Origin of the sequence: Novipirellula artificiosorum (assembly GCF_007860135.1) — a bacterium.
GTDB classification, from domain to species: domain Bacteria; phylum Planctomycetota; class Planctomycetia; order Pirellulales; family Pirellulaceae; genus Novipirellula_A; species Novipirellula_A artificiosorum.
Genome location: NZ_SJPV01000005.1, coordinates 287,376 through 345,046, shown reverse-complemented (window position 1 = coordinate 345,046; position 57,671 = coordinate 287,376). Strand labels below are relative to the sequence as shown.

Below are 57,671 nucleotides of genomic sequence, written 5' to 3'. Positions count from 1 at the left end.
GACGGAAACCAAGGCTCGCTGAGCCCATTTTTCCGCTTGCTCCTTGACAAAAGGATCGTTCATCAGAATCAAGGCTTGCGCTGGAACGTTCGAGACGTTTCGTCGCCCCATGTTACTGAAGGGAACCGGCATGTCGAACGCCAACTGAAAGGGAGACAAGAAATTCCTTCGGATGGCCGTGTAGATCGAACGTCGTCCGTCCCCGTCGACGGGACCACTTTTGGAGGGACGACCGCGACCCTCCATGAATGCGGTCAAATGGATTGGAATCGATTCGCCAAATTGGCTGCGATCCAGGGTCCCAGCAACGGCGAGCAGGGAATCGCGAATCGCTTCGCTTTCTAATCGTTTGGGTGGACGATGATGCCAAAGCTGGTTATTCGGGTCGGCCTCGATCGCCATTGGATCGGCATGACTTGACATCTGGTAGGTCCGCGACAGTACGATCTGACGAATCATCCGTTTGATGCTTTGGCCTTGGGCGCGAAAGCTGGCTGCCAAATGATCGAGTAGTTCCGGGTGAGTCGGACGCTCTCCGAGTACGCCAAAGTCATCGGTTGTGGGAACGATGCCACGCCCCATCAAATGATGCCAGATACGATTGACGATCACTCGCGATGTCAGCGGGTTTTCGGGATCATTGATTTGATGGGCCAGGTCCAATCGCCCGCTGCCGAGGGTGATCGGTTCAGGTGAATCTCCAACCAAGGCGGTTAGGAATCGTCGTGGCACCAAGTCGCCTGGATTCTTTGAGCTGCCGCGGATCAAAAGATGATCATCCTCGCCTGTCCCATCCACCATCGCCATCGCAAGGTGGGATTCAAGTTGCACCTGCGTTTTCAATTCAGCTCGTTTGTTAGCCCATTCCTCCGTCCATGCTTGAACCTGCGATGCTGCCTCCGAGGGTTGCTGCAAAAAAACATGCAGCGAAGCCTCGTGCTCGCACACGAGCTTCTCAATCGCCTGTTCACGCTCTTCGATTTGCTTCAGTATTTCAGGGGTCGCGTTTTGAACAATGCAAGAGACCTCCAGCGATGCATTCTCCGCAGGCGTAAACTCCAGATGCAACCGATGCCCGACGTAGCGACTCAGATCGATTCGCAGCCAAGATTCGTTTTCCTCAATGGTTTGAACGGTTTCACCATGCAGCGGCCCGGCAATCAAACGGTGCGAATCGACACAAGCCACGACGTGGCCACGACCACGCACTCGAGCTGCAACCTTTCCGTTGTCGAGCGTGAAGGTGGGTGTCCGCAAGGTTCGCCCACTTCGCGGCAACTTGCTCAACCTGCCTCGGTTATGGGTAGCCGTTCCGCTGATCGATTTTAGTCCATTCCAAAAAGGGTCGCTGCTCGCGGCGCTACGTTTGGAAAGCCTCAATGTCGGCGTTGCGCCGCTCGTGTCCAAGTCGATCTGTGCGGCATGTCTTGGGCGATCACCGAACAGAAACCCGTCTTGGATGAAATCGTGGGGTCCAAGGTCGGAATAGTCGACCAGGACTGCATCGCGAGGCATTGCGGGGATTTCCGATTCGTCGGTGGTGACACACCCTTCCGTCCCCAGCGAAGCCAATCGTTGACGCATTTCTGCGTCAAGTTTGTGTAGCGCATCGGCAACCTTGCGATTGTGTTCAAGGGATTCGAAGCGAACCTGCCGGTAGTCGCTGCTTTGTAGAAACCCCGACAACGCGTAATAGTCGGCGGTCGAGATCGCATCGAATTTGTGGTCATGACACCTTGCGCAGGCGACCGTGATCCCAAGAAACGTTTTGGACATCACGTCGATCATGTTGTCGAAGCGATCGGTTTCGTCTTTTCGTGTGTCGACGGGCGAGTGAACCCATTCGCCGAGGAACCAAAAGCCGGTGCCAAGAATCGATTCGTTGTAACCCTTGATCGGATTCAACCGGGGCGAATCGAGCAAGTCACCTGCAATGTGTTCTCGCACCCATTGGTCGTAAGGCACATCCGCGTTGAAGGCCCGGATGACGTAGTCACGATATTGGTAAGCGTTTCGCGCATCGTCGTCGAACTCATGGCCGCGTGATTCCGCGTAGCGAACCAAGTCCAACCAATGCCGTCCCCACCTTTCACCAAAATGAGGCGACTGGAGCAATCGATCGACCAGAGATTCGATTGCGTCGGGGTGATCGTCGGCGAGGAAGGCTGCAAGTTCAGCGGGATCGGGGGGCAATCCGATCAAATCGAAATACAACCGGCGAGCCAGCACGTTACGATCGACATCTCGCGACGGATGCAAGCCAGCTCGTTCCAAGCTGGAGAGAATAAAGCGATCCAGATCGCTTCGTGGCCAGGAGTTCTCTGTGACGGAAGGAACGACTTGTGGCGATATCGGATCCCACACCCAATGGTCGGATTGTCGCTGGTTCAAGTCAAATGCAGGTCGTGTCACCTGTTCGGCAGGCGATTCTTCCTGGGGCCAGGGAGCACCCCTCTCGATCCATTGCTCGAACGCCTCAATTTCAGCCGCTGTCAGTTTTCCTTTCGGAGGCATTTCGTAAGATTCGTATCGAACCGCTTCGATCAGCAAACTTCCGTCCGCATCACCGGGAACGATTGCGGCACCGGAATCTCCGCCTTGCACCAGGCCTTGGCGACTGTCCAGCAGCAGCCCCGCCTGCAATCGATCGCTTGTCGAGCTGTGACACTCATAGCAATGGACGGCTAGCAGCGGGCGGACCTTTGCCTCGAAGAATTCGCGTTCCGTGGCATCGGGGTGTCCGGCCAATGTTGTTACGACGGCAAACCATCCAAGGCAGTAAAAAGCAACGAGTCGGATCATAAAGGGAGGTGGGCGACGAGAGGACGAGTGCCGATGAGGGAATTCTTCTAGCCTAAACGATTTCGGCACCAAACGGGACCTTTTTCGACGCATTTTTCAGCCTCGTGCTTTGGTCCAATTTCCGTTTCGGCTGGAGTGCCCCGAGGGTGACTCCCAAACGTCGCTGGATGCAAGCTTTCGGCAGGAGGTCGCACTTTCGCTTGTGTTCGGGCAGCTTTTGGCTTTTGGGGCGATCACCCGGCGCCCGAGGCCCGAGGCGGCTGCGAAACCGAACGTCAACGCGTCGACCTAGTCACTTTGTAACGAAAAAAACGAACATTTTCCATTTTTGTCGCTGGGATTCGCGCCTGAAATTGGTGATGGCAACGCCTTGGTACTAAGCTGTAGTACCTGCCACTCGGTGGTGGGGCAGTTTGCATCCCCCTTTTTTCAAGGCCGATTTCCGTGGCTGGTTCGCTTGTCGATCTTGCAGTGAGCATGTTCGTCGGTCCGGTTTGGCCTGCGTCGCTTCTCGTCTGCCTGCTGATCGTCTATACCCTTTTCGCCATGCTTGGGCTGATTGACTTTGGCTTTGACGTTCCTGAGATGGATCTCGATCCGGGCATCGACGTCGATTTGGATCTGGACGTTGATCTGGATGGGCCCGTTCTCGATGTACCGGACCTCGATGGGGCTCCGGTCGAGTGGGATTTTTGGCAAGGCATCGGAGCTGCCTCGGTTCGCTGGACGAACTTTGGACGGATTCCCGTGATCATGTGGGGAGGCGTTTTCGCCGTTGCCTACTGGGCCGTTTCGTTTTTACTTTGGCATGGATTTGACTCGAGTCGCTACTCGCCGACACTGTTGCCAAGCGTGCTCTTGGCGATACGCAATGTCGTGATTGGCGTCGGGGTCACAAAAATGGTGACCCAGCCACTGGTTGGATACTTCGTCAAAGGCCCCGCCTATGACAGGCGTCACTTGATCGGCGCCACCTGTGAGGTAACGACCACCGAGGCAACGCCCGAATTCGGGCAAGCCAAGTTTCGCACGCAAGCAGCTCCGCTGCTTTTGAACATTCGCACCGATGGACCTACGATCCCGAAAGGGACCGAAGTTCAGATTATCAGCTTTGACCCCAAAAGACGCACCTACCGCGTTACGCTTCAACCTTCGGAGAATCAATCGTGAACTCGCTCGTTCTTCTGTCCGCAATTCAATGGGGGTCATTTTGGGCCGTCATCGGGGTGATCGCATTGGTCGCCTTCATCTCCGTGCTGATCATGTTCAAGAAGTGCTACATCGTTGTCGGACCGGACAAGGCGATTGTCAAATCGGGACTCGGTGGGTTGGATGTGTCGACGGCGGAAGGCACATTCGTGATTCCCTTGTTCCATCGTTATGAGTTCATGGACTTGACGCTGAAGAGCTTCGAGATCGCGCGTGAAGGTAGCGCAGGATTGATTTGCAAGGACAACATCCGTGCCGACATCAAAGTTGCCTTCTTCATTCGCGTTGATAGCACGCGGGAAGAGATGAAGGAGGTTGCACAATCGATTGGTGCCAAACGCTGTAGTGAACTGGAAACACTTCGCGAGTTGTTTGACGCCAAGTTTAGCGAGGCGCTCAAAACCGTTGGCAAGCAATTTGACTTTGTCGACTTGTACGACCAACGGGATAAGTTCAAAGACGAAATTTTGAAAGTGATCGGTACCGACTTGAACGGTTACCGACTTGACGACGCGGCGATCGACTATCTGGAACAAACTCCGCTTGAAAAACTCAGCCCCAACAACATTCTCGATGCCGAAGGGATCAAGAAGATCACGGAATTGACGGCGGGCGAGAAGGTCAAAGAGAACCAATTTACGCGTGACAAGGAAAAGACGCTTAAGAAACAAGATGTCGAAGCGGAAGAAACCATCCTTGAACTCGAGCGCCAACGTGTTGAAGCGGTCGAAAAGCAGCAACGGGAAATCACTGAGATTTCTGCCCGCGAGCGAGCGTCGGCTGCGAAGGTTCAAGAAGAGCAGCGACTTGAGTCAGAGCGAGCCCGAATCGCAACCGAAGAAGAGCTCGGAGTCGCGGAAGAAAACAAGCTACGTCAGATCTTGGTCGCCCAGCGAAACAAGGAAAAGACCGATGCCGTGGAAGTCGAACGTGTGAACCGCGACCGTGACTTGGAAATGACCGAACGATTGCGAGTCGTTGGAGTTGCGGACGTCGAAAAAGAAAAGGCAATCGAAACGGAAAAGCGAAACATTCAAGAGGTCATTCGCGAACGTGTCGCGGTCGAGCGAGCCGTGGTTGAAGAACAAGAACGGATCAAGGATACCGAAGAGCATGCAGCAGCAGATCGACTCAAACGCGTGCAGGTAACCGCCGCAGAGATGAAAGCTCAAGAAGAGCTGATTCGTGTCACCAAGCAGGCCCAAGCGGAAAAGGAGGCAAGCGAAATGCATGCCGAAAAGATCCGCATCGAAGCCGAAGCCAAGCGAGACGCCGCAGAGAAAGAAACCGCCGCAGCCAAGATGCTCGCCGAAGCCGCAACCGCTACGGCAGCCGCAACGGGCTTGGCCGAAGCAACGGTACTCGAAAAGAAAGCCCTTGCCGAAGCCAAGGGGATCGAAGCGAAGGCGGCCGCGATCGAAAAACAAGGTTTGGCGGAAGCAAATGTCGAACTGGAGAAGTACCATAGTGAAGCGACCGGCATCACCGAGAAGGCGGATGCGATGAAGAAATTGGACAGCGTTGGAAAGGAACACGAAGAGTTCAAGCTGAGGCTGGACAAGGAAAAGTCAGTCGAAATCGCTGCCATCGATGCACAGCGAGGGATCGCCGAAAGTCAAGCTGGCGTCGTGGGCGAGGCCTTGAAGGCGGCTCGGATCGATATCGTCGGTGGCGACGGCGAGTTCTTCGATCAGATCACATCCGCTGTCAAAGGTGGCAAGGCGATCGACCGATTCGTATACAACAGCCGCGTAGCAACCGACATCAAGGACACATTCTTCGATGGAAACGCAGACTACTTTCGTGGTCAATTGAGCGAGATGATTGCCCAGTTCCAATTGGACTCCGACAGCGTCAAGGATTTATCCATCGCAGCCCTAATTGCCAAGATGATGGGGATGGCCAAGACCGAAGAGTTGCGTAGCCAGCTCACCAGTTTGTTGGGAGTGGCCGGAACGGCGAGCATTGCCGATCAGAAAGCCGGAAAGCTATTGGCCGCAAACGTGGTGGAGGGGAACCGCAAGAAGAAGTGAACGAGTTAGTCTTCTTGGGAAAACCCCGTCGATTTTCCTCTCTCAGTTCAATGGGCTGGGAGATCACAACACGCCAGACACGAGAGGGCCAACGAGACAGTGAGTTTTTGAATATTCGGGTAGCGGAACTCGCCCTCTCAATGGCACGGCCATTTGCCAGAACGACCGATCATGAGACAAACTGCCGGGCCGGTGGCCCTTGAAATGACCTGTTCGCCTCGGCCCCCAGTCCGTTGGGCTGAGCAAGGTAAATTGCTGAACCTTCGAGCCGCTCGACAACCGAGTGACTTCGGTCCGACGCCGCTCAGTCCGAGATTGATTCGGAAAATTACGGTACATCGCCCGCGAAGTGGCGCTGTCCAGCTGGGGAGTCAAGCAGCATGACGGATTCCCAACTCGCTGCGGGGACGTACGAGGTCCTTCGTAATCGACTTCGCGATGCGTCAACCGATTTGCGTGGCCGCCTTGCCAAATTGAATGAGCAACGGGCTGCCGTTTTTGGCAATATTGAAACCCGTTTGATCACGACCGAACGAGTGACAACCGATCACAACTGTGTTCCTCGTGATTTGATCTCGATCGGCGACAAGTTTGTCTTTGGATACAACGTCCAATTTGGTCTGAAAACCGAGATTGAGCTGCGTGATGTGTTTTCGGTTTACCGCTTTTCCGAAAACCAATTCCATCAACAGCCGCTCGATTTAATTGGTGACGCGCGCTTTGAGTCGGACTTCAATGAACTGTATCGTTTCTACAAGGGGACGACTTTCGCTCGCTTCTTTCGCGCCGGGCCCATGTTGCACATGGTTTTTCGCGTGGGCAAGACCTGGCGGGACATCAAAAGTTTCAAGTGGCGCGTGACGCCGGATACGATCGAATACTTGGACAATCGTAGCGAGCATGAAGTCAAACTACCCGCACAGCATGCCTTCAACTGGGTGCGTACGACTCGCGATCAACATCATTATGGAACCCATCCTCATATTTCGATTGAAGACCGAGTCTTTATCGAAACGGTGGGTGGTGATTTGACGGTCAAGGTCGAGAATAATACGGACAGCGGCGAAGGAATCTATGCAGAACCGGTCGATCATTTCGATCAAAAACTTGATGACGCAGAGATTCACTACGCAATTCTAGGTAACTTGGTCTTGATGAAGGTTCGTCCCTACCAAGAGACGACGACACGGTACCTAGTCTACAACGGCAAAATCCAACAAGCGATTCGGCTCGATGAGATTGAACACGCTTGTGTGATGTTGCCAGGCGATCAAGGGTTGATCTTTCCCGGTGGCTATTACTTGCAGACGGGCGAATGCAAACGGTTTGATCACGGATTGACCGATATGCAATACCAGCGAACGATCGCTTCCCCGAACGGCGAGGATTACCTCTACCTTTTCTACAATCCCGAATCGGGGACCTACGTTCAGCTTCGTTACAACCTGATTCGCCAGAATGTCGATACACCGCTGGTTTGTCATGGGCAGACGTTTTTTGAAGCTGGCGAAATGGTTTGTTTCAAGACTCATGAGGATCCGCAGAAGCATCATCCGATTCAGCTTTGGCAGACTCCTTTTACGGGCACGGATTTCGTACCCGAGAACCAGACGGATTCCTTTCTGTTCAAGATTGGCAACAAAGAGATCGTTCGCGGCATGGCCGAGTGTAGCGAGCTCTTGCAGTTGATCGACAAGGACGACAGCTACGACGGTCTGTACATCGATTTGGTCAAAAAGTCGTCGGATGTCTTGGATAGCTATTTTTGGATCGACAAAGTCGAAACGGAGCGACTCTCCGAACCGCTTGCAAAAATCCGGGATGCAGCATCCGCCGCGGTTGATGAGTTTGAAAAGGTCGTGCGAGTCCGTCGCGAAACGGACGTGGCGACCAAGACGGTTCAACGCGATGTCGCTTCGTTGATCAAAGAAATCGAGCGAGGCCGATTCGAATCCATCGGTGACTACGTGGATGCATTGGCGAAGCTGCGTCAACATCGCGGCCATGCTTTGGCGTTAAAGGATTTACGGTACGTGGACTTGGAGCTCATTGATTCCCTCGAAAAGGAAACCGCCGAACGAGCGGAACGGGTAAGTCGCCGCTGTGTCGATTTTCTATTGACGCCGGGTGCATTGGATCCCTACGCAAACGAAGTCGACGCGGCGGGTGAAGAAGTCGGCACGGTTCAAACGGTCGCCGAAGCCAAGGAACTCACGGAGAGGATCGATACGAGTGCATCCCAGTTAGAGTTGTTGACCGAGACGGTGAGCAACCTTCGCATTGACGATGCCACCAAGCGAACGGAGATCATCGATGCAATTGGCAACGTGTTTGCGTCACTCAACCGCGTGCGGAGTTCGCTGAAGGCGCGGGTCCTCGAACTGGTGAGTGTCGAAGGGCAAGCCGAGTTTGCGTCGCAATTGAAACTGCTGCAACAGACCACCTCGGGTTACCTCGATGTGAGCGATACGCCGGTCAAGTGTGATGAGTATTTGACCAAGGTGATGGTGCAGCTTGAGGAGTTGGAGGGCCGTTTCGCGGAATTTGACGAGTTCGTGGTGCAATTGGCTGAGCGCCGTGAAGAGGTTTACGCGGCCTTTGAGACTCGCAAGGTTCAATTGATCGAGAAACAGAATCGCCGAGCGGAATCGCTGGCATCTGCGGCGGATCGGATCTTGAAGGGGATTGATTCTCGCGTCCGAGCGATGGAGTCAAGCGACGAGATGGCCGCCTATTTTGCCGGCGACCTGATGGTCGAAAAGGTTCGAGACATTATCCGTCAACTCGAAGACCTCGATGATGCGGTTCGGGTTGGCGATTTGGAGAGTCGACTCAAAACGATTCGTGAAGATGCCTCAAGGCAATTGAAGGATCGACAGGACCTGTACGAAGAAGGTGGCGATGTCATTCGACTGGGTCGCCATCGGTTCGCGGTGAATACCCAGCCTCTTGATCTGACGACGGTTCTACGATCTGGCGAGGTCTGTTTGCATCTGACCGGGACGCAGTTTTTTGAGCCACTTCGCGATGAGCATCTTACCTCGGCAAGGGATTTGTGGGACCAAGAGCTCGTGAGCGAGAACAAGCACGTCTATCGTGGTGAATACTTGGCGGTTGACCTGTTCGAACAGCAAACGCATTCGGGTCGCAAGCCCAACCTCGATGAAATGGATGTCGGCTGGATGCAGGCTCAACTCTCGGGGCGTTTTAGCGAGGGATATGCGAAAGGTGTCCATGATGTCGATGCATCGAAGATCCTTGCCGCGCTGCTGGAACTCCATGCTTCGATTGGATTGTTAAAGCACTCGCCATCCACACGTGCAGCATCCTTGTTGTGGTTCACGAAGTTGCTCGATGCGAAACAACGGAAAGCGATGACCGATTGGATCGGAGGATTCGCTAAGTTGGCTCAGGCGTATCCCAAAGCCAAACCGGCCGTCGAATTTCGTGAACGACTGATGGAGCTGGCCGATGCCGATCGACTGCAATGGCAAACGGTATTTTCCAGTCGTGTCACGCCGCAGCGGATGGCGGAGTATTTGTTTGATCAATTTGTCGAATCGCCGCGTCGACCCGTGGCGAGCCAGCGAGCCGCAGAGCTGTACCACCACTTCACCGAAACCCTGCCTACGTCGGATCGGGAAAAGCTCCTTGATGCCTCCATGAAAGCGAATGAGTCCTCGCCGCTCGCCGCATTCATCTTGGCACGCAACTGGGCGGATGCCTTCTTGAGTTCGCACGCCACGGGGGATGAGCTTGATCCTGCGGTTGCTTACTTGGATGAGTTGGCGTGGCTCGTTCTGACCGAGGGAACGAAGATGATGAAGGTGGCGGATGCACGTGTTGCTAGGAAACTCGAGCCGATGGCGGGTAGTCATCCTCGCATCGAGCGTGGGACGCTTGCTTTGAACTATCACGAACTGTTGGGGCGAGTTCGGCATTATCGACTCGATGTGGTGCCACGCTTCCGAAACCTCCACGAGACGAAGAACCGGCTCGTTGACGAAGCTCGTACTGAAATGCGACTCGAAGAATTCAAGCCTCGCGTCTTAACGAGTTTCGTCCGTAACCAATTGCTCGATGAAGTCTACTTGCCCCTGATTGGCGATAACCTCGCCAAGCAGATGGGCGTGGCGGGCGCCGACAAACGGACGGATCGGATGGGCTTGTTGCTGTTGATTTCGCCGCCCGGTTATGGAAAAACGACGCTGATGGAATACGTGGCCAATCGTTTGGGCGTGGTGTTCATGAAGATCAACGGGCCTGCGATCGGCCACGGCGTCACCTCGCTCGATCCCGCTGAAGCTCCCAATGCGGCCGCTCGTGAGGAGATGGAACGCTTGAATTTAGCGTTGGAGATGGGGGACAATGTGATGTTGTACCTTGACGATATTCAGCACACGAATCCGGAACTGTTACAAAAATTCATTTCGTTGTGCGATGCGACACGAAAGATCGAAGGCGTCCGCAATGGGAAGACGCGAACCTACGATTTGCGTGGCCGACGAGTTGCCGTTGTGATGGCGGGCAATCCGTATACCGAGTCGGGCGACCGGTTCCAGATTCCTGACATGCTCTCGAACCGAGCCGATGTTTACAACCTTGGCGAAATCATTGGCGATTCAGCCGACGCCTTTGAGATGAGCTATCTTGAGAATTGTCTCACCAGCAACCCCACCTTGGCGCCGCTGTCGACCGTCGTCCCCGAGGATTCGCGAGCCATCATCCGGGCAGCCGAGCGTGATTCGCTCGAGGGAATCGAACTGCAGAGCAATCTGTCGATGGACCAGGTGCGAGAAATGTATGAGGTCGTGCGAAAGTTGCTTCGGGTTCGTGACGTCGTCTTGAAAGTCAACCGGTCTTACATTCGAAGTGCGGCGCAAGCAGACGCCTATCGCACCGAACCACCCTTCAAATTGCAGGGAAGCTACCGAAACATGAATCGCATCGCCGAGCGGGTTGCGGGGGTGATGAATGAGCAGGAACTGCAAACCTTGATCGTCAGCAATTACGAACAAGACGCGCAGACGTTGACGACCGACAACGAAGCGAACGTGCTGAAGTTCAAAGAGTTATTGGGCATGTTGTCCGCAGAAGAAAAGGAACGCTGGGATTCGATCAAGTATGCGTACGTCGAAAGTGTTCGTATGTCTGGGATGGACAGCGAAGATCAAGTGGGCCAGGTGATGCGGCAACTGGCATCGATGCGTGATGGTCTTGAATCCATTCGCCAGGTGATTTCGCGAGCGATTTCGATGGGTCGTGATGGGGCCGAAGAACGAATGGACTCGAGGCTCGATTTGCTGCGGCAAAGCCTCACGACCTCGGCAGCGGAGGTTTCACAGACGCTTGCGGCGACCAGTAAACAGTTGGAACGGATCAGCGAGCAGCAAGCGCTATCGCCGCCGGATCAAAAAGTGCTTGTCCAGCATAAAGTGCCGCGAGTTCTCGCGGATTTGGTCAAAGGCCAATTCCATTTGATGCAGGAATGGCTGAGGCCGATCTTAAGCGAGTCGATCGACAACGGGCGAGATTTGGAGCGTTTGAAACATCAGCTCGAGCGGATGTTGAAGAACTATGACGAGGTCCAGGCGTCGCTTGAGCCAGGTGGTGGGTCCCAGCACAGCGAGCCAGAATCAGAAGGCTAACCCGGATTATTCGTAACCCAACGCATAAGCTTGTCAGCTCGACACAGGTCGTTCTCTATCCCGGCAGGGATTTCAAGCCATTAGCCGTAGGTCACGCTCGCACTGCACGGAGTGATATCAAAGCCGGATTTCGGACTCATTCAGCAGTCTCCTTCGGGGTCGGAGGCCGGTTTGCACGTCCAACCCCGGATGCGCTATCCGCGATCCAGGGCTAATGGCTGATAGGCCTGCGGCATGAAAGAGACCACAAATCCGTCAGTCATTTGTTTGACGTCCCTGGGCGTCGTTTCATCTGGTAGAATCCCGCCAAATCTCGATTTTGCGGTTCCATGAAAACAGGACGACACAATGAAATCCATCGGAATACTGACGAGCGGCGGCGATTGCCCCGGACTGAATGCGGCCATTCGTGGCGTTGGCAAGGCTGCGATCGAAGAATTCGAGATGTCCGTAATCGGCTTTCGTGACGGTTTTCGCGGCTTGACGCAAGACCGTATCTTGCGAGTCGGTGGCGAACAATTAGCGGGGATTTTGACCGACGGAGGCACCATCCTTGGCACCAGTCGCGACAAACCGCACAAAATGCCGATTGGGGATCGCACCGAGGACATGACCGCGGCGGCGGTCGACACCTACAAGAAACATGCTCTCGATGCATTGGTTTGCATCGGAGGTGGTGGGACTCAAAAGAACGCGATGCGAATGGCCGAAGCAGGGCTCAACGTCATCACGCTACCGAAAACAATCGACAATGATATTTTTGGAACCGATACCTCCTTCGGTTTTGACACGGCGCTGCAGATCGCGACCGAAGCGATTGACCGCTTGCATTCCACCGCAACGAGCCATCACCGGATCATTGTGGTGGAAACCATGGGGCATCGGGCGGGTTGGTTAGCGCTCGGAGCGGGAATTGCTGGTGGTGCGGATGCGATTTTGATTCCCGAAATTCCCTATTCCGTCGAAGCGGTGGCAGCTGCCATTCGTGAACGAGCTCGTCGAGGCCGGCGGTTCAGCATTGTTGCCGTCGCGGAAGGTGCAATGACCGACAAGGAAGCGAAAACGATCGAGAAATTGGCTTTGCAAAAAAAGGATGCGGATTCGAAAAAAGAACGCAAGGAAGCATCGGCTCAGCTTGCCGAGTTCCACGAAAACCACGTTGGCAATACGCTGAAGCTGACGAAGCAGCTTGAAGAGTTGACCGGCATCGAATCGCGATTGACAATCCTCGGCCATTTGCAGCGTGGTGGTACTCCTTCGGCCGCGGACCGCATCTTGGCGACTCGGTTAGGGACGGCCTGTGCGGAGCTACTCCACAATGGAACGTTCGGAGTGATGGTCGCAGCCCGAGGGGATGGCAGCGAAGCCGTTTCCCTTTCCGAAATTGCTGGCCAAAAGAAACTCGTTACGGAGGATCACCCCTGGGTTCGAACCGCAGAGTTAACCGGAGTTTGTTTGGGCAGGTCTTGATTGCCCGGACCGTTGGCCCGCTGCCGACGCAAACCGCTGTGGGATCGGCATCACAAGTTTGCCTGTCCCTTAATGGTTCGTTGTGCCACCTGCCAAGCGTCGGTCAAATGCTGCTGATAAGCGGTCGGGTTGAGCAGAGAATCGGTCGACGTGGACTCGATTTCAATCAGCCAGCCTTGCCCGTATGGCTCGGCATTGATGAGCGATGGATCCATCAAAACGTCGTCATTGATCGCGGCAAGCTCGCCGGCGATCGGCGAATACAGGCCGCTCTCGGCCTTCTTGCTCTCGATCGATCCGATCGACATGTGGGGTTTGACAGCTGCCGGAGGTTCAATCACCCAGTCCAGGAAGTAGACATCCTGAAGCAGTCGTACGGCATAGGCCGTCAACCCGAATCGCCAACGGCCGGCGTCCCGCTGCATCGCCCACATGTGGTTGGTCGCGTAATGACAATCGAGGGGAAAGACCGCCAAGTGCTCTCCCATTGCAAACGAGAAGGTTTCGCAATCCTGGTCCCCCAAGTTGGCGCCGTTGGCACTCACGTGTAGCGAACCCCTTGATGTTCCGGTTCGAAGAATGCGGGTAGCATGCCGTCGGCGCGAAGGAGTCCATCACGGGTCAATTGAATCGTATCGCCATCGATCAAGACGAGGCCCTCATCAACGTAGCCGTTCCATTGGCTGCGCCAATGATCGAGAATGTTGACGCCGAACTTGTTTTGAAAATAGTCGATTGCGAGATGCCCGCGTTTGAGCAGCAAGATCATCTCCCGTACCAGTTGTTGATGCTGCGTTGGCACGAACCCGCGTCCTAGGGGCAATTCCCCCGATTCAATGGTCGACAAATAAGCTTCGAGTTCAGCGACGTTTTGATAATGCACGCCGTTAGCGTGACCGAAGCTGGCGATCCCGGTTGCCAAGAGATCGGCTCCCTGCCAAAGATTATCGCGGTACGAAAAATTGACTTTGTTGGGATCCTTGACCACCGTGTAGGCGCTGCTGACGCTGTAACCGGCACGGATCATTTCGCTGAACGCGTAATCGACCCAAGCCCGTTTGGTGTCCCAATCGGCCACGGGGCTTTCGACTTGGTTCCCCAGCATGTCTTTGCTGTAGACGGTGTTGAATGGCAACTCCATTTGGTAGATCGTGACACTTTCGGGCGACAATTCGAGCGTGCGGCGCACGTTCTCTTTCCAATTGTCCCACGTTTCGCCAACCATCCCCGAGATCAAGTCGATGTTCACGTTTGGGAAATCCGCGGCTGCGATCCATTCCCAGGCGGCAAACACTTGTTTGCTTAAGTGAGCTCGCCCGTTTTCTTCGAGCAATTGATCGGAGAAGTTTTCGATGCCTAAGCTGATCCGCGTGACGCCGAGTTCATGACGGAGCGTCTTGACCTTGGTTTCGCTGAGTGTTCCAGGCTCACACTCGAACGTCACTTCCTCCGCTCCGTCCCAGGTGATGTGTTCTCGCAACCGATCGGCCAATTTGGTCAATTGCTTTGGCGACAAGAAACTGGGGGTCCCTCCTCCAAAGTAGACAAATCGAAAGGGGCGTTCTCCCATCACCGCAAGGCGGCTGACCATCGAAATTTCGCTGCACAACGCATCGACATAGCGTTGCACTTCTGCCGAATTCACATCCGTGAACACTTTGAAATAGCAAAACTTGCATCGTTTGCGGCAAAACGGAATGTGCAGATAAAGCCCAAGGGGCGTGTTCTCTTTGGGAGCACTTTGAAGTGCTTCACGCACAGCGGGCAACTCGTCGCGAGTCCATTGGCTGTAGGGTGGGTAATTCGAAATGAAGTAGCTGCCGACGTTCGTCTTTTTATCGCTTGCGGCCGATGACATAGAAATCGTTGGGGATTGAAAGGAGGGGGATTAGGGACCGAAACAGCGGACCACACCATTATCGTCGGCGATGAACAATTCGCCACCCGCGATCGCGGGCGGCGCGATGAAGGCACCACGGATCTCGTAGCTCCATCGCTCCTTTCCGGTTTCAAGCGACAACCGAATCAGCCGGCCATCGGTCGAAGCGATCCAAACATCGTCTGCGGAAAGAACGGGCGAGGCATCGGCTCGTCGCTTCAAAGTGTAACGCCATTTGCGTTGCCCGGTCTTCACCGAGATCGCGTCCACCTGCTTATTCTGGCTGGCGACGACCAAGGTCTCGCCACCGATCGCGGCGCTGCCACGGTACTCTTGGGGGCGATCTTCGTCCACGTATCGCCACAATTCGGTTCCCAATTTCCAATTCAATGCCAGCACGGCGCCGTCCATGATGGGTAGGAAGGCCATTTCGCCCGCCACGGCGGGTGTGCTGCCGGTCGGCCCTCCGAGTGAGACGGGATCGCCCGCTGATTGGCCCGACCTCAGATCGACCACGTGCAATTGACCATCACAACCTCCGAGGAAGGTTCGATTACCAGCAATCGTCGGGCTGCAGCGGACCTGGTCGTCGGTCTGGTAGGTCCACTGCGGCGACCCATCGGCGGCTCGGAAACAATACAGGTTGCCATCTTGGCTGGTCACCAGCACATTTTCCTCGAAAAATGCCGCTGAGCCACTAATCTCACCCTCGGTCGTTTGCTGCCAAAGCACCTTTCCGGACTCCGAATCGATGGCGTACACGTTGCCATCGACGTCTCCGATCACCAATCGGGACCCCGCGACGGCGGGAGCGGCCAGAAAACCGGTCTCAAAATCGTGGCTCCACGCTTGCTGGCCCGTTTTGCGGTCGATTGCGTAGAGCTTGCCCATCACATCCGCGACAAAAACAAGCTTGCCCACCACAATGGGGGTCGCTTCAATGGCCTCATCCGCTTGGAACTCCCATTTGACAGCCAAATTGGATGCGACGTTTTGGGGTGTTGCCCCCGTCGATTGGGGATCGAACCGTGGCAACGCCCAATCCGCTTGAGGCGAGGGCGTTTCGGATTCCTCCGCAGCGACGGCGGTCGACGGCACGAGGGTGTGGTCAAACAACAACACACTTAGAAGCAGGGAGCACCCCCAAGACGCGTTGAAAGCGAGGCATTTTATTGCAAATTTTGACCCTGGCCGCTGGCAAAATGCAGCCGGCTTTACGGGGTCACGGTTCAAAGCAAAACGATTCAAAGTCGATCCTCAATCGGTGATGGGACGAATTCTTGCTTCCTTGCGCCGCTGGGTCATAGTTATTGCGCGGTGAGCGTCTAGGATAGGCTAGTCAGCGGCACGGTTTCCGGCGATTATAGGCATCTCCGTGGCCCGGCCTTCGCAGGACCACGGTTTGCAGCGCCATTGTACGTGAATCGTCAAAGGGATGGCACCGATGCGGGTGCAGAGCCTTTGGAATCTCACCGCACCTGCTCTTAATTGCACAACTTGAATTTGTTGAACCATTTTTCTTCGGATATTGTTTCTTTTCCATGATCTGTGTTAGCCTTGGCCGCGCTCGTCATACCCGGATGATCGCCGAACATAAATACCTTGTCGAACAGGGGGCCGAACTCGTCGAGTTGAGGCTCGATTTTATCGGCCGCGCGGTCAATTTGAAGCGATTGATCGAGAATCGTCCCGGGCCCGTCGTGGTCACTTGTCGACGCCGCGAAGACGGCGGCCGATGGATGAAGAGCGAACAGGAACGGATGATGCTGCTGCGCAGCGCGATCGCCGCCGGTGTCGAATACGTCGATATCGAAGCCGATGTGGCCTCTCAAATCCCACGCTATGGCAACACCAAACGGGTCATCAGTTACCACAAATTTTCGGACACGCCCGACGAAATCGAACAGATTGCGGATGCGATGGCCGAAGAGGACGCCGACATTGTCAAGCTTGCGACGATGGCGACAACGTTCTCGGACAACCTCCGTATGCTGAACATGGTCAAAAACGCTCGTCGCCCGACGATCGGCATTTGTATGGGCGAGATCGGGATGGTGACGCGAATTCTAGGCGAACGGGTTGGATCGCCGTTCACCTACGCGACCTACTCCGTCGACAAGAAATTGGCGCCTGGCCAGTTGAACTGGAAAGAGATGATGGAGCTGTATCGCTACAAGGAAATCAACCAAGACACCGAGTTGTTTGGTGTGATCGCAGACCCCGTTGCGAACAGCCACGCCCATTTGGTGCAGAACACCGCGTTCTACGAACAAGGCTTGAATGCCCGTTACTTGCCATTTCGTGTGCCGCGAGATGATTTACACAAATTCATGCAGGCCGCTCGCGAGCTTGGCATCAGCGGAGTCAGCGTTGACACGCCCCACATGGAAAACGTTGTGGACTACTGCACCCAAGCGGAATCGAGTGCGAGCGGGATCGGGGCCGTCAACACGCTGATCTTCCAGGGCAAGGACAATCTCGGTTACAACACCGACTACCGAGCTGCAATGGACTGTATTTCGGAGACGTTCAATTTGAAGAAGGGTATCGAAAAGCCCATGCAGGGGGTCGCGGTGATGATTCTCGGTGCCGGTGGGGTTGCGCGAGCCGTGGCTTGGGGACTTCGCCAACGCGGTGCGGATGTGACCATTGCGTCACGCACGATGGAAAAATCACAACTACTCGCATCGGAGATTGGCTGCCGCTGTGTTGAATGGGCTGAACGGCATGACCCCAAGGTGAACCTTTTGGTTAACGCAACGCCGATGGGCATGCACCCCGACGTGGATCGATCCCCGTTTGATGCCGCCCAGCTCAACCAATTCATGGTGGTGTTCGATGCCGTTTATAATCCGGAGAGCACCTTGCTGATCAAATACGCGCGGAAGCAGGGATGTCGCATCATCACCGGTGTCGATATGTTTGTCCGCCGATTGGCCTATCAATACAAATTATTTACCGGTCGCGACGCACCTACCCGCTTGATGCGAAAGACCATCAAAGAAGCGACCAGTCCCGTGCGATTGAACTAGCCCAGTGCGATTGAATTGGCCCAGTGCGATTGAATTGGCCCAGTGCGATTGAATTGGCCCAGTGCGATTGAATTGGCCCAGTGCGATTGAATTGGCCCAGTGCGATTGAACTAGCGCTGACTGCAAAACAGGAAACCCGATAGTGACAGAGGATTCTTTCACGCCGTCGCATCCGCTGCCAGACGGGCTCACCATTCGCCAAGCGTTGCCCAGTGATGCCGATGCGATCCATGCATTGCTACGTCCCTACGTGGCCGAACGGTCGTTGTTGTCGCGAACCGAAGCAGAGGTGATTGAATTGACGCGGCACGGTTTTATGGCCGTCAGGCAAGAAGCGGACAAGGAACGCTGTCTTGGCTTCGCCGCCGTCGAAATCTACAGCGCGAAACTTGCCGAATTGGTCTCGTTGGCTGTGCATCACGATCACCGCAACGTCGGCGTTGGCAAAGCGTTGGTGGAACACTGCGTCCAGCGTGCCCGCGACCTCGGGGTCATGGAGGTGATGGCAATCAGTTCTTCGGAATTGTTTTTTCAGAGCTGTGGTTTTGGCTATTCCCTTCCGGATCAGAAGAAGGCGTTCTTTTGTCAACTTCGCCCTCGCCATCCGGATTGAAGACAGCACCGCCTCGTTCGTTGGCAACTGGCTCTCGCAGCCAGACAGGGCTCACGAGCACGATAGCACCGGCAACCAAGATGACCCCTGGCGAGCTATCACAACTCGGCCAGAACCAGAGGCCGTCGAGCTGTCGCCAAAACGCGAGATGCAGCGACAACGCGATCGGTATCGCGACCGCAAAACGGCCCAGCATGTCGGTGGGTAGCGTCAAGATCGGACGAAGCAGAATGGAAAGAACCGAGGCAACGATCAAGACGCCCGCGACCGCTTGCCAGCCGACGATGATCGCGGGTACCGAAAGAATGGCAATCAAATCAAAAAGCCGAGCGGTCGATTGGCCGAGCGGGTCAAGTTTCAGATCAGCGTCACGGCAAAGTCCTTTTCCAAGGGCTCGTGCGTAAAACGTCGCGGCAGCAAATGCCGTCAAGATCCGCATCAGCGCATCGACGCGTAAACCGTCGCCACGCCAGAATTCCGGCACCCGCGTTTGCCAGGGCACGATCATCACGGCGGGGTAGGCAAGCATGCCGATCGTGAGAACCGCCAGCGACGTGATCGCCAACTTGCGCGGTAGCTGTTGTCGGTCCATTCGAATCAAGCCCATCGCCCAGGAAAACGAAATTGCGAGGGTGTGATAGAACAGGACCGCCAACGTGGTGGTGCTCACCAAGGGTGTCCAGAGAGGGCCACCATGCCCATGGCTGGACTGGAAGGGAAGACCCAGTCGATAAATCTCAGCAAGACCCACCAACGTCAGCGAGATGCCGACGGCTGCTTCCACAATCGGGTAACGCGGTGAGATTGGCAACCGGCACGTTCGACATCGACCACGTAGGGCCAGCCAGCCAAAAACGGGGAAATTATCGCGAGCTTTCAGTTGATGCTTGCATCGCGGACAGTACGAGCGGCCATTGACGCTCTCGCCACGGGGCATCCGCCAAGCTACCACGTTCAAGAAACTGCCAATCGATGATCCGACCCAAAACAACCATAAGAAGATCGTGACATCGACCAGCCGCGTCATGTACAAATCGGCAGGAGTGACCATCGGCCAGTGTTTTGCTTGCAACCAAGCGAGCCCAAAGATGTAGGCCAGGCATAGCAACGAAATCGTCGCCAACAGCAGCAATGCCCATGGGATCGGTCGTCGCCTACGCGTCACGTTGTTTCTTCTCCGAATCGTTGGTTGGTCGAGCGAATCCACTCACTCACTTCACGGCATGGCTGGTTGGGTGTATACAGCGGTGCAAGTCCGATTGTCGTACAGTCGCCTGTTCGGGGACAGCCCCAACAAGTGATGAGTCATGGAGTTCATTTTGCATTGTTTTCGCTCGATTCGAATCGGCTGGCCGTCGATTCGTCACCGCCTTTGCTTTCGGGAGCTGTCGCGGTCCGCTTTTTTTGTTCTCACTTTGTGGGTGGGGGTAGCGGGTGTTGCCCAAACCGATTCGCCACTTCAGCTTAGCGGACCGAGCCAAACAGAAACCGTCAACCAGCCGAGCGGCAGAGCGGAGTCTCCGGCCCCCGAATCGGTGTCGCCGGTCTCTTCCGCAGCGCCAGCGGCGGAGTCCACGCCAGCGGCAGCGGAGTCCACGCCAGCGGCAGCGGAGTCCACGCCAGCGGTAGCGGAGTTCGTCGTGCCGACGGTCCTCCCGCGTCTCACCAAAGCGGACTTGGAAACGCGGATTCAACAGGTCACCGCATCGGTCGATCTCGACGATGCTTCCAAAACGCAAATCACCGACCAGCTGAAAAAGGCACTCACACGGTTGGAGGAAGCGAAGCAGTCGACGCAGCGGATCGAGCAACTCGAGCGCCAAGCGACGATGGCGCCGGAGGAGATCAACGCTGCGCAGGCCGACTTGGCGAAACTGTCCGCGAAATCCGCCGAAGAAGCAACCGAACACTCGAAGCTTCCGCTCGACGAACTTCGCAATCATCATCGTCAAGCGATTGCGGACTTGGCGACGCTGGATCAACAACTCAAAACGCTCACCGAAGAGGTCGACCGCTGGACCAAGCGAATCGCGGACCTGCCAACCCTGACGGCCGCTGCAAGGTCGTCGCTTGCCGAAGCGGAAAAGCAGTTAGCAGAAATTCCCGCGGCCGAGACAGAAGACGCGCTTGCCAATGCGCGAAAATCGCTCGTACAAGCCAGAGTCTCGCAGTTGCAGCAGGAACTCAAACTGTACGACACGGAAAGCCGGGTTGCCGAGGATGCACAGCGGTTGTTATCGATTCAGCGGGACGCGACCGGACGCAAGCAATTGCTGAAGCAAAAGCAGGTGGAAGGATTGCAAGCGGCGCTAGCGAAAGCCGAAAAGGCGGCTGCGGAACAACAGGCCGACCTCGCTCGGCTTGCTGCTGCAGTGATGGACGAGCCGATCAAAGGGGAAGCCGAGTTGAACTCGCTGCTTGCCGAGCAAAAGACCCAAATGCTTGACAGTCTTGAGCAAGATCGCATCAAAATTATCGAACGACGCGAAGACTATCTTGCCAAGGAGGCGTTGTATGCCGAAACGCGAAAACAGGCCGAGGCGGCACAGTTTTCCGAGCAAATCGGATTGGTACTTCGCACTCAGAAGCATGAACTACCAAGCACCAGCAAGTATCATCAAAACTCGATCGATCGCCGTGAAACGGTAAGCGATCTGACGGTTGATATTTTGAAGTGGGAGAAAGAGCGTCGAAACCTGCTTGATCTCGATGCGGCCGTCGACGCGGCACTAAAAAAAGCACCGCTTCAAGTCACTGAAAAGAATCGAGAGAACGTTGAGTCTCAGCTTCGCGAGATCCTTAACGATCGATTAAACCTTTATCGCGAGTTGACGGAGATTGCTCGGAAACGCCTCAACCGGCTGATGAACCTTGAGTCCGAAGAAGTGAACCTGGCCGAATTGATCGACAAGCAAGCCGCATTTGTTTCCGAGCATGTGTTATGGGTCCCTAGCACCACGCCGATGTCGCTAAGTCTTGCCGGCGAAGCGGTTGAATTGTTGCTGGAACTCGCTAATCCCACGACGCTTCGCCGGGCAACGGACACGCTGCGCAAGGACGTTGTTGAGAAGCCCGTGGCTTCGATCGCGGTTTGGCTTTTGCTCGGATGGTTGGTGGTTTCTCGCGGACGAATCAAACGGGAACTGAGCCGTCTGGGTAACGAAGCGTCACGCCCCAATGCGACCCAATTTGCTCCGACTGCCAACGCGGTGATGATGACGGCACTGATCGCGTCCCCCGCGGCACTGCTGTTTCTTTGGATCGGATGGCGGTTGACAAAAGGATCGCCCATCGGTGCCAATCCCTATTACTTTGGCCAAGCGTTCTTCATCGGTGGCGTGTGTCTCTATGGCGTCGACTTCGTTCGTCATGTCTTTCGCAGCGACGGGCTGGCAGAAGACCATTTCGATTGGGATTTGGCAGCCAACCATGTGTTGCGCCGTGGTTTGGTATGGAGCGCTCGGGTCATTGTCCCCTGTTCGGTGCTGGTCGTGTATACCGAATTGTTGGCGGACGAGCTGACAATTGCTTCGCTCGGTCGTTTAGCATTCGCCATTGCCATGGTCACCGCCGCAGGGGTGTTGTGGACATGGGTCGGTCCCAAAAGCGCCATTATGGTTCGGATCGGATCGACTTCGCAGTCCTGGTTGGCTCGTTTGGGCGTGTCGCTGGTCCCATTGCTGTCGTTGGTTCCGCTTGTCCTGCTGATGGGTTCGCTGGCAGGTTACCACTACGCCGCTGTGCAGTTGTCATGGCGTTTTGCGGTCTCGACGGCAATTGTTGCTTTGCTGATCTTTGGTCGCGCCTTGTTGTTTCGTTGGCTATTGATCACTTACCGCCGTGTCGCGATCGCGCGAGCCAAAGAACGACGAGCGGCATTGGCACACGCTCGCGAATCGACGGCCGAAATGCCGTCGGATGCCGCAGAAATGATCGAAAGCGCAGGGCACGTTCAGTTGTCCGACTTGAATCGCCAAGCACAGAGTTTTTTGCGGTTCATCCCGATCGTACTCGGTGCCTTCGGTTTGTATCTGACATGGAGCGAGTTTGTTCCCGCGTTGGGAGTGATCAACCGCTTCGAGCTTTGGGAGAATGTTCTTCAGTCCTCTCAGTCCGATTCCGGTCCCGTCTACGTCACCCTTGGTGATTTGATTCTTGCGATCGTTTCGGCTGTTTTAACGGTCGTCGCGACACGCAATATTCCGGGTTTGCTCGACATCACGCTACTGCAGCGTTTGCCGCTCGATGCGGGTGCCCGGTATGCCGCGAGCGCCTTGACGCGGTATCTGATGATCGTCGTTGGCTCGATCGCGACGTTTCACTACTTGGGTGTGAGTTGGGGAAGCGTTCAATGGTTGGTCGCGGCTATGAGTGTTGGTTTGGGCTTCGGGCTACAAGAGATCTTTGCCAACTTCGTCTCGGGAATCATTTTGCTTTTTGAACGTCCCGCGCGAGTCGGTGACACGGTGACCATTGGGGAAGTGACCGGTACGGTAACGAGGATCCGGACGCGAGCGACAACGATTTTGGATTGGGACAACAAAGAACTGATCGTTCCCAATCGAGAATTTGTGACCGGGAACTTGGTCAACTGGACGCTCAGCAATCCGAGTTTGCGGTTGACCACGACCGTCGGCGTCGCTTACGGCAGCAATACTCGCTTGACAACTCGACTACTCTATGAAGTCGCCGCAGCCAACCCGTTGGTCCTCGACGACCCCGAACCCGTCGTGGTGTTCTCGAGTTTTGCGGAAAGCACGCTCGATTTTGAGCTGCGGGTGTTTACGAATGGTTTGACGAATTTTCGTCGTTTGCGCCATGAACTGCATCTGGCGATCGATGATCTTTTTCGTGAGCATGGCATTGAGATCGCCTTTCCTCAGCGAGATCTTCATGTGCGCTCGATGGATGGTTTGGATATCGCCAAATTACGACACGAAGAAGCTGTAGAATCGCGTCTGTGATTCACTCTCCCTTACGAAAGCCTTGCTACCCATGACGATCCCCGCTCGTCGACACTCCTATGCGAATGACGCGCCGGTCAGGGCAGACGGCGACTACGTGCTTTATTGGATGATCGCCAACCGGCGGACCCATTACAACTTTGCCCTACAACATGCGGTCGATCAAGCGAAGCAGTTCGGGAAACCGCTTGTCATCTTTGAGCCGTTGCGTGTGCGATATCCATGGGCAAGCGACCGAATGCATCGGTTTGTGATCGAAGGGATGAGAGACAACCGAGAGGCTCTTGCGGGCAAGGAGGTGGTTTACTACCCCTACGTCGAGCCCACGCCCGGAGTCGCATCCCCGCTTCTTTATACGCTTGCCAAGCGATCCTGCACGGTCGTGACGGATGAGTATCCCTGTTTTTTTCTGCCCGACCTGATCCGCGCGGTCAAGCGTCGCATCCCCGCTCGGTTGGAGTTGGTCGACAGCAACGGTGTGATGCCGCTGCGAAGCCCCGATCGCACGTTCACGGTCGCTCATAGTTACCGCCGTTGGATGCAAAAGAACATTCTTGACGTGCTATTGGAGATGCCGAAGAAGGACCCGCTTGCACGGGTTAAGCTGCCCAAGTCGATTGGCCTGCCAAACTCGATTCTGAAGCGCTGGCCTGCCGCAGACCTCGATTCGTTGCTCCGTAGCGGGGGACTTGACTCCATTCCGATGGATCACGATGTCAAACCCAGCGAAACGATTGTGGGTGGTGCACGCGATGCGGGAAGACGTTTGGCGAGTTTCCTCAAGAACGATCTAAGACGCTATAACGAGGACCGTAATCACCCGAACGAATCCGCGACGACGGGGCTCAGCCCGCATTTGCACTTTGGGCATATCTCAGCGCACGAGATGGTCCAGCGCGTCTTAGACCACGAAGACTGGACGCCGGACATGGCGTCGCCGGCGAATGGAAAGAACCACGGTTTCTGGAACACGACCGAGCCGGCTGAGGCGTTCTTGGATCAAGTGTTGACGTGGCGTGAGATGGGGTTCAATCGGACGTTTCGCGAAAACGACCGCTATGACCAATTTGATTCGCTCCCCGATTGGGCGCTGGCAACGCTTCGGAAGCACGCAGCGGATCCACGTCCAGAGCAATACGATCTTGAGCAACTCGAGCATGCCAACACAGCCGATCCGATTTGGAACGCCGCGCAACGGGAAATCGTTCGCACCGGAGTGATGCACAATTACATGCGGATGCTATGGGGTAAGAAGATCTTGCAATGGACGCGGAGTCCCGAACAAGCCTTGTCCGTGATGATAGAGCTGAACAACAAATACGGACTCGATGGACGCGACCCCAATTCCTACAACGGCATCTTTTGGGTGCTCGGTCGGTTCGACCGAGCATGGGGACCGGAACGGCCCATCTTTGGCAGTGTCCGGTACATGACCAGCGACAGCGCCAAGCGGAAACTAAGAATGGATCAATACTTACTGCGTTTCGGTCCCATGCAACAAGACCATCCCATTGAGCCGCCGACTATTCGACGGCGAGATGGCTGAGATCCAAATCGTCATTCATCGATTTCTGCAGCTTTTGTAATGCGGCAAACAATCGATGGACGGTTGTTTTCATCGCTGGCTTGCCCGCAAGATCCGTGATCTCATCCGGGTCTTGCTGTAGGTCGTACAATCGGACCACATTGGCATTGGGATAGGCGATCAGTTTGTACTGGTCCGTGCGGATGCTGCGCTGTTTGTCGAGATAGCATCCATAGATGGGTTGGCGAGGTCTTTCCTCGCCCGCAAGCGTGGGTAGCAACGATTGAAATTCGACATGCGCTGGCTTTTCCACTCCCGCTAATTCCAACGTCGTCGGCATCACATCTTGCAAATAGATGGGTTGATGGATTTGTTCCCCCGCTTTCACGCCTGGGCCGACGACGATAAAGGGAACACGCACCGAGTGATCGTACATGTTTTGTTTTCCCATCAACCCATGTTGGCCGCATGCCAGTCCGTGATCCGCGGTAAAGAAGATCCAAGTATTCTCTGCTTTTCCGGTTTGCTCGATCGCTTCAAGAATTCGGCCAATCATCGCATCGGTGTGCGTGATCAAGGCGTAGTACTCGCCGCGATGGACTTGAACCGAATGTGGCGTACGTGGAAACGGTGCTAGCTTCTCATCGCGAAGGGTTGGCCCGCAACCGATTTCTTTGGCAAAGGGGTACAGCGGTTGGAAATTGGGCGGCATCAAAATGGAATCCGCGGGGTAACGGTCAACGTAGCTTTGCGGTGATTGACGTGGATCGTGCGGCGCGTTGAAGGCAAGGTACATGAAAAACGGCTCGTCGCGGGAAGCCGCTTCGCTTAGGAAGTCATCGGCATGGTTGGCAACGATTTCGCTCCAGTGCGTTCCGCCTTCCCAAAAACCTCCGAACTTTGGATCCGAAGGGGACCAAGGATCACTGCCGTCGGCGGCCGGTCGGTCGTAGGCTTGTGGGACCGTCGAGGGCATCCCCGGTCGAACGTCTCGAGCGACGTCAAAGGCTTTTTTCGCATCGGCTTTGCAATGCCATTTTCCGGTCATGTAGGTGCGATAGCCGGCTGATTTCATCATCTCGCTCCACCACCGTCCTTCGCGGCGTTCCTGTTCCGAGTTGTTGTAAACCGCATTGGCATTCCAAACATAGCGACCGGTGTTCAGCATGGTGCGACTTGCCACGCAAACGGCACCGCTCCAAGATCCCATGTTGAAGCTGTGCGTGAACGTGGTGCCTCGTCTCGCGAGTTGATCCAGATTGGGCGTCTGGATTTCGGTATTCCCCAGGGATGCGAGGGTGTCAAAGCATTGGTCGTCGGCAAAGACGAACACAATGTTCGGCTTTTCAGCGGCTTGGAGTGAGTCGCTGAGCGTGACGCAGAGAAGCGTCGTTAAGAGGAGGAGGCAACGGGATCGCATGGAAGGGGCTCGTTTTGAGTGGAGGATCTGGAAAGGGGTGGATGTGAAGGACAAATTGGCTTGCAGGACGGTAGCCATCACCGAGGCCGCGTGAAAGACTCAAGTCAAACCGCTTGACCTGACCGCTTGACTTGACCCGCCGCCCTCGCGTGGATGGTATGGGTACGCATCTTACATGCATCGGATACCACGCCGCAAGTTTGCGACCACCCAAGCGGCAGAAATCACGGCACGCAGGTTCATGTCAAAACTCCAGGGGTTAGTGGCTTTCGCTCGATTACGACCGGCGTCACCGAGCACGGCCCGTGTGGTTTCCCCTGAAAATAGCCTATGTCGTGCTTCGTGTGCACAAGCAAGCGTAAAGCGATTTGATGGTCGGTCCATCATCGATTAAATGACTGTGAAGAATGTCCGACAAAAGCTCACTCGCGTGCATCGGACGGTTCGCCACCTGCTGCTGGCATCGTGCGGCTAAACCAACACCAGCAATCGATCCAATCAGCCCACCAACAAACAGACCGATGAATGCGAATCCAACGGCGATCATCTATGTCGCAACGACGGTACCGAGGGTCTTTCCGTCGGCGGATTCGCGACATTGCTTGTGGCTTCGTAGGGATTTTGATGTGATTCTTTGGGCATGCACAAATCATTCGGGGAACGGTTCGCGTCATCCGGCACGCGCGAAAGATTCTCAATTACAACACCGGCCACTCGCATGCTCGGGTGCATGCGATGGGTACTCGCTTTCAGTCGTCTCCCGTCGCTCTCGACAAGTCGATTGCAGCGTCAATCCTTTGCACAATAGCGTCTATGTTCTCGCCATACGCCACGTTTCCAAGCTTGTATCGTTCCAAAGATTGCGATTCCTTTGCTCGGTGGCAGCAAGGCCCAAGAAGGCGAGTGCTAGGTATGATTTGGATGAGAACATGGTAGTGGGCTTTAGTCGTCGAGTGAAGAATCCATGTTAGTCCGAGGGTTGATGGGTGGGAGGGCTGTTTTTTTAATGCCAGAACAACTAAGTCATCCCCTGGTGAGCAGGGGTGTAATGCGGAAATCGTACTCTTATGCCCCTAGTCAGTCAATTTTTTGGCTCATCCGACGGAAGCGCGCGGAACCCAGACTCGAGGTTTTTTGGAGGTATGGCTCCGGTGTCCAATGATCTCTTAGAAAAGAGTGCCCGACGGACGGTCGTCCGCCGGGAATCGGTAGCACCCTTGGCGCACCGTCGACCGGGATATCCCTTGTCAAGTTGCACCTCTGCAGAGCTCGACTCCGTTTCTCCCGGCAACTGCACGACCTATCTATCACGGAAGGGTTTGCGGTATTGACCTGGTGTACAACCTTCGTGGCGGCGAAACGCGGTCACCAGATGTGCGGCGGTTCGATAGCCGGTCAGGGAAGCGACTTGTTCGAGACCATACTTGGTTTCTGCTAAGAGCATTCGGACTCGGTCCATCCGGACCCGCTCGATTTCTTCTCGCGGACTGCGCCCTAGCGAATCACGAAACCGACGCTCGAGCGTGGCTCGAGAGATCGCGGTTGCTTCGATTACATCCGTGACGCCAATCCCTTCACAGGCATGAGTTCGGATAAACTGAATCGCTTCCGCAAGGTTTCGATCGTCTACGGCCAAAACATCGGTTGACCGGCGGACGGTGACACGCGATGGGGGGATAAGGTAGTGTGTCGATTGGAGGATTTCGCCCGACATCAGACGCGCGAGCAGGGATGCTCCTTCAAAGCCGATGCGATGTGCGTCGGGTTCAATGCTGCTGAGTGGAGGATTCGAAAGATCACAAATCACTTCGTCATCATCGACACCCAGGACCGCGACTTGATCGGGAACTCGAAAGTTGGCCCGTGACGCGGCGCCCAACACTTGTCGGCCTCGCATGTCGTTGCAAGCGAAAACACCAACGGGTTTTGGTAGTGTTGCCAACCACTGCGCGATCTCCTTCTCGTCGGACTCGCCCTGCGCTTCCCGACCGAGCGTATCGACGTGGTGCTCACCCACAGATTGCTTCGGCTTTCGCTGTGAGGAAAGCACGTTGGGGATCATTCCGAGCTCCACGCAGCAATTGAGAAACGCATCGCGTCGTTGATCCGAAAAATCGACCTCTTCATAACCACAGTAGGCCAAGTGGCGAAAGCCTCGTTGTCGAAAATGCTCGACGGCGATCGCTGCACAGGCGTTGGGATCGGTATTGAAACAAACGCCGCGGCGCGGGTGGAACAGACCACGAAGGTCGACCGTTGGTACTCCAAAACGCTCAACGCTTTGAGCGATCTTGGCATTCTCGATGCGCGCGATCACCCCGTCAAAGCGTTGGCGTTCGACGGTGGCAGGAACATCTTCTTGCAGGCCTCGCTCCAAATGCAGCACGTGCCAATGTCCATGAGCTCGCATGTAGGAAGCAATGCCCATCAAGCAGTTGCGACCATAGGCACGAGATGATTCGATCAACAGCAGCACTTGCGGCATTTTTCGAATCATTCGTCGTTTTGATAGCGGGCGCTGCACAGATTGCCTCGGCGAAAAGACCACGCGAACCAAGGAATGTCGCAATTCCATGGGTGTCGTCGATTGTAGTCCGGCGAGGGCCCGGGTCGATCCGGCGTAAGTCCGTCTGCGGCAAAAATGAAACTTATTCACGCAAGAATGAAATGTGTCGGCGCAAGGAATCGCATAAAATAGGCCATCCCGTTGCTCTGGCGATTCGCACGGTGGCCCCGTGGCTTCGCCTTCGTTCCCCTGTTTCCAAGTCAATCCCTGTTTCCAAGTCAACCCCTGTTCCCAAGTCAAACGGTTCCGATACCTCATACGATGAACCCGCAATCCACTGTTCGAGCCTGGCAAGAGAGCATCACGATTCCCACCTACGGGATTGGGGATCCGGATCCCAATCCGATGTTCTTGGAAAAACGTGTCTACCAGGGCTCCAGCGGTGCGGTCTATCCGTTGCCGGTGGTCGCCAAGATCGAAGACGAAAAGCATGATCAGGTTTGGCAGGCGGTGTTTTTGGAGAATGAGTTCCTGCAGATCATGGTGTTGCCGGAACTTGGCGGTCGCATTCAGATGGCCCTCGACAAAACGAATGACTACCATTTTGTTTACTACAACCGAGTGATCAAGCCGGCGCTCGTCGGTCTTGCTGGACCTTGGATCAGCGGTGGCATCGAGTTCAATTGGCCTCAGCATCATCGGCCCAACACTTACGGTCCGGTCGATTTTACGATTGAAAACGGTGACGACGGTTCGTGTACGTTGTGGTGTCACGAAATCGACCGTATGCACCGCACCGAAAGCCGGCATGGCGTGACGTTGTACCCCGATCACGCCTATTTGGAAATCAAAGCCCGTTTGTATAACCGCACGACCCAGCCACAAACGTTTTTGTGGTGGGCGAACCCGGCGATTGCGGTCGACGACCACCACCAATCGATCTTTCCGCCTGACGTCGGGGCGGTGATGGATCATGGCAAGCGAGACGTGTCGACTTTTCCCATCGCGACCGGAACCTATTACAAGATCGACTATTCCCAAGGTGTCGACGGCAGCCCGGAACAACCGGGCACGGATATTTCACGCTATCGGAACATCCCGGTGCCAACATCCTACATGGCCTACAAAAGCGACTATGATTTCGTCGGCAGCTATGATTCGCGCCGACGTGCGGGGTTGCTACACGTTTGTGACCACCATGTCAGTCCTGGCAAGAAACAATGGACATGGGGAACCGGCGATTTTGGTCAAGCCTGGGACCGCCATTTGACGGATGACGATGGTCCGTACATCGAATTGATGTGCGGTGTCTACACGGACAACCAGCCCGATTTCAGTTGGCTGATGCCAGGCGAGCAAAAATCGTTTTCACAGTACTTCATGCCCTACAAGGGCGTTGGAGTGATTGGGAACGCGACGATTCATGCTGCTGTCGGAATGGATGTCGCCGCTGGACGAGCCAAGGTTCGCGTTTACACCACTGGATGTGACGAACACGCGAAATTGATTTTGGAGTCCGAGGAGAAAACGATTGGGGAAGCGACGTTTGCCGCGACTCCAAAAAGCTACTTTGAGCAGGTTTTTGAGGTCGGTCCCGATGATGCCTCACACGATCTGACCGTTCGGGTACTCAGTTCCGAGGGGATCGAGTGGGTTGCATGGACCCCACCGAGTGAATTGCCGCATGACATTCCGGAACCTGCCAAGGCGATCGATTTACCTGAGAAAGTCGACACGACCGAGGCGCTCTTCTTGGCAGGTCAGCATATCGAGCAGTACCGTCACGCGACTCGCCGTGCGATGGATTATTACGACGAAGCGCTGCGGCGTGACCCGGGTGATGCCCGTTGCAATAATGCCAAAGGGAAATTGCTCTACCGCTGTGGTCAATTCGCGGAGTCACTCCCCTATTTCGAACGCTCGATCGAGCGCATGACTCGACACAACCCGAATCCGTACGACGGCGAGCCGCTCTACAACCTGGGATTGTCGCTTATCATGCTTGAGCGATTTGCAGAGGCCTACGATGTGTTAGCCAAGGCGACATGGAATGCGGCTTGGCGGCCGGCCGCTTCTTTTCAATTGGCGCGAATGGATGTTCGACGAGGCCGTCTTGCTTCAGCAAGACGCCTGTGCGGTGAATGCGGCGATGACCACCTCCAAGCCGTTCATCTCGATTGCTATCTCGTTAGAGACCACTCCCACTTTAGCAATCGGGTCGACAACGCACTCGATCAGAATTCATTCAATTTCGGAAGCCTTTTCGAGCAAGCCATCCATCATGGTCGCTTCGATGTTTACGACCAACGGACGCGTGACGACCAAAACACCGCCATCGAGCTTGCCATTGATTACGCGGCATTCGGTGCCTACGATCGCGCCGTGTTGGTGCTTGAGCATTTGCTCTCGCGAATCGAATCCACGGCGTCGATGGTGCATTACCACCTCGGCTACTACCTGGAAAAGCTCGGCCGAACCCAGGAAGCGACGTTGCAACGACGGTTGGGACAGCAACGTGGGTCGGGTGACCTGTTTTTTGCCAATAAGCTTGAAGATATCGTGGTGCTTCAATCGGCAATCGAGCGAGACGGTGGTGATCCGGTCGCCGCCTACCAGCTAGGGAATCTTTGGTACGCTGCTCGTCAATACGATGATGCGATTGCGTGCTGGCAGAAGTCTCGCGCTTGGAATCCGAGTTTCCCGACCGTGTGGCGTAACCTGTCGCTCGCCAGTTTTAACCAAAAGGGCGACGCGACAACGGCATGGGAATCCATGAGCCGGGCGTTCGAACTCGATTCGGATGATGCACGCGTCCTATTTGAACTTGACCAATTGGCAGGCCGCCTTGGGCATCCGCCGGCCAAGCGGCTCGAGCGTTTGTTGAAGTATCCGCAGCAGGTTGCTCTCCGCGACGATTTGTATTTGCAACGCTGCACGCTACACAACCTCCTTGGCGAGCATCAGATGGCGCTCGATCTGCTGCGGTCGCGGCACTTTCATCCCTGGGAGGGGGGCGAGGGCAAGGTGCCGACGCAATATGTGGTTGCCTTGACTCAATTAGCCAGCGAAAGGATGGCTCACGACGATCCTGCCGCCGCAATTGAGTTGTTACGGCAAGCCATGGAGTGGCCCGAGAACCTCGGTGAAGGCAAGTTGGCGGGGACGCGAGAAAACAACGTGCATTACTTACTCGGTTGTGCCTACGAAGCCATCGGCAATCGAACTGTGGCCCGCGAATCGTTCCTTCGGGCAAGCGATGGATTGAGCGAACCCACGTCCGCGATGTTCTACAACGACCAACCACCCGACATGATCTACTATCAAGGATTAGCACATGCCAAGCTTGGCAACGTGGATCAAGCGAGGTTTTGTTTTGAGCGGCTGGTTGATTACGGCAAGCAGCACCTAGACGATAAGGCTGCGATAGACTACTTCGCCGTATCGCTGCCTGATTTCTTGGTCTTCGATGCCGATTTGGATCAGTCCCATCGGGTTCATTGCCACTACATGATGGCACTCGGTTTGTTGGGCATGGCCGAGTGGCACTCTGCGAGCGAGCAGTTTGGAATGGTCTTGCAAAGTGAACCTGCCCACATCGGAGCGACCGTTCATCATAAACTTGTCGGACATGTTTGAAAGTCCTGAAGACGCAGAATCGACCTTTCACCGGAAAACCTAGCCTTGTCCGAAATCAATCCCTACGAACCAGCTGATGCCAAATCCAAGCCAACCACCGACTCGGGGCCACTCAGCGATCAATACAATATGCGATTCCTAGGGCTCATCTGCTTTGTCGCAGCCATGGGGGGATTGCTGTTTGGATACGACTGGGTCGTGATCGGTGGTGCGAAGCCGTTTTACGAACCGTATTTTGAAATATCGGATTCGCCGCTACTGCAAGGTTGGGCGATGAGCAGTGCGTTGGTCGGTTGCCTGGTGGGTGCGGTCGTTTCGGGAATCCTGGCGGATCGACTGGGGCGCAAACGATTGCTGATTTTATCCGGTTTCTTGTTCACGCTTTCAGCGATTGGCACCGCGCTTTCAAGCGACTTCACATGGTTCAATCTTTTTCGGCTGATTGGCGGTGGAGGTATCGGCTTGGCTTCGAATCTTTCGCCGATGTACATCGCCGAGATTTCTCCGGCCGCCACGCGTGGTCGTTTTGTCTCGATCAATCAGTTGACGATTGTGGTGGGGATTCTGGCGGCACAACTTGTCAATATGATGATCGCCCAGGAGGTTTCCGACAATGCAACGGTCGAAATGATTCGTCAATCGTGGAACGGAACCGATGGTTGGCGTTGGATGTTTGCGGCAGAAACGGTTCCTGCCGCTGCGTTCTTTTTGTTGATGTTCTTTGTCCCCGAGAGTCCACGCTGGCTGATCAAAGATGGGCAAAATGACCGAGCCCGCGGAGTGCTCGCAAAAGTCGGTGGCGAGGCGTATGCGAAAGCCGAAGTCGATGACATCCAGCAGACGCTCGGCCAAGAGGAGATCTCGCAGGTCCACTACAGTGATTTGTTGGAATCGAAGGTGTTGAAGATTCTCGCTTTGGGCGTTTTCTTGGCCGTCTTTCAACAATGGTGCGGGATCAATGTGATCTTTAACTACGCACAAGAGATTTTCGCCGCAGCGGGTTATGGTGTCGGCGCGATCATGTTCAATATCGTGATCACGGGCATCGTCAACTTGGTGTTCACCTTTGTTGCCATTTTTACCGTCGACAAATTCGGCCGCCGCGGGCTGATGTTGCTTGGCAGCGGCGGGTTGGCGATCATTTATGCGATCCTCGGGGCATCCTACTACAGCGAGACCCGTGGCGTGTTCATGTTGGTCTTGGTGGTCAGCGCCATCGCTTGCTATGCGATGTCCTTGGCTCCGGTGACCTGGGTCGTGATCTCCGAAATCTTTCCCAATCGTATTCGGGGTGCCGCAGTAGCCGTTTCCGTTTTCAGTCTTTGGCTGGCTTGCACGGCGCTGACGTTTTCCTACCCGCTACTGAACCAAGCCCTTGGCGTTCATGGCACCTTCTGGTTGTACGGTGCCGTTTGTTTGCTGGGATTCTTTGTGATCTTTTGGAAGCTACCGGAAACCAAAGGCAAATCCTTGGAACAGATTGAACGCGAAATCATTTCCTAGTCCTTCCATTCCTCCCTCCCCTCCCGTCCAGAAACGAACGAGTGACTTAACATGACCAATCCTATGCGATCCCGATTCTGCTTGCTGGCGATGCTCGGCGCTTGCATGCTCGGCACCCAACCCTGTTCACGAGCCTCGGAGCCCGCCATGGATCTTTCGGGCCAATGGCAAGTCCTGCTGGATCATGAAGGGACGGTTGATCCCGGGGACGTTGATCCATCCGACGATTTTCAACCCGTTACGCTTCCCGGGACGTTGCGTGACCAGGGTCTGGGGGATCCGGTTGGCCCCGATACCCAATGGATCGGCGGTGTGAAGACGGAGCTTTGGAATCAGCCAAAATACGCTCGGTACCGCGATCGAGATCACTTCAAGATGCCGTTTTGGTGGCAACCCGAAAGACACTTCGTCGGCACGGCTTGGTACCGCCGGTCGGTGGACGTTCCCGCTGCATGGAACGGCAAGCGTATTCTCCTCGAACTCGAGCGTCCCCACTGGATGACGACCCTTTTCGTGGACGGCCAACAAGTCGGTCAGGGCGATTCGCTCGGAACGCCGCACCGGTTTGATCTTTCCGATCATCTAGCGCCCGGCGAGCACACGCTGACCCTTGGAGTGAACAACAGCTTGAATGCGATCGACGTGGGGTTGAATTCGCACAGCGTGAGTGATCACACACAAACCGCTTGGCATGGCATCGTCGGGGCAATCGAACTACGTGCCGAACCCAAGGTGGCGATTGAAAAGACGCAGATCTTTCCAAGCAAACAGGGGCGGTCGGTTCGGCTGAAGATCGATCTGGTCAATGCAACCGAGCAACGTCGAAACGAAACGATTTCGGTGAAGGTTGCTCAGGACGATCGGGTGCTCGGAGAACGTGTTTTCTCGATCGACCTTGCGGTCGGAACGTCTTCGTTTGACGGCGAATTGCAGTTCACCGAAACGCCCCGACGTTGGGACGAGTTTTCCCCTTCCCTTTGCCACTTCACCGCGACGATCGAGTCGACCCAGGACGTTTACGAGGATACCTTTGGCGTCCGCAGCATTGAAACCGCGAATCGTCAATTGGTGCTCAATGGCAAACCGATCTTTTTGCGTGGTTCACTGGAATGTTGCATCTTTCCTTTGACTGGTTACCCGCCAACCGATCTCGATTCGTGGACGCGGATCATTCGCATCTGTAAAGAACATGGATTGAATCACTTGCGGTTCCATTCTTGGTGTCCGCCTAAAGCCGCATTCGTGGCGGCGGATGAACTTGGGTTCTATTTTCAAGTGGAGTGTTCGACTTGGCCTAACGCCAGTACCAAGTTAGGTGTCGGCGAACCGATTGACACTTGGCTCTACCGCGAAACCGAGCGAGTTCTTTCAGAGTATGGGAATCATCCCTCGTTTCTACTGCTTGCCTCGGGCAACGAACCCGCCGGTGCGGAGCGCGGAGGCAAGTTCCTTGGACCCTGGGTGACCGAATACAAAATGCGTGATGACCGCAGGTTATTCACCAGTGGGTCGGGATGGCCGAGTATCGACGAGAATCAATACCATGTAACGCCGTCCCCTCGAATTCAACAGTGGGGCGAAGGGCTGAGCAGTCGCATCAATGCCAAGCAACCGGAAACGATCACGGATTACCAAGACTTTGTTTCGAGGTATCAGGCGCCGGTGGTCAGTCACGAGATTGGACAATGGTGTGTCTACCCGAACTTCGATGAGATGAAGAAGTACGGCGGATCGCTCAAGCTTCGTAACTTTGAAGTGTTCCGTGATTTCTTGGACGAAGCGAAGATGCTCGATCAGGCCGAAGCGTTCCTGATGGCCTCGGGGAAATTGCAGGTGCTGTGTTACAAAGAGGAAATCGAGTCCGCATTGCGAACGGCGACGTTTGGCGGGTTTCAGCTACTGGATATGCGAGATTTCCCCGGTCAAGGAACGGCATTGGTCGGAATGCTTGACCCCTTTTGGGACTCGAAACCCTACCTGACGCCGGAGCAATTCCGCCGGTTCTGTGGCCCGATCGTGCCGCTGGCTCGGATGCAAAAACGTACCTGGCGAACAGACGAAACGTTCACGGCTGATCTGGAAGTTTCGCACTATGGCCCTGAGACTCTCGTGAACGCCGAGGTCCGATGGACCATTACCGCCGAAGGAAAGACGGTCGCATCGGGTTCCCTGGCTCCGCAAACGATCCAGGCAGCCGGTCTTCGTCAACTCGGGCGGATTGAGGTGTTACTTTCCGAATGCAAAGAGGCGGCGAACTTGAATTTGGAGGTCACGATCGATACACCGGACGGTCCCATTGCCAACGACTGGAATATTTGGGTCTATTCGGAACAAGTCGATGCGTCCAATGCCGAGGAAGTCTTGGTCGTGCATGCATTGGATGAGGAAGCGACGTCGCACCTCCGCCATGGCGGCAAGGTGGTCTTATTGGCGAATCCTCGTACCGTAAAGACAGACGTGGAGCTTGGGTTTTCGTCCATCTTCTGGAACACCGCCTGGACCGGCGGCCAAGCCCCCCAAACACTCGGCGTCCTCTGCGACCCGGCGCACCCGGCACTGGCGAGGTTCCCGACCGAGTCTCATAGCGATTGGCAGTGGTGGGAGCTGATCCACGGGGCTGCCACGATGGAGATGGATTCGCTTCCCGACTCGCTCAGGCCGATGATTCAAGTCGTTCCCGATTGGTTCGCCCCCCAGCGACTGGGCTTGGCGTTTGAGGCCAAGGTCGAAGGCGGCAAGTTGTTGGTCTGCTCCATGGATTTGCAAAACGACCTTGACCACCGCCCGGTGGCGAAGCAAATGCGTGCTTCGCTGATGGGCTACGTCAACGGAGATGAGTTTCAGCCGGCCGAGGAGGTGACGGCCGATCAAGTACGGGAGCTATTTCGCGAGCTCAGCCCGCTCGAGAAGCTCTTTCCCACGATCTCCGTGGATAGTCACCAAGCTGGTTACGGCCCTGAAATGCTGATCGACGGCGATGCATCGACGATGTGGCATACCGCATGGAGTCCATCGCCCGAGGCGTTGCCGCATTGGTTGATGCTTGATCTGCACAAGCCAATCACCGTGGCCGGCATCCGTGCGTGGCCACGACGCGTTCAAGACAACGGTCGGATCAAAGGATTCGAGGTCTTGGTCAGCAGCGATGCAAAACACTGGCAGCAAGTTGCCGCAGGCACGTGGCCGAACGACGCGGCGATGAAGGTCGTAGCCTTTGATGAGCCACACACCTTTCGTTACCTGAAGCTGATCGCCAGCGAAGAGGTGAACGGCAAGGCGTTTACAAGCCTCGCCGAGATCGACCTCGATCTGGTTGCCTCGGAATGAGGGCTGGATTTCACGCATTCAGCGTGCCCCCGTGTACCAACCTACGCTGAAGTGTGAAATCCAAGGGTCGATTAACGGATCGATTCGTCTGGCAATTCGCTGCCGATGCCTTCGTCGAGTGGCATCGTGTCCTGTTCAATCCCGGCAGCTTGCATCAGCTTGTCTAGCTCAGCAGCAAGCTGCTGTACAACTTCAGCGTGCTCAGGTTGTTGGCTCAGATTGACCCGTTCGGATGGGTCTTGATTCAAATCGTACAGTTCCGCCATGTGGCGATCCGGTTTGCCATCGCCGTGAGGATAGCGAATGTACTTCCAACGGTCGGTTCGGATCGCACGCACATTCGGTGTGAAGGGAAACTGTTTTTCATAGTTGTAGTGATAGAACCACGACGTTCGCCATTGGTCGGGATGCTCCAGCAGCAATCGGATGGATTTGCCCTGGATGTTCTCAAGCGGTTTGGCTCCACAGAGATCGAGCAGGGTTGGGGCAACATCAAGGGTTAGCACTTGCCCTTTAACCCGCTTGGGGCCGTCGGGGGTCAATGCGGGGTATCGAATCAGCATGGGAACGCGGACACTCGGTTCATGTGCGGTCCTTTTATCCACCATCCCATTTTCGCCTTCAAGCAGTCCATTGTCGCCCATGAAGACAAAGACGGTGTTGTCAAGTTGCTGCGTCTCGGTCAAGTAGGCGAGGAGTCGCCCGACCGAATCGTCCACGGAAAGAATCGTGCCCCAATAAGCCCGAACCATGTTGGCAAAATCGACCACCCCGCTGGCTTTATCGTTGGGGAATTCCTTACGCCAATCAAAAAGCGGTCCGTAGATCCCGTGCCACGTCATCAGTCGTTGTTGCATCCATTTGGGCTTGTCCTGCAAATGGAATGACGAATGGGGATAGTTGACTTCGACGTCGTCAAACGCATGTTCGTATTTTTCTTCGGGCAGATAGAAGCTATGAGGTGCCTTTTGGCCGATCATCAGCATGAACGGATTGTCGCGTTTCTGCTTGTCAAGCCAATCCAATGCCATGTCGGTCACGACAGTGGTGTAGTATCCGGGGACGACCTTCGCTCCGTTGCCGTTGATATTGAATTCGGTATCGAAGTACTTGCCTTGACCCTTGTGGGTGACAAAGTAGTCAAAGCCGGGACGTGGCTGGTCATTTTGCTCGCCCATGTGCCACTTGCCGATGTAGGCCGTTTCGTAGCCTTCGTCTTGCAAGCGAAGCGGAAAACTTGCGAGTTGTTCCGGGTACTCGGTGAAATTGTTGGTCACGCCATGGGCGTGTGCGTAAAGACCGCTCAAAATCGATGCTCGACTTGGCGAGCAAAGACTGGTGGTGCAGAACATGTTCTCGAAGTATAGGCCCTGGTCCGCCAAGCGATCGATGTTGGGCGTTTTTAAATAGGGGTGCCCTGCGCACGACAGTGCGTCATAGCGGATGTCATCGCAAAGCATCACGATCACGTTAGGCCGATCCGCACCCGCAGACGGGGGTACAAGCGTGAGTGCGACGAATAGCGTGAAGAACGTCAAAGACCAGCGCACGCCGGTGGCTACCAAACTCATGATCGTGTCCTCGTGATGTCAAAAGGCAAATGACGGAGTCGATGGAAGCCCTCGAGTATAGCGAGAACTCGTTTCCCCTGCTTGGAAACGGTGCCGTTTGAAACGCTGATTTCGCCTACGCGGACAGCGCACTTTCCTCTTCCTACAAGCACGAAGCGCAAGCGAGTGAATCACTGACGTCAAAACGCACCCGCTCGCGATTCGTGCTTGTCTTTGCAACGTTTCCGCTCCAAAGTGGCGCTATCCAGCCATGCCGGGTCTCGAGTGAAGACAGCGGACGCGACCACACGGGGGCTAATGAAAGGGGGGGCTAATGAAAGGGGGGGCTAATGAAAGGGGGGGCTAATGAAAGGGGTCAGGCGGAACGCCCCGAACGCCGACATCGCAGCGAAACAGACTTCCGCTATGGGGGTGCTTCTCAATGGCCGCCTGATCGAGGCCTTCCTTGGCAGTCGTGATGTAGAGCCTATCCAGGTCGGCTCCGCCGAAACAACATGACGTGACTTGCGCGGCCGGTACTTCGACTCGGTGCAGCTGCATTCCCGATCGTCCATCATAGCAGTGGACGGCGTGACCGCCCCATAGCGCCACCCATAGATTGCCATCGACGTCCATTGCCATCCCATCGGGTGTCCCTTGTGCGGATGGGATTTCCACAAAGGGGCGACGGTTTGAAACATTGCCGCTGGGAATGTCGACGTCAAGCAAATCGACCCGCTGCGTCGGTGAGTCGATGTAGTAGAGCCTTGTTGCATCCGCGGACCACGCCAAGCCATTGGAAATGGTCACGCGTGACAGCACTTCGGTGACGCAGCCGTCTCTATCAACCCGATAGAACGCCCCGGCGTTTGCCTCGCCATCGAGACTCAGGGTGCCAACGTAGAATCGGCCTGTGGGGTCACACTTGCCGTCGTTAAACCGAAGATTGCGAGGACCGAAATCAAGTTTGCAGAGAAGCTCCGATTTGCCGCTATTCCAATCGAGCGCGATGATGTCGTCGCGTCGTGCCACCAACCATCGGCCATCTTGGGTCGGTGCTGCGGCCCCGACGAAATCCCCCAGCACGCGAGTCTGGTTGATTCCTGTGGAGACATCCAAGCAATGAAGCTGGCCCGACAAAATGCTGACCCACCACAGGCGATTCGCATACCATATCGGCCCCTCGGCTAACTCAGCCTTCGCGTCGTAGACAAGTTCCGCTTTCATGGTCTTCCCTTTCTTGGAAATCGAATCGTCTGCTTAGCGGCTGGAAACTTCGACCGAGACCGGTTCGAAGGTGGCTAAATTCGGTAGCTGGCCACGCACGCCGATCGGTGGCACTTCTCGGTTTGCGGTCCAGACGATGGCGTTGAGGATCAAACGGCGAAGGTCCTCGTCGCTCCAATTCTTGTAGAAGTGCGGCATCACAATCGCGAATCCACGTCCACCGCCCGTTGCCGGTTCACGCTCGACGCACCATGCCACGATTTCTCGTTCAGGCTTTTCGGGTGGCAGCATCGACGTGGCTAAGGCGGTCACATTCGCGGCAAGTTGATTGTCGTTCTTGCCGAAGTAGTTTTTGATGTAGGGTTCGTCGTGAATCGTAAATTCCGACCAGCCTCGCGAAATGGGATGGGTGGGGGTTGCGGGAGTGATCGTCGCAGCCTGGAAAATCTTGGCGATGCCTTGGTGGTGAGGGCAGGTGTTGTTCGCAAAGTAGCCACCCATCCAGTGCAACAGGGGATGCTCGCCATCGGCGGCGACATCCTTACCGAGCAATCCGGTCGCGTAGTGGATGCAAGCGATGCCACACCCGCGGCGCATCATCTGATCGAGCTTGGCAAGAATCGCCTCGGTATCGGGCAATCGTTGGGGCGGAAACGTGTCACCGATGAAGACCACACTGTCGGCAGAATCGAGCAACGATTCGTCCTTGGGCCATCCTTCCACCACGGTCGCATGCAACGCAGAAACATTCTCTGCATTTTCAACGCAATGAGCCATCAGCCGGGCTCCGGCTGCCACCTCGTGCGATCCTGGGGGGTGCGAGCTAGGACCGACGACAAACAAGATCTGCTTGGGTGTTTGAGCCATCGCGTTGGCTGCAGCGCCAAGCGTGATGGCCAAAGCGATCAGAAAAGACTTCATTTCAATTCCCTGGGTGGCGAGGGTTCCAACGCTACGAGGGTAGCATCGAACCCGTTTCGGCAAGGCATTTATGCAGGTCAAAGCAATGCTCCAAGTCGTGTCGGATATGACTCGATTTGGAATCCTTCACGTACTGTCGTAAGTATGGACGGTAATCGGGGTGGGCACAACATTCGATGATCCGCTCAGCACGGGCTTCGGGCGCCAGGCCGCGCAGGTCAGCGAGGCCTTGTTCGGTCACGATCACTTGCACGCTATGCTCATTGTGATCCACATGAGTGCACATGGGGACGATCGTCGAGATCTTTCCGCCCTTGGCGATCGAGGGGCAGAAGAACACGGACAGATAGGCGTTGCGAGCGAAGTCACCGCTGCCGCCAATCCCATTCATGATCGCGCTTCCGGAAACGTGCGTGGAGTTGGCATGCCCATAGATGTCCGCTTCGAGTGCCGTATTCAGCGCGATCACGCCCAACTGACGCACCGCGGCGGGATTGTTCGAGATTTCTTGCGGGCGCAAAATCATGCGGTTGGCAAAGTAGTTCATGTTGTCGGCCAACTCGATCATTTGCTCTGGCATCAGCGTCAGTGCGCAAGTGCTTGCACCACGAAGTCGGCCGCTGCGCAAAAGATCGAAGGCTGCGGATTGCAACACTTCGGTGTACATCAGGAAGTCGGGGATGTCAGGGCTGTCCCCCATGCTCTTGGTGACCGCGTTGGCAACGTTACCAACGCCGCTCTGCAGCGGTAAGAATTCCGGTGGGATGCGTCCTTCGGCCAACTCCTTGCTAAGGAAGCTGACCACGTGGCTTGCGATCGCCACACTCATTTCATCGGGATCCGCAAACCCGCCGAGCTCATCGGGTTCATCGGTTTCCACGATCCCCAGCACTTTGCTGGGATCGACTTGTGCGTAGGTTTTACCGATTCGTTGCAGGGGATGTTGCAGGCTGAGTGCAGGTCGATGCGGCGGAGGTTCAGGGATAACAATATCCGCCATGTCGCTGATTCGTCGCGACGGCCGCTTGTTCAATTCAATGATGACCTTGTCGGCTGTCTTGAGAAACGTAGGTGATGCACCGATCGATGTGGTCAAATAGACTTTGCCATCCTTTGTGATTTCAGACGCTTCGATCACCGCGACATTGACCTTGCCAAAGAAACCAAACAGCACGGATTGCGGAACGTGCGACAAGTGCATGTCAACGAACGCAACCTTGCCTGCATTGATTCTCTGACGCATCGATTTGGATGATTGATAAGGAGCTCGCCAGCTAACTGCATCCGCTTCTGCCAAGCGATCATCCAGGCTCTCGCCCGTGGAGGCACCTGTGATCACGCGGATTTGGAATGGCTTGCCTTGTTCGTGTAGCGCCGTAGCACGTTTCGCAATGGCGCGAGGAACCGCTTTTGCGGCCCCCGCTGCCGTAAAGCCACTCATCGCTACAAAGTCATTGTGGTTGATCAACTCGGCAGCTTCCTCGGCGGTTAACCGGGGGAAAGCGTTGCTAGACATCACTGTTATTCCTTAGATATGAACTGGGGCGGTAAGTCGTTAGGTCGGAAAGCCGATTGGATTCTAATCCGTGTTTTTCGATAGATGAAGGAGTCTCAACCCACTCGGGTTATCGTCGCGGCAAGAAAAGGATCTTTGCCCGAGAGTATGCTCGGCACTCCATCGATACCAAACGTGCAATTATGAATTTTCGATGTGCGTATTATTGACGCAGCCTTGATCCCCAAAGCCCGTTGATCGAGAGGCGAGATCGGTCGACGCTGGCGATCGAAAATGCCGGGTTCACGGCGTTAGTGGCGTTAAAGTTTCCAGGAAGTGGCCGCGAGGCAAGAATGCCGATCCTCGTCGGCGGTTGGTGGCGGTCCACGCGTACGGAGAGGCCCTATCTCGCCGAGATTCCGGTGTCATGCATTCATTAAGATTTCCGTTCTCAGATGCCGAAACGAAGGGAACCGGCCACTATACACAAGAACTTCTTGAAGTATTGTAATCAGCCGAGCGTGCTGATTCGAGGCACATTGGCCTCGCCAGGGCGACTCCTGTCCGGGCTCCCCTTCGGCGCCGATCTGCCCCTATTGAACCCGAGCGAGACAACGCCTACTCTCAGAACTGCTAGCCTCAAGGACCGTTTCCGCGTCCCCTTCTGGGCAGTCAACCCAAACGTCAAATCATCAAAATGACCATTAAGCAAGAACTCTTAGACGACCTCGAAAAGCGCCGCAAACAAGCCTCCTTTTTCGGTGGGCAAGAGCGAGTGGATAAACAGCATGCCAAAGGCAAGATGACCGCTCGGGAACGGCTCGACACGCTGTTCGATCACGCCACGTTCCAGGAATGGGGCATGCATGTGGAGCATGGGTGTCACGACTTTGGAATGGAAAAAAAGGTCTTGCCGTGTGACGGAGTCGTCACCGGTATCGGACAGTTGGATGGCCGTCCGGTCGCGTCGTTCAGTCAAGACACTTCGGTGGGAGGCGGTGCGCTAGGTCAGCGTCATGCAAAGAAAATTTGCGATTTGATGGACTACGCCAGCCATTGTGGATTGCCTTTCGTCGCGATCAACGATTCCGGCGGGGCTCGCATCCAGGAAGGCGTTGATGCTCTGTCGGGTTACGGTCAGGTGTTCTATCGCAACGTGGTGCTTTCAGGCTGCGTGCCTCAAATCGCCGTGATTGCAGGGAACTGTGCTGGTGGGGCAGCGTATTCCCCGGCGTTGATGGACTTTTTGATCATGACTCGCGAAAACGCGAACATGTTCATTTGTGGCCCGCAGGTGATCAAGGCGGCCACGGGCGTTGATACGACCATGGAAGAGATCGGTAGCGCGGCTGCAAACGCCAGCATTAGTGGTAACGTTCACTTTGTTGCCGAGAACGACGATCACGCGCTTGATTTGGTTCGCGACTTGCTCAGCTACCTGCCGTCAAACAATGTCGAGGATCCACCTCACGCGCCGACGCCGACGATCAGTTTGGAGTTGGACGAATCGATGAACGAGATCGTGCCAGCCGATTCCAAAGGCTCGATGGACATGTACGATGTGATTCGGCGAGTGGTCGATGGTGGTGTTTTCTTGGAAGTTCATCAGCAGTTTGCCCAGAACATGATCGTCGCGTTTGCTCGTGTTGACGGGATTGTGGTGGGTGTTGTTGCAAACCAACCCAAGGTCAAGGCCGGAACGATCGACATTGATGCGTCGGACAAAGCCGCTCGTTTTATTCGCTTCTGCAATGCTTTCAATATTCCTTTGTTGACGCTCGTTGATGTTCCAGGCTTTTTGCCGGGTGTCCAACAAGAACAGGGTGGCATCATTCGCCACGGTGCGAAAATGTTGTTCGCTTACTCGGCGGCGACGGTGCCCAAGATTACGGTGATCACTCGCAAGGCTTACGGGGGATCGTATTTGGCGATGTGCAGTCGCGACCTGGGTGCCGATGTCGTGTTGGCATGGCCCACCGCTGAAATCGCGGTCATGGGTGCCAATGGGGCGGTCAATATTTTGTATCGTCGTGAGATCAGCGGTGCGGAAGATCCTGATGCGAAACGCAAGGAATTGACCGACGAATACCATGCTCGCTTTGCGTCGCCCTACATGGCGGCTTCGCGTGGTATGATCACCGACGTGATCAGCCCCGCCGCGACGCGGGGTGCCGTGTCACTGGCACTGCGAAACACGCTGAGGAAGAGCGAAACACGTCCACCGAAAAAACATGGATTGATTCCTCTGTAATCCCGCTCGCCAGCGTCGCAAGGTTTTGGCTTGCTGCAAAGCCTTCCCCGCACCTTATTCTGAGCAGCGATTCCCGCCCGCTCGGTCCATCCTTCACGTTGATTTCCTTGAAAGAGTTTAAGAATGAAAAAGCTGAGAATCACGATTGGCGATAAAGCCTACGACGTGACCGTGGAAACACTCGAATCGGAATCGTCTCCGCAACCCTGGACCAACCGTCCCGCTGGCCCGGCGCCCTCCTCGGCTCCTCCGCCCGCAGCGGTCAAAGCAGCCCCTACCGCACCGAAACAAACGCTTTCTCGCGGTTCGATCACCAGCCCCATGGCGGGCGTGATTTTGTCCATCGACGTCGAAGAAGGCGAAAGTGTTGAGGATGGTCAACTGCTGTTGGTGCTCGAAGCGATGAAGATGGAAAACCAGATCATTGCACCTGCCGCTGCCACGGTGAAGAGTCTGCTTGTCGCCGTTGGCGAATCGGTCCAAGACGGACAAGTGCTCGTTGAACTTGAGTAAACCGAGACCTCCGGTTAATCAGAAACTGATTCGATCCACACAGAATATTGATTCCGATGTTGCTTTCGCTACAGACCGCTGTCGTGCCACTCTTCACGATCAATACCGAGGCTTTGTTTGAAGAAACAGGGCTGCCGCTGGCCATCATGGGGATGTTTGTTGTGTTTAGCGCGCTGTTGATTCTGATTTTTTGTGTCAGCATGTTGCCTCGCGCGATGGTCTTGCTCGACAAGTTCATGCCTGCAACTCCGCATCACGGAGCCGCGAAGCCGAAACCAAAGCCCAAAAAGAAGGAAGCGAAAGCCGCCAAGGCGGTGGCGGATGTTGGGGGAGTTTCGGAGGAAATCGCGGTCGTGATTGCCGCCGCAGTTGCTCAAGTGATGGACCAACCCCATCGTATTGTTCGGACCCGACAATTGACCGCAGCCGAGTTGGCTTGGACGTTACAGGGACGGATCCGACACCATGCTTCCCATAAGCTGAAACCACAAGGTCGCTAGGTTCGCTCCGGGGATTTCCCCTTTGGTGCGGATGTTTTTAGTGTCATGAAACCATATGAATTGACGTCTTTCCCTTGAACCGACAAGACGTCAAAGGATGTCTCGCTGATGATTCTGTCTTCTTACTTCCTCGACAAGCTTCAACAACTGCTGAACACGACCGCGTTTCCAAATCTCGAACTTGGAAACACGATCATGATTATCATTGGGCTGATTTTCGTCTACTTGGCGATTGCCAAGGATTACGAACCGCTGCTGTTGGTTCCGATTGGTTTCGGGATTGTGGTGGGCAACATCCCGGCGGTCGCCGGCATGCCGTTGAGCGTGTATGACGAAGGTAGCGTGATGCAGTACCTTTACTTTGGTGTATCCAAAGGGGTCTACCCGCCGCTGATTTTTCTCGGAATCGGGGCGATGACCGACTTTTCGACCATGTTGTCGAATCCAAAACTGATTTTGCTTGGCGCGGCGGCACAGATTGGTGTTTTCGGGACGTTTGCGGGTGCAATCGCTCTCGGTTTTAGTCCCAACGAAGCGGGCGCGATCGGGATCATTGGTGGGGCAGATGGTCCAACTGCGATCTTCTTATCGGCTAAGCTGGCCCCCGAGTTGCTTGGTGCGATCGCCGTCGCCGCTTACTCGTACATGGCACTCGTTCCCGTCATTCAGCCACCGATCATGAAGCTGTTGACGACGAAAAAAGAGCGACTGATTCGGATGAAGACGTCGAGGCAGGTTTCCACCCGCGAACGGATTCTGTTTCCGATCATTGCCTTTTTGGTTTGCACGCTGCTTGCCCCTGGGGCCATTGTGCTGATCGGGATGCTGTTCTTCGGCAATTTGCTTAAGGAATGCACCGTGACCGAACGTTTGGCTGTGACGGCAAGAACAGGCATGATTGATATCGTGACCATTCTGCTTGGGTTCTGTGTAGGTGCCAGCACCAGTGCACCCTATTTCCTCAACTACAACTCGATTTTGATTTTTGGTCTTGGAGCCTTAGCGTTCTCGGTCGCCACGGCGGGTGGTTTGTTGTTTGCAAAATTGATGAACCTGTTCTTGACTGAAAAAATCAATCCACTGATCGGTGCCGCGGGTGTCTCCGCGGTTCCCGATGCAGCGCGAGTGGTGCAGATGGTTGGACAGAAAGAGGACCCACAGAACTTCCTGCTGATGCACGCGATGGCGCCCAATGTCGCCGGCGTGATCGGATCGGCAATTGCTGCTGGGGTCTTGTGGTCACAACTAGTCAAGTAGGGCTCGACCCGCTGCCCATTGTTGTAGCCCCTTGAGCCGTTGGCGGCCACGGTGAAAATAGCTTTCGTTCAGGGTGCCAAGGTGGTCGATGATCGCTTGATCACGATCTTGCTTCGTCGAATCCAACGAATCGTCGTCCATTTCGACCCACCGCAAGGCCGCGAGCAAGCGAAACAATTCGTCTGCGATTCGTTGGTGTCCCTCCACCGTCGGATGAACATGGTCGACAAACCACTTGGGATCAGCATAGCGAGTCGTCCTGGGTTCGGCCAATAATTCCGGCGTATCGAGTAGCGACACGTTCGGAACGCCGACTAGCTGTCGAACGATCTGTTCCATTGCGGAGGTGGCACGCAGCGGACAAACGTCATGGTCTCGAGCCTGTAGCAACCAAGTTGCAGCCTCGTCGGCTTGCCCGTGCGATCGCGCATCGATGCCAAGCATGTAGGCGGCACCGGCATGATCCGGGTCAAGCTGCAAAAGCGAGCGACAGGCGGCGAGTCGTTGGTCGATGGGGCGGACCGTGTCACATGCCTTTTTCCAGAGCGCTGCCTGCTCCGACCTTTGGTCTTCCGTGAGGGAGCCAGGAAATGCGACCTTAAACGGTGGCGTTTTTACGACATCCGAGGCGGGAACACAGAACAGAAGTGGCACGTTTGCGGCTTGGCAAGCCACGATCATTCTTTGTAGCGAAAGCTCAAAATGGTCCACGACCTGTTGATGCCATGCCGGATCGCGGTGATAGGCATCGAGTCCGTTGTGTTTGTCGAGACGGGCCTGCACCTCCGCAGCCAATTGTGTTGGCTGAGATGTCGGGTCAGCGTCTTGGTGGATCCACTGTGACGCGAGTTCGACCGATCGAAGGTGACTCGCCGACGCGAGCAGGCGTGCGGCCCAGCGGGGAACGCGGCGCTGGGGGGCGTAGGTCCGATCTTCTAGGAACTCGTTGTGCCCGGTATAAACGATGATGCCATCCGGTTGGTAATTCAGCACTTCCTTGACGATGGCAGCCACCCGATAACTGGCGTAAGAAACGCCACCACAATTGATGACCTCCCACGGTGGATCGGGGTCGACCACACGGAGCTGCAACTCCAAGAACTTTGCAAACGACGTTTCCGTCGCGTAGGGGCGACCCTGAACGGTCGAGCCTCCTACAACAAACAGGCGTTTTCCTGTTTTTTGCAATGCAAACGACGCGGGCTGAAAAAAGTTGTAGCGCTCTTTCGGGATGCTCATCCGCTGACCCGTCGCGTCGACTTCGAACAGCGGACGCAATTGATGGAGGTCCACAAGCGGATCGTTGTCGACGGCATCTTGAATCGGCTCCGCCGATTTCGGGTAAGCGAGCCGCAAACTGAGCTCGATCAGCAGCAGCGGCAGCACCCCGACCAAGATCGCGAAAATGCGAAACAGACGCTTGCGACTTCGCGGGTGTGTCTCGGCGGATGAGGAGGATCGCATCGGATTTATTCAAGTTGTCGGCTCACACGGTAAAGATGTTGCGGCGTGCGAATCAGCAGTGAATCGGCAACGGGGACGGGGCTCGCCACGGTAAAGGGCTCTTCGTCTGCGACGGAGTTGGTGGCGAGCAGCGTCGGTTGTTCGGCATCGAGCGGACCGATCACAAACGTCGTCGCATTCTCTTGCGTGACATACAAATGGTTGTCGGTAATCAGTGGCGAACTGCTGAACCCGTGCCGCGATTTTGGGAGTTGTAGTTCCCAGATCGCAGTACCTGTTTCGAGATCGACGCAGCTGACCAAGCCACGATTCATTTTGCCATCACCGACAACATAGACCTTGTCGTCTTTGGCAGCCGGGGTTGGGACGTCACTGCCCAAATCATCGCGGAACCAGACAATCGCATCTTTCCCTTTGCCTGCGGCAAGCTGCGTCATGTTCACGGTCGTGATCGTTTCGCCTCGTGAATAGGGACACACAATCAATTCACCTTTGGCAACGGGTGATGCGATGGAGCGGAAGAATTCTTCGCCCCGCGGGTTGAAGCCCCCCAAACGCGCGATCTCTTCACCTGAATCGGCCCAATGGAGCGTCAGGTGATCGGCGCCCATGACCGCGATGCCCGATTTTCCGTTGATTCGAACATTGAGAGGGGTCGCGTAGCTCTGTGCGGCTTCTTTGGGTGCATCGGTGATGCGATCGGTTCGCCATAGCTCGTCACCGGTTTGTTTGTCAAAGGCTACTAAATAGCTCGGCCCCGATTGCATGACCGCAACCACGATGGCGTTTTCGGTCAGCAGGGGCGAAGTCCCCAGGTCCCACCAAAGGGTATCTTCACCGTAGCGGTCCTGAAGATTGGTTTGCCAGATCACCTGTCCGTCCCTGTTCACGCAGGCCAAATCACCGCTGCGGAAGTAAGCAAAGACGAACTGGCCATCGCTCACTGCGGAGGGATTGCTGCCGCCACCTTTACGGTGTTTGTTGCCGCGGTCGGTTCCGAGCGAAACCTTCCAGATAAACTTTCCCTCCGCCGTATCGATCGCCGCGAGGTTGTTGTTTCCATCGGCTCCGAAAGTGAGGAAGGCGATTTTTCCGGCCAGCACGGGGGTGCTGCCCCCGGTTCCCGGCAACTTGAGCTTCCACAGCACGTTCGACGACTCGGACCACTCGATGGGGAATCCGCTACCGGAGGCGACGCCACGCTGAGCCTCGCCCCTCCATTGCGGCCAGCTCGGCTCTTCGCCCTGGAGATTAAAAAAAGAGGCTAGCATGAGCAGCGCAGCGGTGGAAATCGGATAAACAGTGGGTTTTCGGGTGAATCGATTCATTCGGAAGCGTGATTTAGAGGAAAACGGTGGGGAGGACGGTCGATGTCTCGACCGCTTTGCTAGAATTCTATCGTCATTTGTCAGTGGTGTGATCACACCCTCATTGTTCCCGGTTGGCTTTCATGACTCGAACCCGCTTGATGATTGTTTTCGTTGTCGCCTGTGGCCTATCGCTCCACGGCACGTTGCCAGTGCATGCGGGGCAGGGAACCGATGGAGCCTCCCCAGGTCGGGAATCGGCTGCAGATCAGAAAAACCCGATTTCCATCGAGCAGTTGTCTGCGGACGACTATTCTCGTCGCCAGCAAGCCACGATGCAAATGTGGCGTTTGCGTGAGGTGTCCCGGCAAGCGGTCCAGGACGCGTCTCATCATCCTGACCCGGAAGTGGCGGATCGAGCCAATTGGATTTTGCGGCAATGGCGTCGCGGATCGCTGCCGGACACCCCACCGGAAATCGCAAGATTGCTTGAGGGCAATGACGACCCAGAGGTGCTTGAGGAGTTGATGGATGCGGGGCAGTTTCGGGCCGTCGTGGTCGCGATCGAAGAATCGGCGGGGACGGCTGATCGCGACCTGTTGCATCGGCGACTCGCCGCCGCCTTGACTCGGAGGTTTCCGGTCTATGTTCGTTTGGCCATCCGCGACGATACCACCATGGATCTGTTGCGTCTCGTCGACTTGATCGCGGATTCGAAAGAGATGTCCGTCTGTCGAGTTCAATTGATGCAAGAACTCGGTCTGGAGGTCGATGATCGTTCGTTGCTACCGAGTGCGTCTGAGCACTGGTCACCGCTGTTGAAGCTGCAATCCAAAATTGTCGTCCTTGCTGTCTTGGGACGAATCGATGAAGCTGCCGAGATCGCCAGACAAAGCGGAAATGATTCGCTGGTGAGGGTCTGCAAGATGCTCGCAGGCCAGTGGCAAGACCTGGCCATCCAAGCGGTGGCCTCGGCGGAAGCGGTCGGTCCGGACGCCATCGAAGCGATCCCGTTTTGGTGTCATGCGCTGGTGGCGGCTGATCGCTGCGACGACGCGGAAATCCGTCGTCAGGCGGTGGCGTCGCTGTGTGGGGACGTCGACAAGGCGACCGATCCGATAACGGAGCGTTCCCCAGGAGACGACAATGACTCCGATGACGAGTTTGGTTTCATGCGTCAGCTTCGATGGAAGTGTTTGGCGAGTCACGGATACGTCGAAGAAGCCGTCGAGCAACTCAGGGAGATTCGACCCGATGCGGCTGCCAAGTTAGCGATTGCTGCGGCGCGGACCGATTTGGCCTTCGAAATCCTCGATTACCCCTACGATCAAATCGACTTGCAACTCGCGAATTGGATCCATGCAGCAATCGATGCACAGCGAGCAAATGGCTCCAGTAAGCTTGACCCAGGGGTGCGACGTGTTTTGTCGCTGATGCACTGTCTGATCGCAGTGGGTCGTGATCAAGACGCGTGGACGATTGCCAGTCGTTTGTCGGATTCAACGATCCCGGTTGGCGACGTTCGAATTCGCGACTATGTGCTTCAGTCACTGACGCGAACCCAGCGAACCGATTGGCTTGCTCGGTTGGCGGTCCGACCTGGTGAGAATGCGATCACGGGGACCTCGGAACAGTTTTTGATCTTGTCGGTCCCTGACATGGATTTAACAACATGGAAATCGCTGACCGAGTCGATGGCTCGGTTGAAGCCGGCGGTCCCTTTTGCCCGCCGTATTCAGATGATTTATTCGCTCTGCAACGGTGAGATTCCTCGGGGATTTGATCCCGAGAAGGATTTTGCGAGTCTGTATGAAGAATTGGTCACGGGGCGAAACGCCTTGCCGCCTTCGATTCGCCAGGCGTTTGTCCGCCGGATCACACCGCGCTACCTCAATTCGAACATCGTCTCCTTTTTTGCACGCCATGGTCGGGCGGAAGCGGCGTCGAATTGTTTGCTGACCCTGCTTCAGCGTGGCGACCTTGAAGCGGCCATCATGCTTGCCGAGGATCAGCTGGACCACGGCCGTGCCGAGCAAGCGAGCGAATCCTACGATAAGGTTTGGGAAGCGGTCGCTGCCCCGACGACTCGTGGTACCTATTTTCGTCAAAGCTCCGATGAAACTCATTTTTTGGCAAAGGCGCTTGTGGGTCAGTGGGTCTTGTCGCGTCGCTTGGCCCACACACAGCAGGCGGCGGAGCTAGAGCGTCAGGTCCGGTTGACTCTCTGTTCGCCTTCGACCGAGCTCCGCCGGACGCTGCTGGAATATCTCAGTGAACGGGGGGAAACCGAGATGGCGGTGCACGGGTACCGCACGCTGTTGCCGCTGACAGCGTTTGGTTCTGCCGAGTCGACCGAATTGTATGACGTGGCCCGTGTCTATGCAGCGATCATCCATGATACCGATCCAAGGGAAGCAGCCCGTTGGCTCGACTTGGCCGTTGGTGGAACGTTCGAGTCCACGGACTTTCATCCTCCTGCCTATATCTCGTTGAATGTCTTCGTCCGTCGCTGGGCACTCGAAGCCGCGATCAAAGACCAAGATATCGATGCAGCGAAGCAACATCTTGATCGTATCTACCAGCTGGATCCGATGGACATCGATGTTGCCGAACGTCTGCTTCCGATGATGAAAGGTACCATGATGCAGGATGTTGCTTCCGGTGCATTCGATCGGATTTGGTCCGCCGGGCTCCGCTACCTGCGAACCTACCCTTTCGATTCCATGGCTGGAAACAACTTGGCATGGGTCGCGGCCATGAACCAACGCCATTTGAAGCAAGCAACAAGGATTTCGGAACAAGCGGTCTACTTTGAACCCGACAGCGCGATCTATCGAGATACGCTTGCTGAACTGCTGTTTCTGGCGGGTGAAACGGAGCAAGCCTTGTCGATTGAGAGGAGCTGCATTCTTGACGATCCCGGCCAGTGGCATCTGCATGAGCAGATGGAAAAGTACACCAAGGCGATGGACGGTGGTTAGACGATCGCAGGTAACCTAGAAGCTATCCGAAAAGGGGTCTGACCCTCTCTTGGTCTGAGCGTATCGGTAGCGAATCCATTGGAAAACAACGAGTTTTTTTAGCAATCGAAACGTCGGTCGACAAAGGGTCAGACCCCTTTTCGGATAGCTTCTTAAAGGGGTTCGACGTCGAGCCGATGGAATCGGTAACGACAATCGTATGCACCCAAAAACAATTTCGACCTGTCAGGCGTCGACCAATAATCATCCAACGACAAGTCGTCTCGCTTGCCTTGCCAGTCGATGATTTGTCCTCCATCGATTTGTACTCGCACGCCATTCTTCCGGACGGTGACGATGATTTGCGACAAGCGACCTTGCTGAAGCACCGCACCTGTCCATGTGGTTTCGTTGCCAACATTCCGCCCCGCCACGTTTTCGATCGCACTCATCGTGTTTTCTTGTTTCCCAAAACCTAGCAAAGTCAAGAACCGACGGTCGCCGGAACGTTGTCCCAAGATCAGGCCCGTCGGCGGATCAAGCGGCTCCACAATCAAGGTCATGCGGTATTCCTCGGGTGGGGTGTAGGGCAATTCGATGCGAACGCCGTACGCTTTGGAACTCTCGAGCTTGCCGTCCTGGTGGGTCCATTGGCCGACCTGCCAGCACTGGATTGGATCAAGGCGATCCAATAAGTCGAATACATTTCCGGGTTGAGTGGACCGCAAAACCGTGGAACGCGATGGCGGCGCTGTTGCTTTCCCCACGGGGACGACAAGGTCTTGGGACAATGCAATGGGTTGAGGGTTGTGAGCGGGATCGTTTCGCACTTGAAAATAGCCCCACAATTCAACGCGTTCCCCCCCAGCCAGCGTTGCGTCGACACGGTAGCTTACCGGCGTCGGTCGATCGAAGCGGCCAAGGCTTGCAAGCTTCGGCGCATCGTCAGCCCACTGCTGTGGCCGTTCGATCCAGGCACCGTTGATCGCGGTTTGTAGCCGCACTCGCAGCGAATCAACGTGTACCCCATCAGGCCAATCGAGCCTTAAATTCACATCCTGATCCGGAGCCGGGACCATCGGATCGGGCAAGGCTCGAAAGCGAGTAAAAAGCTCTAGTTGTGGGGTCGCGGCGATGGGCTCGGGGTGCCACTGCATTCGCGACTTTTGATCCTTGTCAAGCCAAGATTCGCTAAGCCATCCGTTGTATTGTCCCAGGCTCATCACGGAGCCGTTTCCGGGCTCGGGGTGCGGAAGCCCAACGGTATGGCCGCAGCCTTCATGGTAGATCACACAATCGCAGCCTCGGTAGGGAACACGCCATCCGTCGCCACTAACCAATCCCCAACCGACACCGCGATTGGCGAGGTAAGTGGCTCTCGCACCACCGGACGCAGCGCCAGGAAAATGCTGACCTTGATTCAGATTTCCTTCAAATTCAAGGGTTCCATCTTGTTTCGGATGCAAACGATAGAAATCATCAAGCGGGCGCCAATTGATGTCGCTGAGGACTAACAAAATTCGAAACGCCTTACTCTCGTCTTTGGCGAATTCCAGTCGACGGTCCGCTTCGCGAAGCGTCTGGAAAAAAATCGAATTTGCATCACCCGCCCGTAGCTGCTCGGTCGTGTGTTCCGAAAAAAACGGTTCCGCCAACGCGATGGTCTTCATCAGGGATTGAGACCCAAACTCACGCTGATGAAACAACTCGATACGACGGCAATAGTAATCGACTCGATCGCGCCAATCGGGCAGTGGTTGCCGATCCGAAGGGACGAAGTAGACAACGGTCACCTCGATTTTGTCCGTCGAGTGTCTTCCGTCCCAAGTGGTTGTTGCTTGGGCGAACGGCACGAACGATGCAAGCACGAGCAGAAAGCAAATGGGTTTCATGTTAGATCGAAGGGAATGGAGGGGTGCGACAATTCGCGTCATGCGGCGATCGGGCAATGCACGCCCATGGATTTTGCGGATGAGGTACATTCTGTTCTCCCCGAGGCTAAGATCCTGAGGCTAAGATGTCGTTCCTTGGATCACGCAACACTTGTTTTACCAGAGAAGGATCATTCCATGTTATCCGTTCGTTCCCTCAGTCGTCGCCGCGTGATCCTTTCGGGTGCCGCGCTAGCCACTTCCGCAATCGTTGGGCCTCGTCGTTTGCTTGCAGCGGCCGATCTCGAATCGAAGTTGAGGTTTGGTATGGTCACGTACCTTTGGGGGAAAGACATGACGTTGCCTGAACTCTTGAATCAATGCACCGTGGCGGGCATTGGGGGCGTCGAACTCCGTACCGAACACGCCCATGGCGTGGAGCCGACTCTGTCGAAGGCCGAGCGACGTGATGTGCGCAATCGTTTTGCCGAGTCCCCCGTGGAATTGGTGGGCTATGGTTCCAATTGTGAATATCACAGTGACGATGCGAACCGGGTCAAGGCAAATATCGAGCAGACCAAGCAGTACATCCGGTTGATGCATGATTGTGGAGGGACGGGAGTGAAGGTGAAACCGAATGGATTTTCCAAGGGTCTCTCACGCGAAAAATGCATCGTCCAAATCGGTGAATCTTTGAACGAAGTTGCCGCCTATGGCGAGCAGTATGGCCAAAAGATTCGATTAGAAGTGCACGGGAAAGGCACCAGCGAATTGCCCGTGATCCGAGAGATTTTACAGACCGCCACGCATCCCAACTTGTTTGTTTGCTGGAACTCCAACCTCGTGGATCTTGAGGGTCAAGGGCTCGAAAAGAATTTTGAAATGGTCAAGAGTCGATTAGGTGATACGGTTCACGTCCGGCAATTGGATCTTGGCGATTACCCCTATCCACAGCTGATCGAACTGCTGAAGTCCGCTGCGTTTCAAGGTTGGATCTTGCTGGAAGCCCATTCGAACCCCGAGAACAAGGTGAAAGCGATGATTCAGCAGCGTGAAGTCGCCGAGCGATTGATCGGTTAGGTTCCGCGTCCCTGATTTTTCCTGGCATCCGACATCTCGAGACCTTTTGGGTTACAATTCGGGTGCGTCCCTATTGTTGCATTCCTTTACCCACCTACGTCTGCTTTTAATCGAAAAGGCACCTTCATGACCAATCGACGTGATTTTCTCAAAGCCTCTGCCGCAGCTGGAGCGGTTTCCTCGGTTCCCTATTTTGCTTCGACTCAAAAAGCATTTGCCAATGACGCGGCAAATGACCGACCCGTGATTGGATGCATCGGCTTAGGTGGCATGGGACGCGGTGACCTGGGTGGTCATCGTCAATTTGGTGACGTGGTTGCGTTGTGCGATGTCGACACACAGCAGATCGCTCGAGCCAAAGAACGTAACGAGGGAAAAGGGGACGAGTACACCGACTATCGTGAAGTACTCGATCGCGATGACATTGACGTAATTAGTTGCGTCACGACCGATCATTGGCACACAAAGATCTGCATCGAAGCTCTTGAGGCGGGCAAGCATGTCTTCTGCCAAAAACCTTTGACGCTCACGCTGGAAGAGAACCAACTCATCCGCAACGCCTGCGATAAGCACAAGGACAAAGTCTTCTTTGTCGGGACGCAGCAGCGTAGCGACGGCAACAAATTCCTTCGTGCCGTTAATATGGTGCAGAAAGGACTGTTGGGAGACATCAAGAAAGTCACCGTTGGAATCAACGGAGGCAGCGTTGGCGGCCCGTTTAAAACGACCACGCCGCCCGACAGTTTGGATTGGGATTTTTGGTTGGGCCAAGCTCCCAAAGTGGATTACATCCCGCAACGATGTCATGGTACGTTCCGATGGTGGTATGAGTACTCGGGCGGAAAGTTCACCGATTGGGGCGCTCATCACATCGACATCTCCTTATGGGCGCTCAAGCAAAACGATGCAGGGACCGGACCGGTTTCCTTTGATGGCAGCGACGCTCATCATCCGGTACCGTATCAAGATGGCTATCCCACGGTGGACGACTGCTATAACACGGCAAACGATTTCGCCATTCCATGCAAATTCGCCGATGGCGTCGAAATGGTCGTCGATAGCCGGAGCGACAACGGAATCTTGTTCGAAGGATCCAAAGGGCGTATCTTCGTCAGTCGTGGCAAGATCACGGGAACGCCCATCGAAGAAGGTTGGGATAAAGGGAAGTTCGATCAGGACGATTTGTCGGCTCTTTACAAAGGCAAGCCATTCGAAGGCCACAAGAACAACTTCTATCGTTGTATCCGCGAAGGCGGATTGCCGGTGTCGGACGTCTACAGCCATCTGCAAACGATGAATTCGTGTCACTTGGCCGCAATCGCCGCGAGATTAGGCCGCGAGATCAAATGGGATCCGAAAGCCGAAAAGATCGTTGGCGACGAACAGGCCGCTGCGATGTTCGCTCGCGAGCAACGCAAAGGCTTTGAAATTCCTCGCGTTTAGACGTATTTTTTCTTTCACGTCGCCACCGTCGCACGCGAGCTTATCTACACGGTATTGCTCGCATGGTAGGTGATTGATCCTGAGGGATGTGCGATTTATAAGTTGCGGTATCGGATTGAGAAAGACATATACGGTCGTAGATGGGGATGAAATGCTCGCTGCAGAGTAAAACCAAGTGATATCTAACTTCCCCTGATTTCACTCGGAGCAACGAGCAATGTCGAAAATAACCTATCACGTCGGACTGGACTATCACCAACACAGC

The 57,671-nt window shown here is 55.3% G+C and carries 32 protein-coding genes (1 of these 32 only partly in view); 18 read left to right on the top strand and 14 right to left on the bottom strand.

Annotated features, from left to right (window positions below; genetic code table 11):
* Window positions 1-2,802: the 5' portion of a PSD1 and planctomycete cytochrome C domain-containing protein gene (locus Poly41_RS16030; protein WP_146527596.1), read on the bottom strand. 207 nt of this gene lie to the left of the window's left edge; 2,802 of the gene's 3,009 nt are visible here — the first part of the coding sequence; the start codon lies at window positions 2,800-2,802; the stop codon falls past the left edge of the window.
* Window positions 2,803-3,246: 444 nt separating this feature from the next.
* Here Poly41_RS16030 and Poly41_RS16025 point away from each other — a divergent pair, with 444 nt between their 5' ends.
* From Poly41_RS16025 to Poly41_RS16010, 4 genes are all read left to right on the top strand, one after another.
* Window positions 3,247-3,972: an OB-fold-containig protein gene (locus Poly41_RS16025; protein ID WP_146527594.1), complete on the top strand. Its 726-nt coding sequence runs from the start codon at window positions 3,247-3,249 to the stop codon at window positions 3,970-3,972.
* Window positions 3,973-4,064: 92 nt separating this feature from the next.
* Window positions 4,065-6,044, top strand: a complete 1,980-nt coding sequence (locus Poly41_RS16020) for a flotillin family protein (protein WP_315853737.1) — start codon at window positions 4,065-4,067, stop codon at window positions 6,042-6,044.
* A gap of 380 nt (window positions 6,045-6,424) precedes the next feature.
* Complete coding sequence (locus Poly41_RS16015; RefSeq protein WP_146527590.1) at window positions 6,425-11,692, top strand: DNA repair ATPase; 5,268 nt, start codon at window positions 6,425-6,427, stop codon at window positions 11,690-11,692.
* 348 nt (window positions 11,693-12,040) lie between these two features.
* The gene (locus Poly41_RS16010; protein ID WP_146527588.1) at window positions 12,041-13,162 is read left to right on the top strand and encodes a 6-phosphofructokinase; all 1,122 of its coding nucleotides are present in this window, start codon (window positions 12,041-12,043) and stop codon (window positions 13,160-13,162) included.
* Between the two features lie 50 nt (window positions 13,163-13,212).
* On the opposite strand, the gene Poly41_RS16005 is transcribed toward Poly41_RS16010, so the two are convergent.
* The 3 genes from Poly41_RS16005 to Poly41_RS15995 are packed head-to-tail and all read right to left on the bottom strand — an operon-like array spanning window position 13,213 to window position 16,163.
* Complete coding sequence (locus tag Poly41_RS16005) at window positions 13,213-13,707, bottom strand: glycine cleavage system protein H (protein ID WP_146527586.1); 495 nt, start codon at window positions 13,705-13,707, stop codon at window positions 13,213-13,215.
* Entirely contained in the window at window positions 13,704-15,020 is a 1,317-nt protein-coding gene (locus Poly41_RS16000) for a coproporphyrinogen-III oxidase family protein (protein WP_146527584.1), read from the bottom strand. Before Poly41_RS16000 ends, Poly41_RS16005 begins: the two co-directional genes overlap by 4 nt.
* A gap of 30 nt (window positions 15,021-15,050) precedes the next feature.
* Window positions 15,051-16,163, bottom strand: a complete 1,113-nt coding sequence (locus Poly41_RS15995; protein WP_390621439.1) for an outer membrane protein assembly factor BamB family protein — start codon at window positions 16,161-16,163, stop codon at window positions 15,051-15,053.
* 419 nt (window positions 16,164-16,582) lie between these two features.
* Between Poly41_RS15995 and aroE the strand changes: the two genes are divergently transcribed.
* Window positions 16,583-18,073, top strand: coding sequence for a shikimate dehydrogenase (aroE, locus tag Poly41_RS15990; protein ID WP_146527580.1), 1,491 nt, complete (start codon window positions 16,583-16,585; stop codon window positions 18,071-18,073).
* A gap of 142 nt (window positions 18,074-18,215) precedes the next feature.
* A complete protein-coding gene (locus Poly41_RS15985; RefSeq protein WP_231615695.1) occupies window positions 18,216-18,686 on the top strand; it encodes a GNAT family N-acetyltransferase in 471 nt (156 codons plus the stop codon).
* Here Poly41_RS15985 and Poly41_RS15980 read toward each other — a convergent pair.
* Window positions 18,583-19,851 (bottom strand): A24 family peptidase, encoded by a 1,269-nt coding sequence (locus Poly41_RS15980; protein ID WP_197231379.1) that lies wholly within the window; start codon window positions 19,849-19,851, stop codon window positions 18,583-18,585. The two genes, Poly41_RS15985 and Poly41_RS15980, sit on opposite strands and share 104 nt — an antisense overlap.
* A gap of 142 nt (window positions 19,852-19,993) precedes the next feature.
* Between Poly41_RS15980 and Poly41_RS15975 the strand changes: the two genes are divergently transcribed.
* Window positions 19,994-23,650 carry a mechanosensitive ion channel domain-containing protein gene (locus Poly41_RS15975; RefSeq protein ID WP_197231378.1) on the top strand — a complete coding sequence of 1,219 codons (3,657 nt, stop codon included), beginning with the start codon at window positions 19,994-19,996 and terminating at the stop codon, window positions 23,648-23,650.
* 31 nt (window positions 23,651-23,681) lie between these two features.
* Complete coding sequence (locus Poly41_RS15970; protein WP_231615694.1) at window positions 23,682-25,196, top strand: cryptochrome/DNA photolyase family protein; 1,515 nt, start codon at window positions 23,682-23,684, stop codon at window positions 25,194-25,196.
* On the opposite strand, the gene Poly41_RS15965 is transcribed toward Poly41_RS15970, so the two are convergent.
* Both Poly41_RS15965 and Poly41_RS15960 read right to left on the bottom strand, forming a co-directional pair.
* Window positions 25,174-26,595 carry a sulfatase-like hydrolase/transferase gene (locus tag Poly41_RS15965; RefSeq protein ID WP_146527574.1) on the bottom strand — a complete coding sequence of 474 codons (1,422 nt, stop codon included), beginning with the start codon at window positions 26,593-26,595 and terminating at the stop codon, window positions 25,174-25,176. The genes Poly41_RS15970 and Poly41_RS15965 overlap by 23 nt on opposite strands.
* A gap of 1,300 nt (window positions 26,596-27,895) precedes the next feature.
* Window positions 27,896-29,092 (bottom strand): AraC family transcriptional regulator, encoded by a 1,197-nt coding sequence (locus Poly41_RS15960; RefSeq protein WP_146527572.1) that lies wholly within the window; start codon window positions 29,090-29,092, stop codon window positions 27,896-27,898.
* A 330-nt stretch (window positions 29,093-29,422) separates the two neighbouring features.
* Between Poly41_RS15960 and Poly41_RS15955 the strand changes: the two genes are divergently transcribed.
* The 3 genes from Poly41_RS15955 (at window position 29,423) to Poly41_RS15945 (ending at window position 37,567) form a co-directional block, all read left to right on the top strand.
* Window positions 29,423-32,737, top strand: coding sequence for a DUF5107 domain-containing protein (locus tag Poly41_RS15955; protein ID WP_231615693.1), 3,315 nt, complete (start codon window positions 29,423-29,425; stop codon window positions 32,735-32,737).
* Between the two features lie 45 nt (window positions 32,738-32,782).
* Window positions 32,783-34,240 (top strand): sugar porter family MFS transporter, encoded by a 1,458-nt coding sequence (locus tag Poly41_RS15950; protein ID WP_231615692.1) that lies wholly within the window; start codon window positions 32,783-32,785, stop codon window positions 34,238-34,240.
* 63 nt (window positions 34,241-34,303) lie between these two features.
* Entirely contained in the window at window positions 34,304-37,567 is a 3,264-nt protein-coding gene (locus Poly41_RS15945; RefSeq protein WP_231615691.1) for a discoidin domain-containing protein, read from the top strand.
* Between the two features lie 71 nt (window positions 37,568-37,638).
* Here Poly41_RS15945 and Poly41_RS15940 read toward each other — a convergent pair whose 3' ends face one another.
* From Poly41_RS15940 to Poly41_RS15925, 4 genes are all read right to left on the bottom strand, one after another.
* Complete coding sequence (locus tag Poly41_RS15940) at window positions 37,639-39,138, bottom strand: sulfatase family protein (protein ID WP_146527568.1); 1,500 nt, start codon at window positions 39,136-39,138, stop codon at window positions 37,639-37,641.
* A 342-nt stretch (window positions 39,139-39,480) separates the two neighbouring features.
* Window positions 39,481-40,344 (bottom strand): SMP-30/gluconolactonase/LRE family protein, encoded by an 864-nt coding sequence (locus Poly41_RS15935; RefSeq protein WP_146527567.1) that lies wholly within the window; start codon window positions 40,342-40,344, stop codon window positions 39,481-39,483.
* A 33-nt stretch (window positions 40,345-40,377) separates the two neighbouring features.
* Entirely contained in the window at window positions 40,378-41,265 is an 888-nt protein-coding gene (locus tag Poly41_RS15930) for a ThuA domain-containing protein (RefSeq protein ID WP_146527565.1), read from the bottom strand.
* A gap of 31 nt (window positions 41,266-41,296) precedes the next feature.
* Complete coding sequence (locus tag Poly41_RS15925) at window positions 41,297-42,781, bottom strand: succinate CoA transferase (RefSeq protein WP_146527563.1); 1,485 nt, start codon at window positions 42,779-42,781, stop codon at window positions 41,297-41,299.
* Window positions 42,782-43,457: 676 nt separating this feature from the next.
* On the opposite strand from Poly41_RS15925, the gene Poly41_RS15920 reads away from it, so the two are divergent.
* From Poly41_RS15920 to Poly41_RS15905, 4 genes are all read left to right on the top strand, one after another.
* The gene (locus Poly41_RS15920; RefSeq protein WP_146527561.1) at window positions 43,458-45,011 is read left to right on the top strand and encodes an acyl-CoA carboxylase subunit beta; all 1,554 of its coding nucleotides are present in this window, start codon (window positions 43,458-43,460) and stop codon (window positions 45,009-45,011) included.
* Window positions 45,012-45,134: 123 nt separating this feature from the next.
* On the top strand, window positions 45,135-45,524 hold the full coding sequence (locus Poly41_RS15915) for an acetyl-CoA carboxylase biotin carboxyl carrier protein subunit (protein WP_146527559.1): 390 nt from the start codon (window positions 45,135-45,137) through the stop codon (window positions 45,522-45,524).
* A 56-nt stretch (window positions 45,525-45,580) separates the two neighbouring features.
* Window positions 45,581-46,024 carry an OadG family transporter subunit gene (locus Poly41_RS15910; protein WP_146527557.1) on the top strand — a complete coding sequence of 148 codons (444 nt, stop codon included), beginning with the start codon at window positions 45,581-45,583 and terminating at the stop codon, window positions 46,022-46,024.
* Window positions 46,025-46,132: 108 nt separating this feature from the next.
* Entirely contained in the window at window positions 46,133-47,281 is a 1,149-nt protein-coding gene (locus Poly41_RS15905) for a sodium ion-translocating decarboxylase subunit beta (RefSeq protein WP_146527555.1), read from the top strand.
* Here Poly41_RS15905 and Poly41_RS15900 read toward each other — a convergent pair.
* A complete protein-coding gene (locus Poly41_RS15900) occupies window positions 47,270-48,745 on the bottom strand; it encodes an SGNH/GDSL hydrolase family protein (RefSeq protein WP_146527553.1) in 1,476 nt (491 codons plus the stop codon). The genes Poly41_RS15905 and Poly41_RS15900 overlap by 12 nt on opposite strands.
* A 5-nt stretch (window positions 48,746-48,750) precedes the next feature.
* A complete protein-coding gene (locus Poly41_RS15895; protein WP_231615690.1) occupies window positions 48,751-50,016 on the bottom strand; it encodes an outer membrane protein assembly factor BamB family protein in 1,266 nt (421 codons plus the stop codon).
* A gap of 179 nt (window positions 50,017-50,195) precedes the next feature.
* On the opposite strand from Poly41_RS15895, the gene Poly41_RS15890 reads away from it, so the two are divergent.
* Complete coding sequence (locus Poly41_RS15890) at window positions 50,196-53,033, top strand: tetratricopeptide repeat protein (protein WP_146527546.1); 2,838 nt, start codon at window positions 50,196-50,198, stop codon at window positions 53,031-53,033.
* Between the two features lie 152 nt (window positions 53,034-53,185).
* Here Poly41_RS15890 and Poly41_RS15885 read toward each other — a convergent pair whose 3' ends face one another.
* The gene (locus tag Poly41_RS15885) at window positions 53,186-54,904 is read right to left on the bottom strand and encodes a hypothetical protein (protein WP_146527544.1); all 1,719 of its coding nucleotides are present in this window, start codon (window positions 54,902-54,904) and stop codon (window positions 53,186-53,188) included.
* A gap of 177 nt (window positions 54,905-55,081) precedes the next feature.
* Here Poly41_RS15885 and Poly41_RS15880 point away from each other — a divergent pair, with 177 nt between their 5' ends.
* A complete protein-coding gene (locus Poly41_RS15880; RefSeq protein ID WP_146527542.1) occupies window positions 55,082-55,963 on the top strand; it encodes a sugar phosphate isomerase/epimerase family protein in 882 nt (293 codons plus the stop codon).
* A gap of 126 nt (window positions 55,964-56,089) precedes the next feature.
* Window positions 56,090-57,406, top strand: coding sequence for a Gfo/Idh/MocA family protein (locus Poly41_RS15875; RefSeq protein WP_146527540.1), 1,317 nt, complete (start codon window positions 56,090-56,092; stop codon window positions 57,404-57,406).
* Window positions 57,407-57,671: the final 265 nt, after the last annotated feature.

Coding starts and splice junctions, on each gene's coding strand:
- Poly41_RS16020 (WP_315853737.1), top strand. CDS start 4,065: ATGTTCAAGAAGTGCTACATCGTTGTCGGACCGGACAAGGCGATTGTC.
- Poly41_RS16015 (WP_146527590.1), top strand. CDS start 6,425: ATGACGGATTCCCAACTCGCTGCGGGGACGTACGAGGTCCTTCGTAAT.
- Poly41_RS16010 (WP_146527588.1), top strand. CDS start 12,041: ATGAAATCCATCGGAATACTGACGAGCGGCGGCGATTGCCCCGGACTG.
- Poly41_RS16000 (WP_146527584.1), bottom strand. CDS start 15,020: ATGTCATCGGCCGCAAGCGATAAAAAGACGAACGTCGGCAGCTACTTC.
- aroE (WP_146527580.1), top strand. CDS start 16,583: ATGATCTGTGTTAGCCTTGGCCGCGCTCGTCATACCCGGATGATCGCC.
- Poly41_RS15975 (WP_197231378.1), top strand. CDS start 19,994: ATGGAGTTCATTTTGCATTGTTTTCGCTCGATTCGAATCGGCTGGCCG.
- Poly41_RS15970 (WP_231615694.1), top strand. CDS start 23,682: ATGACGATCCCCGCTCGTCGACACTCCTATGCGAATGACGCGCCGGTC.
- Poly41_RS15965 (WP_146527574.1), bottom strand. CDS start 26,595: ATGCGATCCCGTTGCCTCCTCCTCTTAACGACGCTTCTCTGCGTCACG.
- Poly41_RS15960 (WP_146527572.1), bottom strand. CDS start 29,092: ATGATTCGAAAAATGCCGCAAGTGCTGCTGTTGATCGAATCATCTCGT.
- Poly41_RS15955 (WP_231615693.1), top strand. CDS start 29,423: ATGAACCCGCAATCCACTGTTCGAGCCTGGCAAGAGAGCATCACGATT.
- Poly41_RS15945 (WP_231615691.1), top strand. CDS start 34,304: ATGCGATCCCGATTCTGCTTGCTGGCGATGCTCGGCGCTTGCATGCTC.
- Poly41_RS15940 (WP_146527568.1), bottom strand. CDS start 39,138: ATGAGTTTGGTAGCCACCGGCGTGCGCTGGTCTTTGACGTTCTTCACG.
- Poly41_RS15935 (WP_146527567.1), bottom strand. CDS start 40,344: ATGAAAGCGGAACTTGTCTACGACGCGAAGGCTGAGTTAGCCGAGGGG.
- Poly41_RS15930 (WP_146527565.1), bottom strand. CDS start 41,265: ATGAAGTCTTTTCTGATCGCTTTGGCCATCACGCTTGGCGCTGCAGCC.
- Poly41_RS15925 (WP_146527563.1), bottom strand. CDS start 42,781: ATGTCTAGCAACGCTTTCCCCCGGTTAACCGCCGAGGAAGCTGCCGAG.
- Poly41_RS15920 (WP_146527561.1), top strand. CDS start 43,458: ATGACCATTAAGCAAGAACTCTTAGACGACCTCGAAAAGCGCCGCAAA.
- Poly41_RS15915 (WP_146527559.1), top strand. CDS start 45,135: ATGAAAAAGCTGAGAATCACGATTGGCGATAAAGCCTACGACGTGACC.
- Poly41_RS15910 (WP_146527557.1), top strand. CDS start 45,581: ATGTTGCTTTCGCTACAGACCGCTGTCGTGCCACTCTTCACGATCAAT.
- Poly41_RS15905 (WP_146527555.1), top strand. CDS start 46,133: ATGATTCTGTCTTCTTACTTCCTCGACAAGCTTCAACAACTGCTGAAC.
- Poly41_RS15900 (WP_146527553.1), bottom strand. CDS start 48,745: ATGCGATCCTCCTCATCCGCCGAGACACACCCGCGAAGTCGCAAGCGT.
- Poly41_RS15895 (WP_231615690.1), bottom strand. CDS start 50,016: ATGCTAGCCTCTTTTTTTAATCTCCAGGGCGAAGAGCCGAGCTGGCCG.
- Poly41_RS15890 (WP_146527546.1), top strand. CDS start 50,196: ATGACTCGAACCCGCTTGATGATTGTTTTCGTTGTCGCCTGTGGCCTA.
- Poly41_RS15885 (WP_146527544.1), bottom strand. CDS start 54,904: ATGAAACCCATTTGCTTTCTGCTCGTGCTTGCATCGTTCGTGCCGTTC.
- Poly41_RS15880 (WP_146527542.1), top strand. CDS start 55,082: ATGTTATCCGTTCGTTCCCTCAGTCGTCGCCGCGTGATCCTTTCGGGT.
- Poly41_RS15875 (WP_146527540.1), top strand. CDS start 56,090: ATGACCAATCGACGTGATTTTCTCAAAGCCTCTGCCGCAGCTGGAGCG.